Source organism: Paenarthrobacter sp. NPDC089322 (genome assembly GCF_040684895.1).
GTDB lineage: Bacteria > Actinomycetota > Actinomycetes > Actinomycetales > Micrococcaceae > Arthrobacter.
The window spans coordinates 1-55,749 of sequence record NZ_JBFBGW010000010.1; the positions used below are offsets into that span (position 1 = coordinate 1).

Annotated in this window: 62 protein-coding genes, 1 tRNA gene and 1 pseudogene (1 of these 64 only partly in view); 45 read left to right on the top strand and 19 right to left on the bottom strand. The window is 59.2% G+C overall.

The genetic code is table 11. The features are described 5' to 3' along the window. Both AB0N65_RS11680 and AB0N65_RS11685 read left to right on the top strand, forming a co-directional pair. Positions 1-222: pseudogene (locus AB0N65_RS11680) on the top strand (lipoyl synthase); the annotation flags it as partial. A gap of 102 nt (positions 223-324) precedes the next feature. Continuing rightward, entirely contained in the window at positions 325-1,086 is a 762-nt protein-coding gene (locus AB0N65_RS11685) for a DUF4191 domain-containing protein (protein ID WP_364161315.1), read from the top strand. A 110-nt stretch (positions 1,087-1,196) separates the two neighbouring features. On the opposite strand, the gene AB0N65_RS11690 is transcribed toward AB0N65_RS11685, so the two are convergent. Beyond that, positions 1,197-1,634: an RDD family protein gene (locus AB0N65_RS11690; protein ID WP_364161317.1), complete on the bottom strand. Its 438-nt coding sequence runs from the start codon at positions 1,632-1,634 to the stop codon at positions 1,197-1,199. 322 nt (positions 1,635-1,956) lie between these two features. On the opposite strand from AB0N65_RS11690, the gene glnA (AB0N65_RS11695) reads away from it, so the two are divergent. Continuing rightward, positions 1,957-3,381: a type I glutamate--ammonia ligase gene (gene glnA / locus AB0N65_RS11695; protein ID WP_364161319.1), complete on the top strand. Its 1,425-nt coding sequence runs from the start codon at positions 1,957-1,959 to the stop codon at positions 3,379-3,381. Between the two features lie 109 nt (positions 3,382-3,490). Here the strand turns inward: glnA (AB0N65_RS11695) and AB0N65_RS11700 are convergent, their stop codons facing one another. Next, complete coding sequence (locus AB0N65_RS11700; RefSeq protein WP_364161321.1) at positions 3,491-4,561, bottom strand: tyrosine-type recombinase/integrase; 1,071 nt, start codon at positions 4,559-4,561, stop codon at positions 3,491-3,493. Next, complete coding sequence (locus tag AB0N65_RS11705) at positions 4,536-5,081, bottom strand: helix-turn-helix transcriptional regulator (protein ID WP_364161323.1); 546 nt, start codon at positions 5,079-5,081, stop codon at positions 4,536-4,538. Before AB0N65_RS11705 ends, AB0N65_RS11700 begins: the two co-directional genes overlap by 26 nt. A gap of 95 nt (positions 5,082-5,176) precedes the next feature. Here AB0N65_RS11705 and AB0N65_RS11710 point away from each other — a divergent pair, with 95 nt between their 5' ends. From AB0N65_RS11710 to AB0N65_RS11845, 28 genes are all read left to right on the top strand, one after another. After that, positions 5,177-5,365 carry a helix-turn-helix domain-containing protein gene (locus AB0N65_RS11710; protein WP_364161325.1) on the top strand — a complete coding sequence of 63 codons (189 nt, stop codon included), beginning with the start codon at positions 5,177-5,179 and terminating at the stop codon, positions 5,363-5,365. After that, positions 5,362-5,547, top strand: a complete 186-nt coding sequence (locus AB0N65_RS11715; protein WP_364161327.1) for a hypothetical protein — start codon at positions 5,362-5,364, stop codon at positions 5,545-5,547. Before AB0N65_RS11710 ends, AB0N65_RS11715 begins: the two co-directional genes overlap by 4 nt. A gap of 157 nt (positions 5,548-5,704) precedes the next feature. After that, on the top strand, positions 5,705-6,022 hold the full coding sequence (locus tag AB0N65_RS11720; RefSeq protein ID WP_364161329.1) for a hypothetical protein: 318 nt from the start codon (positions 5,705-5,707) through the stop codon (positions 6,020-6,022). A gap of 92 nt (positions 6,023-6,114) precedes the next feature. Then, positions 6,115-6,324 (top strand): hypothetical protein, encoded by a 210-nt coding sequence (locus AB0N65_RS11725; RefSeq protein WP_364161331.1) that lies wholly within the window; start codon positions 6,115-6,117, stop codon positions 6,322-6,324. Further along, positions 6,324-7,061: a hypothetical protein gene (locus AB0N65_RS11730; RefSeq protein ID WP_364161333.1), complete on the top strand. Its 738-nt coding sequence runs from the start codon at positions 6,324-6,326 to the stop codon at positions 7,059-7,061. The genes AB0N65_RS11725 and AB0N65_RS11730 overlap by 1 nt, the downstream gene beginning before the upstream one ends. Then, a complete protein-coding gene (locus AB0N65_RS11735; protein WP_364161335.1) occupies positions 7,058-8,287 on the top strand; it encodes an AAA family ATPase in 1,230 nt (409 codons plus the stop codon). Before AB0N65_RS11730 ends, AB0N65_RS11735 begins: the two co-directional genes overlap by 4 nt. A gap of 34 nt (positions 8,288-8,321) precedes the next feature. Further along, complete coding sequence (locus AB0N65_RS11740) at positions 8,322-8,924, top strand: hypothetical protein (RefSeq protein ID WP_364161337.1); 603 nt, start codon at positions 8,322-8,324, stop codon at positions 8,922-8,924. Next, positions 8,921-9,385: a hypothetical protein gene (locus AB0N65_RS11745; RefSeq protein WP_364161339.1), complete on the top strand. Its 465-nt coding sequence runs from the start codon at positions 8,921-8,923 to the stop codon at positions 9,383-9,385. The genes AB0N65_RS11740 and AB0N65_RS11745 overlap by 4 nt, the downstream gene beginning before the upstream one ends. A 252-nt stretch (positions 9,386-9,637) precedes the next feature. After that, complete coding sequence (locus AB0N65_RS11750) at positions 9,638-10,690, top strand: hypothetical protein (RefSeq protein WP_364161341.1); 1,053 nt, start codon at positions 9,638-9,640, stop codon at positions 10,688-10,690. A 545-nt stretch (positions 10,691-11,235) separates the two neighbouring features. After that, positions 11,236-11,460 carry a hypothetical protein gene (locus AB0N65_RS11755; protein WP_364161343.1) on the top strand — a complete coding sequence of 75 codons (225 nt, stop codon included), beginning with the start codon at positions 11,236-11,238 and terminating at the stop codon, positions 11,458-11,460. A 225-nt stretch (positions 11,461-11,685) separates the two neighbouring features. Further along, a tRNA-Ala gene (locus tag AB0N65_RS11760) sits at positions 11,686-11,758 on the top strand. Between the two features lie 294 nt (positions 11,759-12,052). Beyond that, complete coding sequence (locus AB0N65_RS11765) at positions 12,053-13,342, top strand: hypothetical protein (RefSeq protein WP_364161345.1); 1,290 nt, start codon at positions 12,053-12,055, stop codon at positions 13,340-13,342. A gap of 7 nt (positions 13,343-13,349) precedes the next feature. After that, complete coding sequence (locus tag AB0N65_RS11770; protein ID WP_364161347.1) at positions 13,350-13,583, top strand: hypothetical protein; 234 nt, start codon at positions 13,350-13,352, stop codon at positions 13,581-13,583. Positions 13,584-13,707: 124 nt separating this feature from the next. After that, positions 13,708-14,322: an HNH endonuclease signature motif containing protein gene (locus AB0N65_RS11775; protein ID WP_364161349.1), complete on the top strand. Its 615-nt coding sequence runs from the start codon at positions 13,708-13,710 to the stop codon at positions 14,320-14,322. A gap of 866 nt (positions 14,323-15,188) precedes the next feature. After that, entirely contained in the window at positions 15,189-16,838 is a 1,650-nt protein-coding gene (locus AB0N65_RS11780; RefSeq protein WP_364161351.1) for a hypothetical protein, read from the top strand. Between the two features lie 8 nt (positions 16,839-16,846). Then, positions 16,847-18,217, top strand: coding sequence for a phage portal protein (locus AB0N65_RS11785; protein ID WP_364161353.1), 1,371 nt, complete (start codon positions 16,847-16,849; stop codon positions 18,215-18,217). Then, on the top strand, positions 18,183-19,184 hold the full coding sequence (locus AB0N65_RS11790; protein WP_364161355.1) for a hypothetical protein: 1,002 nt from the start codon (positions 18,183-18,185) through the stop codon (positions 19,182-19,184). The genes AB0N65_RS11785 and AB0N65_RS11790 overlap by 35 nt, the downstream gene beginning before the upstream one ends. 68 nt (positions 19,185-19,252) lie before the next feature. Beyond that, positions 19,253-19,735 carry a DUF4355 domain-containing protein gene (locus AB0N65_RS11795; RefSeq protein ID WP_364161357.1) on the top strand — a complete coding sequence of 161 codons (483 nt, stop codon included), beginning with the start codon at positions 19,253-19,255 and terminating at the stop codon, positions 19,733-19,735. Positions 19,736-19,758: 23 nt separating this feature from the next. Beyond that, a complete protein-coding gene (locus AB0N65_RS11800; RefSeq protein WP_364161359.1) occupies positions 19,759-20,664 on the top strand; it encodes a phage major capsid protein in 906 nt (301 codons plus the stop codon). 180 nt (positions 20,665-20,844) lie between these two features. Then, positions 20,845-21,228 (top strand): hypothetical protein, encoded by a 384-nt coding sequence (locus AB0N65_RS11805; protein ID WP_364161361.1) that lies wholly within the window; start codon positions 20,845-20,847, stop codon positions 21,226-21,228. Next, positions 21,225-21,611 (top strand): DUF6093 family protein, encoded by a 387-nt coding sequence (locus tag AB0N65_RS11810; RefSeq protein WP_364161363.1) that lies wholly within the window; start codon positions 21,225-21,227, stop codon positions 21,609-21,611. Before AB0N65_RS11805 ends, AB0N65_RS11810 begins: the two co-directional genes overlap by 4 nt. Continuing rightward, positions 21,611-21,991, top strand: coding sequence for a hypothetical protein (locus AB0N65_RS11815; protein ID WP_364161365.1), 381 nt, complete (start codon positions 21,611-21,613; stop codon positions 21,989-21,991). Before AB0N65_RS11810 ends, AB0N65_RS11815 begins: the two co-directional genes overlap by 1 nt. Before the next feature lie 637 nt (positions 21,992-22,628). Next, positions 22,629-23,138, top strand: a complete 510-nt coding sequence (locus AB0N65_RS11820; RefSeq protein WP_364161367.1) for a hypothetical protein — start codon at positions 22,629-22,631, stop codon at positions 23,136-23,138. A 97-nt stretch (positions 23,139-23,235) separates the two neighbouring features. Beyond that, the gene (locus AB0N65_RS11825; RefSeq protein ID WP_364161369.1) at positions 23,236-23,772 is read left to right on the top strand and encodes a hypothetical protein; all 537 of its coding nucleotides are present in this window, start codon (positions 23,236-23,238) and stop codon (positions 23,770-23,772) included. A gap of 644 nt (positions 23,773-24,416) precedes the next feature. Then, positions 24,417-27,365 carry a phage tail tape measure protein gene (locus AB0N65_RS11830; protein ID WP_364161371.1) on the top strand — a complete coding sequence of 983 codons (2,949 nt, stop codon included), beginning with the start codon at positions 24,417-24,419 and terminating at the stop codon, positions 27,363-27,365. Beyond that, positions 27,355-28,110: a hypothetical protein gene (locus AB0N65_RS11835; protein WP_364161373.1), complete on the top strand. Its 756-nt coding sequence runs from the start codon at positions 27,355-27,357 to the stop codon at positions 28,108-28,110. Before AB0N65_RS11830 ends, AB0N65_RS11835 begins: the two co-directional genes overlap by 11 nt. Before the next feature lie 9 nt (positions 28,111-28,119). After that, positions 28,120-29,199, top strand: a complete 1,080-nt coding sequence (locus AB0N65_RS11840) for a hypothetical protein (protein WP_364161375.1) — start codon at positions 28,120-28,122, stop codon at positions 29,197-29,199. 2 nt (positions 29,200-29,201) lie between these two features. Continuing rightward, positions 29,202-29,990 carry a hypothetical protein gene (locus AB0N65_RS11845; protein ID WP_364161377.1) on the top strand — a complete coding sequence of 263 codons (789 nt, stop codon included), beginning with the start codon at positions 29,202-29,204 and terminating at the stop codon, positions 29,988-29,990. Here the strand turns inward: AB0N65_RS11845 and AB0N65_RS11850 are convergent. Beyond that, positions 29,980-30,369: a hypothetical protein gene (locus AB0N65_RS11850; protein WP_364161379.1), complete on the bottom strand. Its 390-nt coding sequence runs from the start codon at positions 30,367-30,369 to the stop codon at positions 29,980-29,982. The two genes, AB0N65_RS11845 and AB0N65_RS11850, sit on opposite strands and share 11 nt — an antisense overlap. Positions 30,370-30,441: 72 nt before the next feature. On the opposite strand from AB0N65_RS11850, the gene AB0N65_RS11855 reads away from it, so the two are divergent. The 8 genes from AB0N65_RS11855 to AB0N65_RS11890 all read left to right on the top strand — a co-directional run bounded on the left by AB0N65_RS11855 (position 30,442) and on the right by AB0N65_RS11890 (position 35,289). After that, the gene (locus AB0N65_RS11855) at positions 30,442-30,591 is read left to right on the top strand and encodes a hypothetical protein (RefSeq protein WP_364161381.1); all 150 of its coding nucleotides are present in this window, start codon (positions 30,442-30,444) and stop codon (positions 30,589-30,591) included. Positions 30,592-30,666: 75 nt separating this feature from the next. Continuing rightward, positions 30,667-31,131 (top strand): hypothetical protein, encoded by a 465-nt coding sequence (locus AB0N65_RS11860; RefSeq protein ID WP_364161383.1) that lies wholly within the window; start codon positions 30,667-30,669, stop codon positions 31,129-31,131. Continuing rightward, a complete protein-coding gene (locus AB0N65_RS11865) occupies positions 31,131-32,561 on the top strand; it encodes a sialate O-acetylesterase (protein WP_364161385.1) in 1,431 nt (476 codons plus the stop codon). The genes AB0N65_RS11860 and AB0N65_RS11865 overlap by 1 nt, the downstream gene beginning before the upstream one ends. Beyond that, positions 32,558-33,253: a hypothetical protein gene (locus AB0N65_RS11870; protein WP_364161387.1), complete on the top strand. Its 696-nt coding sequence runs from the start codon at positions 32,558-32,560 to the stop codon at positions 33,251-33,253. Before AB0N65_RS11865 ends, AB0N65_RS11870 begins: the two co-directional genes overlap by 4 nt. Positions 33,254-33,416: 163 nt before the next feature. Beyond that, a complete protein-coding gene (locus AB0N65_RS11875; RefSeq protein WP_364161389.1) occupies positions 33,417-33,857 on the top strand; it encodes a hypothetical protein in 441 nt (146 codons plus the stop codon). Continuing rightward, positions 33,850-34,173, top strand: coding sequence for a hypothetical protein (locus AB0N65_RS11880; protein ID WP_364161391.1), 324 nt, complete (start codon positions 33,850-33,852; stop codon positions 34,171-34,173). The genes AB0N65_RS11875 and AB0N65_RS11880 overlap by 8 nt, the downstream gene beginning before the upstream one ends. Before the next feature lie 9 nt (positions 34,174-34,182). Then, positions 34,183-35,034 (top strand): hypothetical protein, encoded by an 852-nt coding sequence (locus AB0N65_RS11885; RefSeq protein ID WP_364161393.1) that lies wholly within the window; start codon positions 34,183-34,185, stop codon positions 35,032-35,034. Next, positions 35,035-35,289: a hypothetical protein gene (locus AB0N65_RS11890; RefSeq protein ID WP_364161395.1), complete on the top strand. Its 255-nt coding sequence runs from the start codon at positions 35,035-35,037 to the stop codon at positions 35,287-35,289. Positions 35,290-35,349: 60 nt separating this feature from the next. Here AB0N65_RS11890 and AB0N65_RS11895 read toward each other — a convergent pair whose 3' ends face one another. From AB0N65_RS11895 to AB0N65_RS11925, 7 genes are all read right to left on the bottom strand, one after another. After that, complete coding sequence (locus AB0N65_RS11895) at positions 35,350-35,949, bottom strand: hypothetical protein (RefSeq protein WP_364161397.1); 600 nt, start codon at positions 35,947-35,949, stop codon at positions 35,350-35,352. Between the two features lie 53 nt (positions 35,950-36,002). Beyond that, positions 36,003-36,644, bottom strand: a complete 642-nt coding sequence (locus AB0N65_RS11900) for a hypothetical protein (RefSeq protein WP_364161401.1) — start codon at positions 36,642-36,644, stop codon at positions 36,003-36,005. Positions 36,645-36,992: 348 nt separating this feature from the next. After that, entirely contained in the window at positions 36,993-38,045 is a 1,053-nt protein-coding gene (locus AB0N65_RS11905; protein ID WP_364161403.1) for a hypothetical protein, read from the bottom strand. Between the two features lie 358 nt (positions 38,046-38,403). Continuing rightward, positions 38,404-38,562, bottom strand: a complete 159-nt coding sequence (locus AB0N65_RS11910; protein WP_364161405.1) for a hypothetical protein — start codon at positions 38,560-38,562, stop codon at positions 38,404-38,406. Between the two features lie 87 nt (positions 38,563-38,649). Continuing rightward, positions 38,650-39,030: a response regulator gene (locus AB0N65_RS11915; protein WP_364161407.1), complete on the bottom strand. Its 381-nt coding sequence runs from the start codon at positions 39,028-39,030 to the stop codon at positions 38,650-38,652. Between the two features lie 612 nt (positions 39,031-39,642). Beyond that, the gene (locus AB0N65_RS11920; RefSeq protein ID WP_364161409.1) at positions 39,643-40,161 is read right to left on the bottom strand and encodes a hypothetical protein; all 519 of its coding nucleotides are present in this window, start codon (positions 40,159-40,161) and stop codon (positions 39,643-39,645) included. A gap of 22 nt (positions 40,162-40,183) precedes the next feature. Then, positions 40,184-41,263 (bottom strand): TM2 domain-containing protein, encoded by a 1,080-nt coding sequence (locus AB0N65_RS11925; RefSeq protein ID WP_364161411.1) that lies wholly within the window; start codon positions 41,261-41,263, stop codon positions 40,184-40,186. Between the two features lie 536 nt (positions 41,264-41,799). Between AB0N65_RS11925 and AB0N65_RS11930 the strand changes: the two genes are divergently transcribed. Continuing rightward, positions 41,800-42,027, top strand: a complete 228-nt coding sequence (locus AB0N65_RS11930) for a helix-turn-helix domain-containing protein (RefSeq protein ID WP_364161413.1) — start codon at positions 41,800-41,802, stop codon at positions 42,025-42,027. Between the two features lie 269 nt (positions 42,028-42,296). Here the strand turns inward: AB0N65_RS11930 and AB0N65_RS11935 are convergent, their stop codons facing one another. Both AB0N65_RS11935 and AB0N65_RS11940 read right to left on the bottom strand, forming a co-directional pair. After that, complete coding sequence (locus tag AB0N65_RS11935) at positions 42,297-42,650, bottom strand: hypothetical protein (protein ID WP_364161415.1); 354 nt, start codon at positions 42,648-42,650, stop codon at positions 42,297-42,299. Between the two features lie 580 nt (positions 42,651-43,230). Beyond that, positions 43,231-43,695, bottom strand: coding sequence for a GNAT family N-acetyltransferase (locus AB0N65_RS11940; protein WP_364161576.1), 465 nt, complete (start codon positions 43,693-43,695; stop codon positions 43,231-43,233). A 170-nt stretch (positions 43,696-43,865) separates the two neighbouring features. On the opposite strand from AB0N65_RS11940, the gene AB0N65_RS11945 reads away from it, so the two are divergent. After that, the gene (locus AB0N65_RS11945; RefSeq protein ID WP_364161417.1) at positions 43,866-45,347 is read left to right on the top strand and encodes an arylsulfatase; all 1,482 of its coding nucleotides are present in this window, start codon (positions 43,866-43,868) and stop codon (positions 45,345-45,347) included. Positions 45,348-45,390: 43 nt separating this feature from the next. On the opposite strand, the gene AB0N65_RS11950 is transcribed toward AB0N65_RS11945, so the two are convergent. Together AB0N65_RS11950 and glnA (AB0N65_RS11955) are read right to left on the bottom strand one after the other, a co-directional pair. Then, positions 45,391-48,402 carry a bifunctional [glutamine synthetase] adenylyltransferase/[glutamine synthetase]-adenylyl-L-tyrosine phosphorylase gene (locus tag AB0N65_RS11950; RefSeq protein ID WP_364161419.1) on the bottom strand — a complete coding sequence of 1,004 codons (3,012 nt, stop codon included), beginning with the start codon at positions 48,400-48,402 and terminating at the stop codon, positions 45,391-45,393. 8 nt (positions 48,403-48,410) lie between these two features. Then, positions 48,411-49,751 (bottom strand): type I glutamate--ammonia ligase, encoded by a 1,341-nt coding sequence (gene glnA / locus AB0N65_RS11955; RefSeq protein ID WP_364161421.1) that lies wholly within the window; start codon positions 49,749-49,751, stop codon positions 48,411-48,413. 188 nt (positions 49,752-49,939) lie between these two features. Here glnA (AB0N65_RS11955) and panB point away from each other — a divergent pair, with 188 nt between their 5' ends. Continuing rightward, positions 49,940-50,845: a 3-methyl-2-oxobutanoate hydroxymethyltransferase gene (panB, locus tag AB0N65_RS11960; RefSeq protein WP_364161423.1), complete on the top strand. Its 906-nt coding sequence runs from the start codon at positions 49,940-49,942 to the stop codon at positions 50,843-50,845. On the opposite strand, the gene AB0N65_RS11965 is transcribed toward panB, so the two are convergent. Then, positions 50,842-51,006, bottom strand: coding sequence for an SPOR domain-containing protein (locus AB0N65_RS11965; RefSeq protein ID WP_364161425.1), 165 nt, complete (start codon positions 51,004-51,006; stop codon positions 50,842-50,844). The genes panB and AB0N65_RS11965 overlap by 4 nt on opposite strands. A gap of 108 nt (positions 51,007-51,114) precedes the next feature. Between AB0N65_RS11965 and map the strand changes: the two genes are divergently transcribed. Continuing rightward, a complete protein-coding gene (gene map / locus AB0N65_RS11970) occupies positions 51,115-51,993 on the top strand; it encodes a type I methionyl aminopeptidase (protein WP_364161427.1) in 879 nt (292 codons plus the stop codon). Between the two features lie 74 nt (positions 51,994-52,067). Then, a complete protein-coding gene (gene ppgK / locus AB0N65_RS11975; RefSeq protein ID WP_364161578.1) occupies positions 52,068-52,871 on the top strand; it encodes a polyphosphate--glucose phosphotransferase in 804 nt (267 codons plus the stop codon). 90 nt (positions 52,872-52,961) lie between these two features. On the opposite strand, the gene nrdR is transcribed toward ppgK, so the two are convergent. From nrdR to AB0N65_RS11990, 3 genes are all read right to left on the bottom strand, one after another. Then, positions 52,962-53,462 carry a transcriptional regulator NrdR gene (nrdR, locus tag AB0N65_RS11980; protein ID WP_364161429.1) on the bottom strand — a complete coding sequence of 167 codons (501 nt, stop codon included), beginning with the start codon at positions 53,460-53,462 and terminating at the stop codon, positions 52,962-52,964. 168 nt (positions 53,463-53,630) lie between these two features. After that, positions 53,631-54,989, bottom strand: coding sequence for a histidinol dehydrogenase (hisD, locus tag AB0N65_RS11985; RefSeq protein WP_364161431.1), 1,359 nt, complete (start codon positions 54,987-54,989; stop codon positions 53,631-53,633). Positions 54,990-54,993: 4 nt separating this feature from the next. Beyond that, the gene (locus AB0N65_RS11990) at positions 54,994-55,515 is read right to left on the bottom strand and encodes a hypothetical protein (protein WP_364161433.1); all 522 of its coding nucleotides are present in this window, start codon (positions 55,513-55,515) and stop codon (positions 54,994-54,996) included. A 114-nt stretch (positions 55,516-55,629) separates the two neighbouring features. On the opposite strand from AB0N65_RS11990, the gene AB0N65_RS11995 reads away from it, so the two are divergent. Continuing rightward, positions 55,630-55,749: the 5' end (the start) of a flavin reductase family protein gene (locus tag AB0N65_RS11995; protein ID WP_364161435.1), read on the top strand. The gene runs 381 nt beyond the window's last position; only the first 120 of its 501 coding nucleotides appear in the window; the start codon lies at positions 55,630-55,632; the stop codon falls past the right edge of the window.

Below are 55,749 nucleotides of genomic sequence, written 5' to 3' on the forward strand. Positions count from 1 at the left end.
GTCAAGCCCCAGGAATTCGTGGACCTCCAGCACGAGGCCGAGGAGATCGGGTTCCTGGGCGTGATGTCCGGGCCGCTGGTGCGTTCCTCCTACCGCGCCGGCCGGCTCTGGGCCACCGCGATGCGTAAGAAAGGCTGGGACATCCCCGAAGCCCTGGCCCACATCGAGTCCTCCGGCACCACCCGCCAGGAAGCCTCAACCATCCTCGCCGCCCACGGCTAAGCCCCAAGCACCAGCGGCAGCAGCAAAGACGCACTGAAGGACCGGATGCCATCCGTAACGGCGTCCGGTCCTTCGGCGTACATCACGTAGAATTAAGGCACTATGGCGAACTCCCCTGATTCCAGCAAATCGACCCCCTCGGCCGACGCTCCCAAGCGTGGGCTGTTCCAGCGCAAGCCCAAGGAAGCCAAGGCCAAGAAGCCTAGCCAGCTGAAGCAGATCGCTGAAGTCTTCAAAATGACGCGCCGGAACGACCCCCAGGTTGTCTGGATCATGGTGTTGGCATTCCTTGCAGTGGTCGCCGTGGCCTTCCTCGTCGGCTATCTCCTGGAGAACTGGGTCACTGGCCTCATCATCGGTATTCCGCTGGGGCTCCTGGCCGCCGTCTTCATCCTTTCCCGGCGGGCAGAAAAGGCCGCTTTTGCGCAGATCGAGAACCAGCCTGGCGCGTCCGGCGCGGCCTTGGGTACGCTGCGCCGGGGGTGGGTTACGCAGGACCAGCCGGTCGCAGTAAACCCGCGCACCCAAGACGCCGTCTTCATGGCTATTGGCCGTCCCGGCGTGGTTCTGGTGACCGAAGGCCCTTCTCACCGCGTCAAGACCCTTGTGGACGGCGAACGGAAACGCCTGGCCCGGATCCTGCCGAACGTTACTATCCACGTCCTGGAATCCGGCCGCGGCGAGGGCCAGGTTCCCCTGAACCAGCTGGCCAAGACCATGGGCAAGATGAAGAACGAGCTCACCAAGGTGGAGGTCAATGCCGTATCCAAGCGCATCAATTCCTTGGGCAACCGTCTTCCGATCCCCAAGGGCATTGACCCCTATAAGGCCCGCCCGGACCGCAAGGCCGCACGCGGACGCTGATGTTTGCATTGGAATAGCCCCTGTCTCCCACGGAGACAGGGGCTATTCTTTTTGTTTCGTAAGGGCCTGGGACCACGACAGCCCGCACGGCTGCCACGAATGCTGTCCTCTTAGAGCCGGATCAGGATGGTGTTCATTGCCTTGTCGTGCAGGCCTCGCTGGTCGGGGTCGAAGACTACTGCCGGAATGACCAGGCACAGCAGGAGGGTCCTCACAACCGCTGCCAGGGGTCCTGCCGGCTGACCACCCAGGCGAACCACGTGGATACCGGCGATCCGGTGCCCGATGCTGTATCCGAGGGTACCGATCAAAAGGATCTGTTCAGCAGCAAAGATGGCCAACGTTGCCCACTGGTTGCCGCCGAACGCGAAATTGCTGATAACCAACGCAAGGGTCCAGTCAATGGCGATCGCCAGAATGCGCCGCCCTGCGCGGGCCATGGACCCCGGTCCGGACTCGGGAAGGCCCAGCCGTTCGCCGGGATACTTGGAGATGCCGGACGTGTCCGGACCGCTCAACCAGGAGCCAATGTCTTTTCGATCAACCACACTTAAAGCCTAACGGCTGGCACCCCGGCTGCCTGACGACGTCGAAGGCCAATCCGGCAATCCCTGCCACCGTCCGCACCGCATGTTCGCCCAGCGGACCGGCATGGACCGGACACCGGAAAGCCCACTACCGTTTACACAACAGATGATTCTGTAACCTGCCGGAAACAATACTGACACCCCCGGGAAATCCCGTCTCCCTAAGGTGGTATGAGTTGCCAGCCACCGCGGCAAGGGGAGTTTTTTGTGCCTCCAGGCCTCCGGCTTGGGCTGGACCACGCGGCCTTCCGGGCCTGTTACTTGATATGCATAAGGAGCATAGATGTTCAAGACTGCGGACGAAGTCCTCAAGTTCATCAAAGAAGAAGACGTCAAATTCGTCGATATCCGCTTCACCGACCTTCCGGGCGTCCAGCAGCACTTCAACGTGCCGGCCAAGAGCGTCGACCTCGACTTCTTCGTGAACGGTCAGCTCTTCGACGGATCCTCCATCCGTGGCTTCCAGGGCATCGCCGAGTCCGACATGCAGCTCATCCCGGATGTAACCTCCGCCTTTATCGATACCTTCCGCATCGAGAAGACCCTTGCGCTGAACTTCTCCATCGTGAACCCCCGCACGGGTGACCCCTACCACCGCGACCCCCGCGGCGTAGCCGAGAAGGCTGAAGCCTACCTGGCTTCCACCGGCATCGCCGACACCGCATTCTTCGCTCCCGAGGCCGAATTCTTCGTCTTCGACAACATCCAGTACCAGTCCTCCCCGCAGGGCAGCTTCTACAAGATCGATTCCGAAGAAGCCCACTGGAACACAGGCCGCAAGGAAGAGGGCGGCAACCTCGGTTACAAGACTCCGGTCAAGGGCGGCTACTTCCCCGTCTCCCCCACCGACAAGCAGGCTGACCTCCGTGACGCCATGTGCGTGGAACTGGACAAGGCCGGCCTCGAGGTAGAGCGCTCCCACCACGAGGTTGGTTCCGCCGGCCAGGCCGAGATCAACTACAAGTTCACCACGCTGACTGCAGCTGCCGATGACCTCCAGAAGTTCAAGTACGTCATCAAGAACACCGCCGACGCCTGGGGCAAGTCCGTTACGTTCATGCCGAAGCCGGTCTTTGGCGACAACGGTTCCGGCATGCACTGCCACCAGTCCCTGTGGAACAACGGCGAACCGCTGTTCTACGACGAGAAGGGCTACGCTGGTCTCTCCGACACCGCCCGCTGGTACATCGGCGGCCTGCTGAAGCACTCTTCCGCCGTCCTCGCCTTCACCAACCCGACGGTGAACTCCTACCGCCGCCTCGTCAAGGGCTTCGAAGCTCCCGTGAACATGGTCTACTCGCAGGGCAACCGCTCCGCCGGTATCCGCATCCCGATCACGGGTTCAAACCCCAAGGCCAAGCGCATCGAGTTCCGCGCGCCGGACCCCTCGTCCAACCCGTACTTGGCGTTCGCCGCGCAGCTGATGGCCGGCATCGACGGCATCCGCAACCGCATTGAACCCCCGGCACCGATCGACAAGGACCTCTACGAGCTCCCGGCCGAGGAAGCCAAGGACATCCCCAAGGCGCCGGGTTCGCTGGAGGAAGCCCTTGAGGCACTCCGCGAGGACAACGAGTTCCTGCAGGCCGGCGGCGTCTTCACCCAGGACCTGATCGACACCTGGATCGAGTACAAGTACGAGAACGAGATCACGCCGCTCTCGCTGCGCCCGAACCCGTACGAGTTCGAGCTCTACTACGGCGTCTAGCTAGATCGCGCGGCGGAAACGGCGCTAGTCCGCAGACGGTCCGCAAGAATTTGGCTACAGGAAAGGCCGGCCCCGAGGTTTGTACCCTCAGGGCCGGCCTTTTCGTCGTCTAGGCCTGTTTCTCGCTCCGTGAATTGATGCGGTCCGCAAGCACGCTGGCTACTGCGGCGCGTGCCGTTTCCTCTTTGTCAGGCCACATGTGCCCGTAGGTGTCGAGTGTGGTCTTAGCTGACGAGTGCCTGAGGCTCTTTTGCACTACCTTCACGTCAAGCCCCTGGGCGATCAGCAGCGACGCAAAGTAGTGCCGCAGGTCATGGAATCGAAAGCCCTCAGGGAGACCCTTGACGGATTTTCTCGCCTCGCGAAAGTAGTGCTCCAGGCGGTGTGGAGATATGGGCCTGCCCCATTCGTTAGTGACGAGGGTTTCACTTCCCCACTGGGCATGATTCACCGACAGCTCTAGGCAGAGGTTCTGCGGTATCGGGATGGGGTTCTTCGATTGCTCAGTTTTGAGTTCCACTCCCGGATATTGGATCGCAGGTGTGATGATGCCGCGCATGAAATCCACATCTGAGACACGTAAGGCCACAGCCTCACCAATACGCAGGCCCGCGAATGCTGCCAGAAGGATTGCCGGTCGCAGGCCCGGAGGCATCGCGTCGTAGAGGGCCCACACCTGATCCGTGGTCGCCACATAAGCCCTTTGCTGACCAGCCTTCGGCGCCGTTCTTCTGCTAACCGGTGACTTGGGAAGCAATCCATCATGCACGGCGTCCGCAAACAACTGCCCCAGGCGAGAGTGCAGCGCGTAGACAGTAGAACCCGCCAGCCCTTCGTCGCTAAGTCGAGCGGTCCAGGCTTTGACCTCAGACGGACGAACGCTCTTGAGGGGGCGACTCCCGAAATCGGCATTGATTCGCTTCAGGTGAGTTCTAGCTTGGCGGACTGTGGAGGGCCTGTTGTTCTCATAGCCTCTAAGCCAAGTTGCGGACCACTCCTGAAAAGTTATTAGAGCGGTCTTCGGATCCACATAGGTCCCAGCTACGACAGAAGCAGTAACCTCATCCAACCACCGTTGCCCATCAACTTTGCGAGAGAAATGCTTAGCATGCTCCTTGCCGGCATCGTCACGGTAGCGCGCCCGCCAGCGACCATCAGGACGCTTCTGAATGCTCGCCATCGCGCTCACCCTCCCTCATGCCTGGGCCTTCCATACGTTCAGCGGCGGTAACCTCTGCCAGAAGCTCGGTCGCCTGATCACGCAAGTTCTCGAAGGCGTCGCGAAGGTCGGCGTCTTGCCACTGCTCTAAATCGACGGGCGCAACGAAATCCACCAGTTCGCTCAGCTTTGCTCGCGTCTCTGCGAGCATCTCATATGCGTCCCTTATTCGGTTCTGGGCTACGCGCACGTCGCCAATGGCACCGGCCAAGCCTTGAACGATCGAGGTCTCTACGGGCAGAGAAACCATCGTAGTGACGTTGGAGCCCAGTGCCCGTGCAATCGCGCGCGCTTCGCCTAGCTTGATGGGTCTGTCCCCAGATTCGATGCGAGAAATCGTAGTCTGGTGGAAAATCGGCCAGCCCCCATCAATGAGTCTTCGGCTGAGTTCGCCTTGAGACCAGCCCTTCCGCTCTCGCAGGGCGCGCATGTTCTCGCGGAAGCACTCTTCATCGACATCTGGTGTGGGCAATTCAGTCATGACTCAACCTAATCACCAACCAGCATTGACAGTCAACACAAACTAGCATTATGCTGGTCCGTGTAAGGTATTTTCACGATTCGTGAGGAAGAAGCATGGATACGTTTCCGCAGCTCCTTGTTATTGACGAGGTTTCCGAACTCACGCGCATCCCGGTCGCTACCCTCCGCTATTGGCGGCATCAGGGCACCGGCCCGAAGGCGGCGCGTTTAGGCGGGAGGCTCGTTTACAGAAAGAGCGAAGTAATCGATTGGGTCAACGCAGCGTTCGAAAGTGCCGCGTGATGGTACATACGGAGCTAAAAGCCAGGTTCGCCAGGAAGCGCGTGAAGTTCACGGGGATGTTCGGGAATGCTGACGGCCCCGTGGGGCGCGTATGCCGCGTGACTTCGCGCGGCGTCTGGGTGACCTGGGAGAACGGCACCCGCGAGCAGTGCCACCCGGACGACCTGACTGTCATCCCGTAAAAGCGGGGGCTCAGGTACGCCCCATCAAGAGTGTTTGGCCGCCGGGGGGCAACCAAGCACGGAATGTACAAAAAAGCGGGCCGAACGCTGCAATTTGCCCTTGCAAGTCCAACCCGCCTGATCAATAACAACAAGAAATAGATAGGTTCTCACCGTTATGTCTTCTGCAATTACCCTAACCGATCCTTGGACCGATGTCTATGCGACGTGGCGTGACCACTTCGACCAGACGCCCAAGGTCACAGCCAGCGACCTGACGCGGTTCAAGGCGCAGACGGATCCAGCCCGGTACGCAGCAACCGTCCTGCACCTCGCTAGGGAGAGCAAGTTGGATCCCGAGGTTCTGACTGACGCGGTTTACTCCGCATGGCTGTACGCGGAGAACCCGAAGCGCTGCCTTCCCGGAGGTTCGTGGGCGGAACTATTCCGTCTCGCGTACAACCCTGACCACGAGTTCTTCGAACGCCAAAACTAACAGACCTGGACTTGCTGGGCCGTGAGATGAGCACACGGCCCAGCAACCCCACTTATGTCATGTCAACACCTCGCGCATAAAAGGACCGGTCAATGCGTAACCCGTCAACCACACTCCAGCTCCAATTCCTCGCCATGGACTTCTTGAATGAAGCGCGCAAGGATCCCTCAACTCGACCGCTCACCTACCAGCATCACATCAAGAATGCCTACAGACAGGGCCTTACCGTCCCGGCCATAGCAGCGGGACTCGGGCGACCCGTGAGCTTTGTTGAAAGCCTCCTCACGGACGGCGGTATCTGATGGCTCGTATCCGCACGATCAAGCCAGACTTCTGGACGGACGGCAAGATAGTCCAGCTTTCGGCATTTGCCCGGTTGCTTTACATCGGAATGTGGAACTTCACGCTGTGTGACCACGGCCACGTGGCTGATGACAGCTTCAAGCTTAAGCTGCAAATACTTCCAGGCGACGCTGTTGACGTTGATGCACTGCTCGGTGAGCTTTTTGACGCAGGCCGCGTCGTCCGCATTACTGACGCGGCTGGACGAACATACCTGCACGTCAAGCGCTTTGAGGAGCACCAGAAGATTGACCCTCGTTGGAAGACACGCTGCCCCGCCTGCGCTCAACAGGGCTCGCTTGAAGCCGTCGAAACTCAGGCGAGTTTTAGTGAACTCACCGAAACACCCGACCGCTCGCCTACTCTCTCCCTAGGAAAGGAAGGGAAAGGAAGGGAAAGTAAAAAGACTTCGTCAAAGCCTTCGGCTTCGACGGATGAATTCGACGCCTTTTGGGGGGAGTATCCCCGGAAGGTTGGCAAGGAGGCCGCAAAGAAGGCGTTCGCTAAGGCACTGAGACTAACCAGCTACGGAACGATCATGGAAGGTGTTGGCAATCTACGAATGGAAGTCGCCGGGAAGGATCCTAAGTTCACGCCGCATGCAGCAACTTGGCTGAATGCGGGCAGGTGGGATGACGAACCCGAACCTCCAACTCAAGCCATCATTCCAGCCGCCTACGGATGGGCTAACCGATGACGCCCGAAGAACTGGTAATAGGCGCGTGCATCCTCACCCCGGACAGCATCAGGTTTGCATCAGGCGTTCTCGAACCCGGAGATTTCCAGTCGAAGACCCACGCGGATGTCTTCAGGGCCATCGTTCAACTCCGCAAAGCCGACGAGCCCGTAGAGCCCTTTAGTGTGTGGACCAAGGCCCAAGAACTCGGAGCCAAAGGGGTCCAGGCTGTTGACCTTCACCGAATGGTCGAGGGCGTCGGTTCTGCCGGGTCCATCAGCTTCTACGCTGACCAGGTCAAAGAGGCATCGTCTCGTCGCAAACTCTCCATTATCGCAACGAGCCTGATGCGTGAAGCGGCAGACGAAACCCGCCACCCCTCACAGGCAGCTCACGCCGCAGTTGAGGCGATCAAGAACCTCGCCGCCAGTGGTGCCCAGCGGATGACCACGAAAACACTGGAGGCCATCCTGGCGGTGCAGGAGGACCACGAGTGGCTCATTCCGGACTTGCTGGAGCGCGGGGACAGGCTTATCCTTACAGGCTTCGAAGGGGGTGGCAAAACCACGTGGATCCGACAGATGCTCATCTGCATGGCTGCCGGCATTCATCCAACAACTTGGGACATGCTGGAACAGCCATTGAAGATCCTCGTCGTTGACGCCGAGAACACCGAGGCACAATGGCGAGCGCAAGTCCGTGGCATGACAGCGAAAGCCGCGGCCTACGGAATTGCCGACCCCGCACCGAACATCGAGATTTACGCGAGGGGCAGGATCGACATCACCAAGGATGCAACCCTAGGAGAAGTCCACCGTCTCTTGGACGAACACTCCCCCGATGTCCTGGCTATCGGCCCGCTCTACAAGATGGTGTCTACCGGCATCAACAACGATCAGGAAGCGGCACCCCTGATCATGGCCTTGGACTCCCTCCGCGATCGTGGTGTTGCCCTCATCATGGAGGGCCACGCCAGCAAGGGCAACTCCCAGAACGCTGTCCGCGACCTCGCGCCACGAGGATCCGCGGCATTGATGGGATGGCCCGAGTTCGGCTTTGGTCTTCACCCGGACACGACGAACCCGGACATGACGCTCGTAACCCGTTGGCGTGGTGATCGTGAAGCTGGTCGGCTATGGCCTCGTGAGCTTTGGCGCGGCGGAGCCTTTCCTTGGACTGGCGAAACCGTCACGAGCCGCACCAGACAGAACTTTCTCGGATTCAACAACAGCCAAACCGCAGCTTAGCCACATGACAACCCTTCGCCAGGAGACACACCCTATGTCACACGCCGAACTCCGCTCCGCCGTCCACCGACTCACCCGCGACCACAAGACCACCCACGTCGACTCTGCGACCGGGCATGTCAGCTACCCCACCGAACTAGCCCTTTTCACCCAACTCAGACAGGAACAGGCCTCTGGGAGCCGCGCCGCCACCGGAGCGAAGTCCTCAGGCTCCCGCTCCCCCATCGCTTTGGGAGCGGTCACTCTCTGGTCCGAAATCCGCGAAACCCTCATCACCATGCACATCGCCCTCACCGGCAAAGACAACCCCGAACTCAGCCCCGAACAGAAGCTCCAGCATTGGGCAGACGCCGCAGCCGGCGACACAACCGGTCAGAGCACCGAACGGTGCCTCCGCTCCGCCACCAAATGGGCCACAGCCATCGAAGCTCTTCTCAACCCCGTCCCACGCCTTGAAGTGAAAGGCGCGTGCCCCACGTGCGCCGCCACCCACGCATGGACCTGGGTCGAAGACGAATATGTACGCAACACGGCAATAACCGCGACACGCCACGAAGCCCGCTGCGGTGCCTGCCAAACTAGTTGGGCAGGGCAAGCTATCAACGAACTCGCAACAACCCTCGGGAAGGCAGCATGAAAGACAAGAGTCAAGTCCTCGCCGGCCTCGCCAACTACGGCAACACTCGGGATCCCAACACAAGGCTGATGGTCCCTGCAATTCCTAACGATCCCGGCATCATCCACGCGCTACGGCCAACCGTCTCCCCCCGCCCAATCCTCGAACCTCACTTCATCGAAAACACTGAGGATTACAGGGCGGCAATTTGCGGAGCACAAATAAAGGTCGTCCTCCCCCTGAGCTTCAAACCTGACGAGGACGGCGCATGTCCTGAGTGTGTCGAAGAGCTGAAACACAATAGCCCTCTGGCCGCCACCACCACGGGCGGGAGCATGCCGATCTTCGAGAAGCCTGGCGGTGATGACTGGTGGACACGTGGTGCCCTGAAGAACCCTGCGTACGCGCGGCGGCGAGAAGCTGAGAGGGCCAAGCGACGCGCCCCTGATGACCCGCAACAGGCGAGAATCACACCCGCGTAATTACGTGCTTGTCATCCCGTCCACCACCTGTTAAACTGGAGCCACAGACCACAGGTCTACCCAAAACCAAGTGAAGCCCCGTCGAGCAAATTGCTCCGGGGCTTCACAAATGTAGCCTAGGTCGTGTCCCTGCGGTTCGTCGCACCGCACTTTGCAATAATCGTCGAATGAAGCGCCCACACTACGAGGAGCCAACCGCCCTCAAACCAGATACATACAGCCCGAAGATTACCGGCGCGGGGTGGCGCTGACGTGCCGCAGTATCTGGTCGCCCCATATCTATTCCAGACAAAAATTCGCTTCGAGCGTCGAGCCAAGGCACTACCGCACGCGGATATCGACGGGCAAGGCCTATCACTGGCTCAAGCTGTTGAGAACGTGGCCGCAGGAATGCTCCGTCGCGAGGAGCCTTATCGGGACCTGTCTGACACGAACAAGGTGTTTGCCCTTGATCATGTAAAGGCCGTGGCACCCAACGCCTACCTCCTGTACGTTGAGCCTGGCTGGAAGGGCCTCCAAAGCGACCTCAGAGATTCGGCCGGCAGCTCGGTTTTCCAGCGCGCAACAAGTAACAGCGAGCACGTCAAGCTCCGCCACCTGGTCTATTTCGTGCCGAATTCATACAGCGCCGTCGTATTTGCCGAAAGGTACGGCCGGATGGGCGCCGTTTCGTTTGTCAGGAATGCCCTGACCAGCGCACTTCGGGAAGCGCGACCTAACCTGTCTCTTCACATCGACCCGTTGACCAACCTCAACGGGATAGAGAATGCCCATGTCAAGGGCATGACGTTCGTAGCCCCTAGGAAGCACGACCCCAGTGGGAACCTGCTTGACTGGGCGCCTCGCATGGAGATTCGCTTCAGATGGAACGACCGAAAAATCTCATCTCTTCTCACTCAGGACAAGAAGATAGACGCCGAACAAGTATTCGGCGTCCTGCGGAACGAGGCAAGGGACTTCGGTTTGACCAGCCCGGCTGACGTAAGCGACTGGGATGCCCTCCTAAAGGTGAAAACAGCGTCTGGGTCGGCACGCACCTTTAGCGTTCACTCCACTGGCCCTGGCCTTGTCTACCCGATAACTTTGAACAGACGGAACAGTAATGTCGGTGACGACTCATATCCTTCAGATGCAGACTTCCTAGAAACGTGTCAGCTCGCCTTAGGCGATCTTTCCGGACAGTTTGAAATAGACGAGCAGACAAGGATCCCCGGACTGGACCAGTTCCGAGATTGGGACGGCAGTTCGGCAACAGCGTGGGAAGTGACTCACTATGACAATCCTGAATCCAGCCGAGATACTTAGAGCCCAATTCACTCATGACCGCAAGACGGTCTGGGTGAGGGACATTCGTTGGTCAGAGCTGGCATGGATCGCAATCGCGGTTGGAGTTGGTCTCTTTATCGCCGTCAGGGACATAGCAACCGTGGCATCGTCCGCCATCCTCACTGCGACATCCATAATCACCGGGCTTACTTTCACAATGGCTATGCGATTTTGGGAAAGGAGGATCGATGTCGCTTCTGCTCCACAGACAGCGGGTTATCTTCAACGTCGGAGGCTAATCGAGCGAGTCGGTACTCAACTGATTTGGACAGTGCTAGTTGGTGTGCTGAGCACAGTTTGGACTGCCTTCGCTGCGCTAGTGTCCGGAGATAGTGTGGCCCCTTGGGCTACCGGTGTTTGTGCCGGCCTTCTGGCCTATCAGATGTTGCTAGTAGCAAAGTCATTGCTCGTTATGTACAACAGTTCGATAGAACTCAGCTGACGTAACCAGAGAGCAACTTCCGTTCACCTAAAGGCTCCGAGCAATCGGGGCCTTTCCCTTTGCCTGCGAACGGTGGGACCCAATGAGTACAACAGTGCAAACCCTCGGCATGCTCGAAGGCTACTACTGCGATAGGTGCGGCGCTCATGCGTTCTACATGACCGCGCTCCACCGCGAAGGTGAACTGTTCTGGTGCGCTCACCACTACAAGCAGTACGCGACCGCGCTCGAACCCGTAACCGAGTACACCGCCGACGAATCCCACCGCCTCCACGCAGGCATAACCGACGACAAACACGTCAACTAAAGAATCCTGTGGGGCGGTTCGCAACTTTCCGAGCCGCTCATCTCGACGTGATGCAGGGACGCCACTAGCTCCCGCCGCCCCACAGGTTAAACCTAGACAGTCAAGCACGTTGGAAGGCGGTGGCACTGTCTCCCCGCGTCAGGGTCACGACGCAAACCACCGGAAACCCTGTGATCAGGACCGGACAACTGAATAGTGACTGGCGAACATGAGCGCCAGTCACACGGGGAATTAGCTCAATTGGAAGAGCAACGGTCCTGCAAACCGTCTGTTGCGAGTTCGAGTCTCGCATTCTCCACGGACCTGCATGGAGGCTCCGAGCTGGTACAAGGGCATGACCTTACCGCGCAGCTAGGGAGTCAACTGGCGAACCCAAGCATGAAGTACGGCAGCTTGGGGAGACTTCGCCACCTTGGAGCTTAAGAACGAGGCGACGCTACGCGCCTACTCCATGCAGGAAACCCACGTCCCGCCCAAGTGAGCCGTTACGTAAGATCACGGACCCAAGCGCGGCGAATCACCGGCCACCGTCTCAGGCAAACCGGAAGCACAACCAGAGACAACACTTCAACCCTTGAGCAAGGAGACAACCGTGAGTCGCAAATGCAAATACGGGCTAGTCAAAGACCCCGCCCACGCAACAATGCCCTCACGACAACTCTCCAAACTCCTAGGCATCTCAAAATCAGCCATCAACGACTGCCGCTCAGGTAACTGCATCTGCGAACCAGTCACCACCACGCACCCCGCAACAACCCCCGTGCTCACCGGAAAAGCTGACGTGCGCCCCGATGGTGGCGAGTTCATCGACGTGCAAACCGAACAACCAGTAACCGACTGGGCCCACATCTTCCAACGGTTCAACCTGGACCCGGCAGAGTTCGCCATAGTCAACGACACGGTACGCTGCGCGACGTGGCAGCAGTCGAAGGCTTTGGAAGACGGATCACGCGATGTCGTGAACCTGTACTCATACCGGGCACAGTTCACCCGCAAACGGGCTGAGGACCGCGTTGACCTGCCGGCGCTCTACGCAGCAGCCAAGACAGCAACACCTCAACCATTACAGAATGGTAGCGACCGGGCAACCATTGTGGTCTGGGCTGACCCGCAGATCGGCAAAACCGGATCCCGCGGCGGCACCAAAGAACTCATCGAACGCTCCACCATCATCCGGCAAAAACTCGACGCGCTCTTGGCTGAACGCGAACCCGATCAGATCATGATCGCAGACGCAGGCGACGGCATCGAAGGTTTCGAGTCCGGGGGCAACCCCATGTTCACCAACGACCTCAGCCTGTCCGCGCAACTCGACACATACGGCACCGAGCTATTCGAATACATCAACCTCGCCCACTACCACGCACCCGTAACCGTCGCCGCAGTACCAAGCAACCACGCAGCATGGCGGAACTCGAAGCAGCAGCTTGGCAGGCCGGGTGATGATCTTGGCTTGTTTATGCATAAGCAGGTAGCTCGGGTTACTGCCGCCACGAAGATGGCCGTCAACTGGGTTAGCCCAACAGAGTATGACGAATCTGTTGCTGTTGACTTTTACGGCACGAAGGTCGGCTTGGTTCATGGTAACCAGTTTGGCCCTGGTCAGGCTGTTGCTTGGTGGCAGCGTCAGGCGTTCGGGGCTCAGGCTGTTGCGTCATCCGACGTGCTGGTCTTCGGCCACTACCACAGCTTCTCTGCTGCGGTTGCTGGCAGGAACCCTGTCAACGGGCGTCAGCGGTACTGCTTAGGTGCACCAACACTTGACAACGGTTCTGACTGGTTCAGGCAGACACAAGGGCGTGACAGTGACCCCGGCGTTCTCGTCTTTGACGTAACACCCGAGGGCTTCGACCTTGCCTCACTCACAATCATCACAGCATAGGAGCGGCATGAGCGAGGCAACCAAGCGTGCAGTACAAGACGCCATAGCCGCGCACATCGCAGACGAAAACCAGACAGAAGGAAACTCAACCGAGTACCTAACCGACTGGCAAGTAGTCGCCGCAGCGGTCATAGCAGACGACCCAGACCACACCTCATACTGGTTCCTCAGCAACGACAGCATCCCCTACCACAGCCAACTAGGGCTCATACACCGGGCGCTCGAACACATCAGCTCGTAACTGTTGGTATGAGCTGACCTAACCAACACATAACTGAACACACAGCATTCCGAGCCTAATTACCTCGGATAGAAGGGCCCGCGTCCATAGCGCGGGCCCTTCGCATTCCCTATGGAGGAACAACGTGAAGGTATGCGCTATCCAAGAATGTGGCACTCCCATCGGCAAGCACGGAGCCAAAGGGTACTGCTCGAAACACTACAAGCGCTACAAGAAGAACGGCGATGCTTCAACAACCACGATTGCACCCCGCGGATCTGGCGTTGAAGAACGCCTTCGCTTCGCAGGATGGGAAGTAACCGACACCGGCTGCTGGTCATTTAGTGGACGCATCAACCCGGATGGATATGGGACGATCACTGTTGACCGCGAACCATACCTTGCACATCGCGCTTCCTACGAACAGTGGGTAGGCCCTATCCCGAAGGGCCATGTAATTCGCCACACATGCGACAACAGGATGTGCATCAACCCTGAGCATCTGCTGACTGGGCTGCCCCGAGACAACACCAGAGATGCGCAGGAACGCCACCGCCTCGCCAACGGCGAACGCCATGGAATGCACAAGATAACCGACGATGAAGTCAACAGCATCCGGGTAGAGTATCGAACCACGGCGATTGATCAGCGTGGGCTAGCACGCAAGTACAAGTGCAGCCAAGCGCAGATCAGCAACATCCTCCTGGGTAAGCAGAGACGGGATGAGACGCATCTGCTGCCCAAGGTACTTAGTGCCTAAGGGTTGGCGCCCATGCCCTAAGCCTGGGTGCCCTGAACCTACACCACCAACGCAGCGCTACTGCGATGCGCACATGGTTGAGTACGAACAGGCGCGCGGCACTAAGACCGAACGCGGATACGGCACAGAATTCCAACGCACAAGACGCGACTGGGCCAAGCAAGTAGTCAAAGGAACAGTCAAGTGCTGGCGCTGCCGCTGGACCATCGAACCAGGAAGCCGCTGGCACCTAGGACACGACGACCACGACAGACGCATCATCCGCGGACCCGAACACGAACACTGCAACCTCAGTGCCGCAGGACGATCAGCCCATACACCCCCACCCCTACCGACCGAGCCACCCCCCTTCTAGCGGCCCGCCGGGGAGGGTGATTTGGGTCTGTACGGGTTCCGGAGGTTTTCGAAGGAGTTGAAATGCCCGGTCCGCAGCCTAAGCCCGCTAGTGCTCGGGCTCGTCGGAACAAGGCAGCTACGAACGCGACTTTGAAGGCGGATGCTGCGATTGTTGCGCCTGAGTTGCCGGCTCGTGATTGGCATCCGATGACGTTGGCCTGGTGGCGTGATTTGTGGGCGTCTCCTATGGCTCCTGAGTATGACGATTCTGATCGTCATGGGCTGTTTAAGTTGGCGTTGTTGCAGAACGATTTTTGGACTGCTGAGACTGCGAAGGAGCGGAAAGAGGCTTCGGCTGAGATTCGGTTGCAGGAGCAGCGGTTTGGTTTGTCTCCTATCGACCGACGCCGGTTGCAGTGGGAGATTGAGAAGTCCGAAGAGGCGGTGGAGAAGGGCGCTAAGCGGCGTGGTTCTTCGCGGCCTCCTGCTAAGTCTGATGGAGCTGATCCTAGGGCGGTTTTGAGGGCGCTTTGAGCACTGTCATTGTTCCGCCTTTTGATGAAGAGCCGTGGCCTTCTTTGGGTGGTCAGATTTGTGACCTGATTGAAGAGCGGGCTGTGTTTGGTCCTGGTTCTTTGAAGGGTGAGCCGGCGAAGCTTGACGATGAGAAACGTGCGGCTATTTGGAAGGCTTACGAGCTGTATCCGAAGGGTCACGAGTTCGCAGGTCGTCGCAGGTTTCGGCGTGTGCGTTTTTCGTGGCGTAAGGGTACGGCTAAGACTGAGTTTGGCGGCTGGCTGTGCTTCGCTGAGTTGCATCCTGAGGGGCCGGTAAGGTTTGACGGCTGGGATGCTTATGGGAATCCTGTTGGGCGTCCTGTGCGTGACCCGTATGTGCCGATGCTTGCTTATACGCAGGAGCAGGTTCATGAGCTTGCATATGGCGTGCTGTACACGGTGTGTACTGAGGGCCCGGATGCTGACTTGTTTGATTCGAGTCTTGAGCGGATTATCCGTTTGGGTGATCGTGGCGCGGATGGCAAGGCTGTTCCGCTGGCTGGTTCGCCTAACGCACGTGATGGCGCGCGTACTACGTTCCAGTATTACGACGAGACTCACCGCCTGCACTCTCCGCTCCTGCTAAGCGCCTATGAGGCGATGGAAGCCAACCTTCCTAAGCGTCCGCTGGATGATCCGTGGTCATTGGGTACAACGACTGCGGGTGAGCCTGGGCAGGGCTCGGTTGCGGAGAAGGATAAAGACGAGGCTGAGAAGATCCAGCGCGGCGAGATTCCTGAGCCTGAATTGTTCTACTTCCATCGTGAGGCTGGCACGCACAACCCTGAGACGGGCATCAAGTACGACTTGGACCGTTATGAGGACCGGGTTGAGGCGATCAAGGAAGCTTCGGGCCCGTCCGTAGCCAAGTGGGCTGACCTGCGCGGTATCGCTAAGCAGTGGGATCGCCCTGGTGTTGATCACTCGTATCTTGAGCGTGTCTGGTTGAATCGTTGGACTCAGGCTGCTGCGCAGGCGTATGACGTGAAGGCTTGGGAGAAGAACGCTGCTGTTGGCGCGGAGATTCCTGCCGGCGCGGAAATTTCTCTTGGGTTTGACGGGTCTCGGTGGAAAGACACTACTGCGTTGGTGGCTACTGAGATGTCAACGGGGTTGCAGGTGCCGCTTGGGTTGTGGGTCCCGGATGAAGATAACCCGGTTGACCCGGTTGAGGTTACCGCTACTTGCGATGACGTGTTTTCAAGGTTTCGGGTTGTTCGTATGTACGGGGACCCCGCGCAGGGGTGGGACGAGCAATTGGCTGAGTTGGCCTCTAAGTACGGCCCGAAGGTTGTTTTGTTCTTCTACAACGACTCTCGCAACCTGCGCAACACGGCCTATATGTGCCGTAGCTACCAGAAGTCGATTCTGACTGGCGAAGTGCATGGCAACGGCGATAAGGCCATGCAGGAGCACCTTGGGCATGCCCAGAAGCACGAAATCAAGATGGTTGACGAAGAGGGTAAACCTTTATGGGTTGTCCGTAAAGAACGTCACGATTCTGACAAGAAGATTGACCTTGCAATGGCTGGTGGCATGTCCAACCAGGCCCGCTTGGATGCCTTGAGGAGTGGCTGGCAACCGTATGAAGAGACCGATTCGCGTATGTTTGTTTTCCGGTAGGGGGAGATGTGGCTGTAAGCCTTGATGAGTCAAACCTTATTGCGGAGTTGACGAAGCAGCGGGATAACCGTTTGTCGAAGGATGAGCTGCTTGGTAAGCAGTATGAGGGCGCTCATCGTTTGGAGCATATTGGGTTGGCTGTGCCGCCTGAGTTGCGCCGGTTTGAGATGATCGCGAACTGGAACCGGGTTTGTGTTGATTCGGTTGAGCAGCGGCAGCGTGTGAAGACTTTTATTCTTCCTGGTGAGGATAAGGGTTCGGCTGTTTTGCGTGAGCATTGGGACGCGAACAACCTTGATTCTGAGTCTCGGTTGTTGCATCGTGACAAGCTGATTTATGGTCGCGGGTTTGTTGTGGTTGGCACGAATGAGGACGACGCTGATCATCCGTTGATCACGGTTGAGTCGCCTCTTGAGTTGACGGCGATGGTGGATCCGCGGACTCGTCGGATTAGTGCGGCGCTGCGACTCTATGGTGGTACGGAGGACGCCCCAGACCCGGTGTATGCGACGTTGTATCAGCCGGATAGCACTGTGTGGTTGGAGAAGTCGCAGGGCGGCTGGGTTGAGACTGACAGGGATGATCACAGGCTTGGCCGTGTGCCTATCGTGATGTTCTTGAACCGGCGCCGTACAGGTATTTGGACTGGCGAGTCCGAGATGACGGATGTTATTCCGCTGGTGGATGCGGCGGCTCGTTCGTTGACTGGTTTGCAGTTGGCGGCTGAGACGATCATTGTTCCAAAGCGGTATGTGCTGGGTATGTCCAAGGGTGACTTTGTTGACTCGAACGGTAAGCCGCTGCCTGTTTGGGAAGCATATTTCGGGTCTTTGTGGGCGAATGCGAACAAGGACGCGAAGGTTGGGCAGCTTGACGGCGCGGATTTGACGATGTTCCACAAGACTGTGGAGCATTACGCGCAGCTCGCATCATCCGTTACCGGCCTGCCGACAAGGTACTTCGGGCAAACTTCCGTGAACCCTGCCGCTGAGGGTGCTATCCGCGCTGATGAGTCTCGTCTCGTGCTGAACGTTGAGGCGAAGAACGATAACGACGGTGACGGGTGGGCTTGGGTCCAGGGTATCGCTGAGCGGTTCCGTACCGGCGCGTGGCCTTTGGCTAATCAGATCAAAACTGAGTGGCACGATCCTGGCACTCCGACGTTCGCGCAGAAGGCTGATGCTTTGCAGAAGATGCATGGTGGGGGCCCGATTATTTCGCGTGAGGGTTCGTGGGATGAGCTTGGCTGGTCTGATGCGCGTAAGGACCGTGAGCGCGAGTATTTCAAGGATGAGGCTCAGGATCCTTACCTTGCGACTTTGACGGCGAAGGAGTCTGCTGCTGATGGTGTTGCAGACGTTACCGGAGTCGGCGCTTAGGTATTCGGGGGCGCAGAGGGCTGAGATTGGTGCTGCTGTTTATGCTGTGTCGCGTTTGTGGCGTGGTATGGGGCGGGACTTTGACGGGTCGTATGCGCGTCTTGAGCCGGCGTTGCTGGCTGTGTTGTTCACAGCTCAGGAGCGGGTTGCTGATGGGGCGTTGGCTTATGTGCCTGATGTTCTTGGTGATGCTGCTCCTGAGCCTGTGTATGAGTCGGCTGGTTCACGGTTTGTGGGCGTGGCTGGTGATGGTTTGCCGGTTGCGTCTATGGCGTATGGGGCTGTTATTCAGGCTAAGCAGGCTGTGTCTGCGGGGTTGGATGTTGCAGAGGCGCTTGCAAGGGGCGGCAGGCATCTAACGCTTGCTTCGGGAACGTTGCTTTCGGATACTGGGCGGTCTGCTGAGAAGGTTTCCGGCGGGGCCCATAAGGTTCGGAAGTGGACTCGTATGTTGAATCCGCCGTCTTGTGGGCGGTGTGTGATTCTTGCGGGTAAGACTTCTTGGCAGTCTGAGGCGTTCAACCGTCATCCTGGGTGTGACTGTCGGAATGTTCCGGTGTCTGAGGACACGGGTGATGATGCGAGGACTGACCCGAAAGCGTACCTCGATAGCCTTTCCACGGCTGAGCAGGACCGTCTTCTTGGGTCTAAGGCGAATGGTCAGGCGTTCCGTGATGGTGCGGACATGAACCAGTTGATCAACGCTTACCGTAGGGCTGGTGCTGTGAGGCCGGCGCAGATCAACGGGCGGAACATCAAGTTCACTCGCGAGGGTACGACGCGGCGTGGTCACGCTTATTGGCAGATGTCGCAGGCGCAGTACATCCGTGAGCAGTCAGTGTTCAAGGACGGGTCGAAGTACAAGCGACTCAAAGCGCCCCGGTTGATGCCCGAAACGATTTATTCAACGGCTAAGGATCCCGCTGACGCTAAGCGGCTCCTGAAACTTTACGGCTGGATTGTCTAGGCCGTTCTCTTTTCTTCCCCTTGGCGCGATGCTTCGGGGTTTTTCCATCCGCGACGGAGGACAAACACATGTCGGAAGACACAACCACCACGGAGGCCGCACCCGCGGCTGAAACCACTACCGAACCCCAGGAACTTGGGGACGGCGGGCTTAAGGCACTGCAAGCGGAGCGCGATGCCCGCAAGGCTGCTGAGAAGACCGCCGCTGAGTACGCGGCGAAGCTCAAGGGCTTCGAGGACGAGAAGTTGTCTGAGCTTGAGAAGGCTCAGAACGCGGCCAATGAGGCTGCTGCTGAACTCGCGAAACTGCGCACTGAAAACACCCGCTCGAAGGTTGCCCTTGCTAAGGGGTTGCCGGCTGATCTGGTGGAGTTCCTGACGGGCGATACCGAGGAAGAAGTTGCCGCGAAGGCTGACCTTCTGATTTCCCGGTTGGGTACTCCCGGCACCCCGAAGCCGGATCCTTCGCAGGGTTCGAAGGGTTCTCAGGCTCACGCGCTCAACGGCGACCCGCTGTTGGCGGATCTTAAATCCAAGCTTGGCATCGCTTGATGCCCTTCTCTTAGGAGCTGTACATGGCGATTACCGCCGCTACTACGACCTCGGATTTTTCCGGGTTCCTTAACCGCGAACAGTCCGCGGCTATCTTTGAGCGTGCTGCACGCTCGTCTGCTGTTCAGCAGCTTTCCCCGCAGGTGCCGCTTGGTATCAACGGTAAGTCCATCCCGGTTGTGACCGGTAAGCTTTCCGCTGGTTGGGTCGCGGAAGGCGCTCAGAAGCCTGCTTCTAAGGGTGCCTTGGCGCTCAAGAACATGGATCCGAAGAAGATCGCGACTATCGCGGTTGTCTCTGCGGAAGTTGTTCGTGCGAACCCTGGCAACTACATGAACCTGATCCGTAATCAGGTTGGTGATGCTTTCGCTGCCGCGTTCGATGCTGCTGCTCTGCATGGTACGAACACCCCGTTCTCCACGTATGTTGCTCAGACCACGAAGACGGTTGAGATTGGCACCACGGCTGCTGCTTCCGGTGGCATTCATGGTGACATCAACGCCGGCCTCAAGCTTCTGGTTGACGATGGTAAGCGTCTTTCCGGGTTCGCTTTCGATGACCGCATGGAGCCGCTTCTGAACGGTGCTGTTGACGGCAATGGTCGTCCGCTGTACATCGACTCCCCTACGACGGAAACGGCTGGTCCGTTCCGTCAGGGCCGTGTGCTGTCCCGTCCCGCTTTCATCGGTGAGGGTGTGTACAACGCCACGGGTTCTGTTCTTGGTTTCGGTGGTGACTGGTCGCAGACGGCTTGGGGTGCTGTTGGTGGCATCTCTTACAAGGTGTCCACTGAGGCTACGGTCACGATCAACGGTGAGCTTGTTTCTCTGTTTGAGAACAACCTTGTTGCTGTCCTGGCTGAGGCTGAGTACGGGTGGCTTGTGAATGACACTGCCGCGTTTGTTGAGTACACCGACGCCGTGGCGTAGTTTGCCGCGTCTGGTTCATCCGGACGCGGGTACGGTGGTGCGCTGTGAGGGTGACCTTGCAGCGCACTACCTCTCGCAGGGTTGGGTTGATGCTGATGCTGAAACCCGCCCGGTTGAGGCGACCCCGGAGAAGCCTCAAGTACGGCGTACACGTAGATCACGTAGCTAAGGGGCCCTGTTATGGCGTATGCGACTGTTGCTGATGTCGAGGTGCGCTATGGGCAGACCTTTGAGGGGGCGCAGTCGGCGCAGGTTGCGGTGTGGATTGAGGATCTTGAGGCTGAGATTCTTGAGAAGATCCCGACGCTTCCAATCCTGATTGAGGCGGGGCGTCCTACGGTTGGGACGTTGAAGCGGCTGATTTGCAGGGCGATCATCCGGCATCTGAATAATCCGAAGGGTTTGAAGCGGCGTACTGAGTCGGTTGATGACTATTCGGTGTCTGAGGAGCCTTGGATTGAGGGTACTCCTGGTTCGGTTGAGTTGACTGATGCGGAGTGGGCTGAGTTGTTGCCGGGTTCGTCGGAGGAAGCTTTCACGATTACTCCGTATGGGGCGCCGTGAGTGACGTTCTGGCGATGGGTCGTGCTGCTGCCGAGTCCCTGATGTTGGACGCGTGCACTATCACCCGCCCTGGTGAGCCAATCACGGATCCTGATACGGGCGTGGTTACGAACGGGTCGACGCTGGTTTATGCCGGCAGGTGCAAGGTGCAGTCGAAGGATTCGAGTGTGTCTAGTCCTGAGGCTGGTGGTCATTCGTTCACTGTCGTATCAAGGCAGGTGCATGTGCCGGCTGAGTCTGCGGATGTGCGTGATGATGACGTGGTTACTATTACGGCGGCGCGTACACCGCAGCTTGTTGGCAAGGTGTATCGGGTGGATGGTTTTACGCCGGATTCGTTTGATACGGCGTTCCGTTTGCCGGTCAGGGAGGTCACCAGCTAATGGATGGTCTTGAGGAAGTGCGGCAGTTGTCGCAGAACCTTGGGAAGATCGCTGGGTCTGCCTTGGATGATGTTGATGCTGTGCTTAAGAAGGGTGCGCAGAACATCAAGTCTGAGATGGCCGCGGACGTTAGCGCGTCGGAGCATTTCAAGGGCATGGCTGGTTCGATTTCGTATGACCGGCATTATCTTCCAGGCAGGGCAAGGTATGTGATTGGTCCGGATAAGGGCCGTCGTGGTGGTTCATTGGGCAACATCTATTACTTCGGTACTAGTCGTGGTGGTGGTTCCGGCGATATTGATAAGCCGCTGCGGTCTGAGGAACCGCGTACTGTGTCTCAGCTTGAGGCGTTGGCTGCGAGATGGGCGGATCAATTGTGACTGGTGATGCCCTGGCTAAGGGTTTCGAGGCGCTGATAACTGGCGTGACCGTGTATCCGGATAAGGTGCCGGCGTCTCCCTCGTTTCCGTACGTGTTGGTGACTACGAATTTCCCGACTGTGGCGGATCGTGCGAATTCCCGTGCGGTTTTGTCCCGGCATCTGCGTTCCCGGACGACGGTTGTTGGGCTCACTGGGGCGTCGGTGCGGATCATTGCTCAGACGCTCACGGATTGTCTTGAGGGTAAGCGGCCTGTGGTTGCTGGTTGGACTCTTGGGGCGATTGAGTCTGTGCCGAATGAGCAGCCGATTCAGCCTGACGATGACGTGACTATCCCCGGCACCACGAATCATCCGTTGTATCAGCCGTTCGATTGGATCCTGACAGGTTCCCGAAGGCCTTAAATCTTACTGGCGCCAGGGCGGCGCCTTTTTGTTGCCCACTGAAAGGTGGCTCCCCTTGTTTGTTCGTGTCAAAGACCCATCGACGCGCCACGAATTTGACGTGCCTGAGGATGACTGGCGTCTCGGCGCTGGGCTTTATCAGCTCGTGAAGTCTGACCGGTATCCGCCGGCTGATCGGCCTCGTTTGCCGAAACACTCTGCGCCCTTGAGGGCCGAAAAGAAGGAAACTGAAAATGGCTGACATCCCAGCATCCCCGGCGGACGGCAACGTAAAGGTTGTCTTGGTGTCCGCGATTGCCAACACTGACGCCCCTACTGTCGCTGAGGTGACGGCTGTTGGCGCGGTGGATATCTCGTGCTACCTGACTGCTTCGGGGCTTAAGCCTTCGCTGTCTGAGCAGGTCATCGCGGATGAGCGTTTGTGCTCTACGCAGACGTACGAGAAGAAGGGCCGCGCTCAGCGTTCCCTTGAGGTCGAGTACATCGACAACACGAACACCCCGGATGAGGACTTGTACAACAAGGCGAAGGAAACTCTTGTTCCTGGCGCCAAGCAGTTCATGGTGATCCGGCGCGGCAAGGCGTTCGATACGGCGCTTGTCGCTACGGACAAGGTTACTGTGTACCCGATTGAACCGGGTGAGTACAACGACCTTCCCCCAGAAGCTAACTCGGTGCTCAAGACGGCTCAGAAGCTGTTCGTGACTGGCGAGACGAAGGTGGGCGTGGCTGTAGCCGCGTAACCCTTCCCGCGTTACTCCTGCCTGCCCCTGTGTTGTGGGACCGGGGGCAGGCAGGCTCCACGTCCCACTCGTCCCGCTCATTTTCTTTGGAGTAGTAATGACTTTGACGGTTAAGCGTCCTGAGACGCGGGTTTCTTTCTGCCTTGACGGTGATTTGAAGGCGGCGCATGAAGCGGCTGAGGCTGAGTTCAACGCGGCGCGTACGAAGTCGCTGGGTGATGCGCGCCTGAATAGTGGTTTGAAGCAGTTGGCGCAGAAGGTCACTGATGTTGAGGCTGAAATGAAAGCTTCGACGGTTGAGTTTCTGGTGCGTGGTTTGAAGCGTTCGGCGTGGCAGGATCTTGTTGCTGAGCATGCCCCGCGTGAGGGTAACGCCACCGATAAGGCTTACGGGTTCAACCTTGAGACTCTGATGGTTGCGGCTATTCCGGCTTGCATCGCTGCGGTCGAGAATCAGGCCGGCGAGGCGTTGGAGTTCGACCCCGCTACTGAGTGGGATGCGCTGGCGGATGACATGACTGATTCTCAGTATGAGGATTTCGTCATGGCTGTGTTGCGGGTGAATAAGGGGCGGAATGAAGTCCCTTTTTCGCTCAGCGCCTACAGGACGATCCAGGCCTCAGATCAGATGTAGAAGCGGCGCTTTCGCTTGGTATTTCGTTGAAGCGGTTTCATGGGTGGGAGCCGCGGACAACGTTTGAGTTTGACGAGTTGGGGCGTGTGGTCGCGTCCCGTCCTGAGCCTGAGTGGGACGAGTCGCAGCAGACTGTTGTGCTGGCTTTGATGCATTATCGGGCTGGGTTGTGCCCGAAGTGTGGGGGCCCTCTGTCGTTGTGCACGGATCCGGCGAACGAGATGAAGTATGACGCTGGGTTGCCGATTCGTTGTCATGCGACTACTGCGCGGGGTCGTGCTGCTGAGGCTTACCGTGATCAGCCTGGTTCTGAGGCGTTGTTGTTTGTTCCGCGGTTGCGGGAGTAGTTAGCGTTTTTCGATCGCGGCGAGCACTCGTTTCCCGAATCCGATTGCTGCGAGGACTAACCCTGTTGCGAGGATTATCCACGCTGCCGGGGTTGGCGCGCCTGGAGCTTCGATGGTGCGGAATGTTCCCGGCTGCAATGTGACGCGGGTTGTTGAGAACCCGATGATGACGAGCAATAGCCCTATTGCAGCTAGCACTAATCCGATGATGAGCAGTTTTGTTCCTGGTCGCCTTTTCTCGGTCGCCGTCTTTTCCGTCATGCCGCTAAGTGTAGGGTACGGCGCCGTCTTTAAGGGGTGGTTACCATCGCAGACCGGTCTATTTCTATTGCGCTTGAGGCCCGTGTTCAGGGTTTTATTGCGGGGATGAGGACGGCGCAGCAGGCGGCTTCTGATTTCGCTAGCAGGACGGCTAAGTTCGCTCGGGAGAGTGAGGAACATTTCGACCGTGTAGGCAAAGCGTCGATGGTCGCGGGCGGTGTTCTGATCGCTGGTGCTGGTTTGGCTGTGAAGTCGTTCATGGAGTTCGACGCGGCTATGGCTACGGTGCGGGCGAGCACGCATGAAACTGCCGCGAACATGGACTTGCTGCGTGAAGCTGCTATTGATGCTGGTGCTGACACGTCCTTTTCCGCTAAGGAAGCGGCGCAGGCGATTGATGAGCTGGCTAAGGCTGGTGTTTCCACTGCGGACATCCTTAAGGGTGGTCTTGCTGGGGCTATGTCGTTGGCTGCGGCTGGTTCTCTTGAGGTTGCGGACGCGGCTGAGATAGCGGCTACGGCTTTGACGCAGTTCAAGTTGTCGGGGCAGGACATCCCTCACCTTGCGGATTTGCTGTCGGCTGGTGCTGGTAAGGCGCAGGGTTCGGTTGAGGACATCAGTAATGCGTTGAAGCAGTCTGGTCTTGTTGCGTCTCAGTTTGGTTTGTCGGTTGAGGATACGACGGGCACGCTGGCGGCGTTCGCTTCGGCGGGTTTGATCGGGTCTGATTCTGGTACGTCGTTCAAGACGATGCTCCTGGCGTTGGCGAACCCGGCGAAGGAAACTAAGAGCCTGATGGCCGAGCTTGGGTTGTCGGCGTATGACGCTCAGGGCAAGTTTGTTGGGATTTCGGATCTTGCTGAGCAGTTGAAAACGAAGCTGGGCGGGTTGTCTCAGGCAACCCGTGATCAGGCGTTGGCTCAGATTTTCGGTACTGATGCTATCCGTGGCGCGAATGTTCTGTATGAGCAGGGCGCCGCGGGTATTGATGACTGGATTGAGAAGGTCAATGAGTCTGGTTACGCGGCTGTCACTGCGAGCATCAAGCAGGACAACCTTGCTGGTGATCTTGAGAAGCTGGGCGGCTCGTTTGATTCGGTCTTGATCAAGGGCGGTGAGGGCGCGGCTCAGTCTTTGCGTGGTCTGGTGCAGGGTGCTGAGGATCTGGTTGACGCTATCGGTAAGATCCCGGCGCCGATTTTGAACGCGGCTGTCGGCATCGCTGGCATGACTGGTGCGACGGCTTTACTCGCGGGGGCTGTTATATCCGGGCTGCCCAAACTCCTTGAGTTCAATGAGTCGCTGAATAAGGTTGCGCCGGCTGGGTCTAAGGCTGGTACGGCTATCCGTAACGTGGGTAAGGCTGCTGGTGGCGCGGTTGGTGCTTTGGTTGCTTTGCAGATCGCGGCTGCTGTCTTCAGTGAGAAGCATACGAAGTCTGCTGAGGATTACGGACAAGCGCTTCTTGCGTTGCAGAAGAACGCGATGATGGGCACGGACGCTATCTCTGGTCTTGATTCCACGATGGGGAATTTCGACAAGGTAAACGGGATCGCGGTCAGCAACATCGACAACATGGCTGATGCCGTGAAGCGGCTCAGTAACCAGACGTTCGATGATGCGGGTAATAAGTTCTTTGAGGGGTTCACGAATCTGCTTGGTTTGCCGAAGGGTGAGATTGGGCAGTTGGAGGACCGGCTTAGGGGGCTTGGCGATGAGATGGGTAACCTCGCGAAGAACGGCGCCGGGGAGACTGCGGCTAAGTCTTTCCAGGCGTTGACGAAAGAGTTTGAGAAGAACGGCAAGGGCGCGAAGGAAGCACTCGATTACCTGCCCGGTTACAGGGAAGCGCTTGTTGGGTTGGCTAATCAGTCGGGGAAGACTCTGACTGAACAGGAGTTGCTTGATTTCGCGTTGGGTACGGTTCCCGCGTCGATGCAGGCCGCTACGACAGCTACGCAGAATTTCATCACTAAGGGCGGCGACCTGTCTCCGATCACGGAGGACATGGCGAAGGGTCTTGAGGATGTTGGGCTCAGCGCTTACGGGGCTGTGACGAACATTGAGAAGTTCACTCAGGCTTTGTTCAACGCTGGTCTGTTGCATTTGTCGGCGTCTGATTCGGTGATCGCGTATGAGGCTGCTATTGATGCGGTTACTGAGTCGATCACGAAGAACGGTAAGAGCCTGGATGAGAACGAACCGAAGGGCCGTGCTAATCGTCAGGCTTATAACGACTTGGCTAAGGCTGCTATGGCTACGGCTGAGGCTCAGGCTGCGGAGACGTTGGCGGCTCAGGGTTCGGCTGCGGCTCAGGACACTTTGCAGGCTAGTTTGTCAGCAAGTTATGACGATTTGATTGCTGCCGCTGGTCAGTTCGGTATCACTGGTGACGCGGCGGACACGATGGCGCGTAAGGCTCTTGGCATTCCCAAGGATGTTCCGATCAAGACGTGGGTTGAGGATCAGGCGTCGAAGAAGCTCGAAGAGATTAAGGGCAAGGCCGAGGAACTTGATGGTAAGTCTGCGACTGTGACCATCAAGACCATTGAACAGATCCAGAAGCAGTATTTGATGTCAATCGGCGGCGGGCTTGATCCGCATCGTCCGGGCGAGGTTGCGCCTATGGCTACTGGTGGTGCTGTGGTTGGTCGAGGTCAGAAGGGTGTTGACTCTGAGCTGCGTTTGCTGGCCCCTGGTGAGCATGTGCTTTCTGACCGTGATGTGGATGCTATGGGCGGTCAGGATGCGGTGTATGCGTTCCGTAGGCAGCTACAGGCTGGCGGCGGGGTGGGTTATCAGTATGCGCCGGCTGCTGCTCCTGTTTCTCGTGCTGTTGCGGCTCCTGCTGTGTCGCCTGTGGGCGCGTCTGTGTCTCTTGAGTTGAATGTGCATGGGACGACGGCGCCGCGTGAGGTTGCGGATGAGGCTATGGGGTTGATCCGTTTCGAGTTGCAGAAGCAGGGGGTTCGTCTTGGTGGCTGAGCGTATTACGTGGGGTGCTAGGACGTTCTCTGGTGTTGACCGGTTTGGTGAGTGGGCCGTGACTGGTGGTATGGAGGATTGGTGGGGTTCGCCGGATACGAAGGGTGAGGTTGTTGACCGGCCTGACGCTGATGGCGAACTCGACCTTCCGACGTATAACCAGGCTCGCCTTCTGACTCTCTCGGGCAGTTTGCGTACTGACAGCCATGAGCAGATGCATGAGGCTCAGGCGTATTTCGCTTCCCCGATGTTTGGGCGGTTCACGGTTGCTGGTCACGGGCCAACGTTGTGGGCTGATGGCAAGCGGAACAGCGGCGCGAAGTTCCTGCCAGTGACTGACAAGTTCGCTCAATGGCAGATCCGGTTGAAGTTCGTTGACCCGCGGAAATATGGGGAGTCGCGGGAATGGTCCGCTTCTGTTGGGTCTAACGCGCTCGGTATTTTCCATCGCGGTAACTACAACGCGGTTCCCCGGTTCTTGGTTTCTGGTTCGATGCCCGGTGGGTACATCCTGACGATCAAGGGCCAGATCTTCACTGTGTCACAGCCGCTCGTTAGCGGTCAGCCTCACAGCATCGATTACGGCGACGGTCGCTTGCGGATTAACGGGTCGATTGTTCATGGCGGGCTCGGGTGGGGCTTCACTCCCCTGGTCACACCTGGCATCGCGACCGCGCTTTCCATTGAGCCGATCACGACGGGGACAGGTACAGCGACACTAACGCTGCTTGATACTTACATTTAGGAGTCGCTGATGATGCGGTATTTTTCCGTGAGCACGGCGACTTGGGGTAGCAAGATTGAGATGCCCGCGTTTGAGTTCACTGGTTCGCGTGCGTTGAATGCGGGGCGTAGTGGTTCGGCGGTGTTCAAGGTCAATGATCCGGACGTGTCTGAGGTTGTTACGCTCGAATCTATTGCCCCGTTGGAACGGATCCTTGTTGCGGAGGAAGACGGCAACGCGGTTTATGCCGGGTTGATCGTTGACATTGACGAGGATCTGGATTCGGGCACGGTAACTGTCACGCACTATGACATTTGGTGGATCCTGGCGAGGCGTTACCTGCTGGCAAACCGTGATGGGACGGCGCCGGCTGGTCCGCCTTTGACTTGGACGGGGCGTTCACTCGCGACGTTGGCTAACCTTGTGGTTGCTAAGGGCATGGATGGTGACCCGGCTGCACGTTACGACTTGCCTTTGATTATGTCTGCCGATGTTGCTGGTACGCACTCGCGAACGTATGAGGGTTATAAGTTCGTCACTGTTGAGGACGCGCTACAGGAAATCATGAACACGTACGGGGGTCCATATGTGGACTTCGATGTGCGGTGGGCTGCTGGCACGGAGACCCTTGAGTGGGTGATGCGTTCGGGTGAGTTGACGACGGGGTTTTGGGAGTGGGACGCGACGGCTGAGAAGTCCGAAGTGTTCCAGCCAAGGTTGAGGACGAACGCTGAGAAGGTCGCTAACCGGGTCATCGCAACGGGCGAGGGTCAGGGCGAGGACGTGCTTGCTCGTTCGTCGTCTTTGTTCATTGATGACATTCCGGCGCTTGAGCGGGTTTCCAGCTATCAGGACATCCACGAAGGCGTTAAGTTGCAGGAACGCGCAACGGCTGACCTGTACTCCGCGAATCAGACGACGAAGCAGTTCAGTTTCCGTATCCCTGTTGGTGGTTCGGTGAAGCTTGGTGATTTGATCCTTGGCGGCACGTGCCGGGTGAAGACGACCGGGTTCCGGTTCCTGGGTGCTGGGTGGAATAACTGGCGGTTGATCCAGTTCGACTTTGACAGGCATTGGATTACGTTGCAGATGCAGATGATAGGCGGCTGACCGTGGGGCAGATCGATAACGTATATATGGGTAACTTCGCTGACATTTTCCGGCGTCTCCGGGCGCTTGAGCATGCATCTAATATGAACAGTTCCGCGGTTGGTCGTGGTGGTATCCGTGTTCATGGGGGCGGCGGGATCACGATTGAGAACGGCGGGCTGGTCGTCAGCGGCTCGGCTACTATCTCGGGGACGCTGATCGCTGAGGGTGAGATAGCCATGTCGGGCACGTTCACGGCGACCGGTGACGTGAACCTCAACGGCCCAACCGACGTGGCTGGGGACTTCACGGTAACTGGTGTTGCCTCCATCGAAGGAAACACCACGGTGACTGGTGACTTCACCGTGACTGGTCCGACTGATCTTGATGGTGTTACGACGATCACCGGGGACACGACAGTGACCGGCACCTTTGACGTGGATGGCCCGATGAAAACCACGGGGACGTTGTCCGTGGAGGGAGTGACCACGTTAAAGAATGACCTGGACGTGACCACGGGCAAGATCGTTGCAGGTGATGTCACGATTGATCCCAACTATTTTGATGGGAGTCTTCGATTTGCGAACGGTACCTACGTTGCTGCCACACCCAACGGGGCACAATTCGTGAAGTCCGGCTCCGGTGGTGGCGCTGTCACGGTATCTACGAGTCAAGCAGATATCGGCGGCGGCGGACGGGGGATGGTCTTCAATAGCGTCGGAGCGTACTTTGTCGGAAGCCTGCCAGAGACGTCGAACGCTGCCAACCTTTATGTCAGTGAAGGCGGGATGATCTACCGCTCTACGGCGTAGAGCAGACAGTTGCCATAGCCGCTTCGCCCAGCAGCGCCGTCGAATCCGCGTATCCTGGCAGACTCGCGGCCCGCAGATCCTCAGTAGTGAATCCGCCGGCGTAGTGCTCGCACAGGTCCCGACCGACCACAGCAAGAGCATCAGCACTGGTCTTGGAGTACCCCGGGATGGAAGCCGCCGCGGCTGCGAAGTCATCGACTGCCGATGAGTTGAAGCTGACGCTTGTGGTGTCGAACGCTTGGCCGTCTTTGGTGATCGACTTTGGGCTAGATACCTCGGCTGTCACAGCGGGAGTTGATGGCACGTCTTGCGCGACCGGGGCAGTGCACCCCGCGAGTACAAACGCCGAGAGTAAGGCGAGTCCCCCAATTTTCCCCATGCCCGAATCCTAGCGGGTTGTTCCGCGAATTAATACACCGGAGGTTTCATGGACCCCAAGGATTTCCAGCTAATGCATGACTCGGTTGTTGGCGAGTTCCGGCAAGCGTTGGCTGATGCGCAGTTGGCTTTGGCTACGGCGAACGCACGGAACAAGGTCAAGGACCGGATCATAGCTGAGCTGCGGGCCGAACTAGAACCCGTGGCAGACATCACGGACTAAGCCACGCCCCCACATGTTCATACTTCCAAGCGTTCCCAAGCCGGGGGCGCTTTTCTCTTGCCCCCAGGAGGCGACATGCCAAACGTTACCGGCAACCTAACCGACGTTGGGGGTGGTCACCTCGCAGGTAAGTACCCCGAAATTCACTTCACACTGAACGCGCCCAACGCGAAAGCGGGGGTGATGCTCCCAACCGAACCCAAAACCGTCGTACCGGAATCTGACGGATCGTTCACGGTAAACCTGCAATCCACCACGGACATGCACGACCTTGCTTGGTACACCATATCGATTCAGTGGCTGGACGCCGCGGGCAACTACGTCAAGGCCGACTTTCCTGACTGGAAACTTCAAGTCCCCCCGGGTGGCGGATCATTCTCCAACTTGTTCGGTCAGCCCCCGACAAACACTCGGATGGTCTTCGTGTCATTGAGCGAACCTCCATACTCCGGTCCTTTCCTCCAATGGTTGAAATCGGACCCAACTGACATGACCAACCCGCTCAACACGGGCATCCTTCACGAATGGAGTAACAGCTGATGGCATGGGTACCGATTGCCGACCTTCGAGGCCCTAAGGGCGATCCAGGTGACCCGCTCAGCGCCGAAGCCATTGCTGCGGCGGAGGCGGCAGCAGAAGCCAAAGTAGACGAGGCTAACCCCGTCCGAAGGACTGACCCGCTGGCCCCTGTAACTGCTCCCCCAAACGACGACTATCTGGAAGCGGTCACTGACGCTTCCGGGAAGGTTAGTGAGGGTACGTTCGCGGACGGCACCAAGCACCTCCCACACGCCCGGATCGACCTCCTGCGAATGGGCATCGAGTCCGTACTCGAACCAGTCGCCCCAGTAGGGTTCATGCACGTTGAGACGGACGCTTCCGGCAGGATCGCGTGGGGCATCAAGGACGATGGCACGGTCTACATCGGAGCACTAGAGACGGATACGTTCACCCGCGGTGGGGTGAAGTTCAGCAAGAACGTGTACGTCGTCCCGATCCTTGGCCAGTCGAACGCTTTGTGGAAGTGGAACGACGCCTCCACGGTGAAGGTCCGGGAACTGTCCTCACAGCTCATGGTGTGGAACGCAACCACTGGCGTCCCCATCATCGTTCCTCTCACGCACGGGGAATCGATTGGTCTGAACTTCTGCTTTGAGTTCGCGAAGCAGAACCCGGAAGCAGTGGTGGTGGCTGTCCCTACCGCTGTTGGTTCATCAGGCTTCACCCCAGGCGCGAATGGCACATGGGATCCGGATTCCGCGGCGACCCCGAACCTGTACACCAACGCCGTGAACCAGACCAAGGCGGCACTGTCCGCTACGGGCGGGACGCTGCTGGCTGCGCTCTGGTCGCAGGGTGAGAACGACCGCGCCACCATGACGCAGACCCAGTACGCCACGGCACTGGACTACATGATCGGGAAGTTCCGCGCCGACGTCGGCGTATCCGACCTGCCGTTTATCCTCGGCTCCATGACCCCGGAGGAAATCGCCGCAGGCGGCCCGGGTTCCAGCACGGAAGGCATCGCGTTCGCTCACGTGGACACGCCCCGCCGCGTGACCCGCACCTCCTACGTTTGGGGTCCGAAAGACTACGGTAAGTACGGGGAACGGATTCACTACAGCCCCGAAGGCAACGCCGTCCGCGGAAAGATCATGGCGAACGAGGGACTGTACCGGGCGCGGCTGAACGTGACCGGGGACAACCCCATCGCCCCGCACGGTGTCCGGATCGAACGCTCGGGAACCACAGCGGTCGTTAGCTGGGAAGCCCCGCCGTGCCGGTTCACCTCGTTCAACCTTGACACCTCCACGGACTACGGTGCCTCCTGGGTCCCGCAGACTCTCAACGGGCCCATCACACTGTCCCACAGCTTGACGGGCCTTACCGCCACCGCCCCTTTGTGGGCTCGTTTATCGACGACCAACGAAACCGGCGAATCCGCCAAGACTATTGAGGTTAAAGCATGACGACTAAGCGGACTTTCGCGACGAACTTCACCGGTGGGGACTCCGCATCGTTGAAGTTCCTTGACCATTCCACGGGTGTGGCAGGGTACACGCACCGGTGGCTGGCGCAGCGGCAGACCCCAGCGGACGCCGCCGTGCTTTCAGCGTTCACGCCGACCACAGGCACCCTCGCCCTGTCAGCCAACGGCACGGGACCGACGATGCAGACGGACGAGTACGCCAACCGGTGTGTCCGGTTTGACGGCGTGGATGACATCCTCACCGCTTCCGGGCTTTCTGACGTGCAGACACTTGTCGTCGTGGCGAGGGTCAAGGCCGCATCTGGGACGGAGCAGGGCATTTTCCACACTGGTGGAACGTATGCCAAGAGGACGACGGCGGACACCACGGCGCTGACGATCTCGGGAACGTCCTCGAAGTTCGTGTCGGTGAACCCGAACCAGCCCAAGTACCACGTCTTCAGCCTCGCGGCGACGTCCACCACATCCCGCTACGCGATCGATGGGACCGCCGCGGAAGTCGGGGCTTCTACTGGTGTTCACTCCCAAGTCACCATCGGCCGGGCGTCCACGGCTATTTTCGGCAACCTGGACGTGTACGAGGTCATCACTTACCCAACCGCTCTGTCCCTCACGGACCTGACCTCGATCCGCACAGCAATGGGCGCCCGCTACGGAGCTGCTCTTGCGTAGCGGGGTGAAGTGCTCGGCGCATCAAACTGAGCCCTGACACCTAGCACGTGCGACCCCTAGCTCATCACAGCATAGGGGCGTCAGTACCCTAACCGTCTCAAGCCTGTTTAGGAGGCTCGCCCGGATGGGTGAAACAAACAATACGCCCATTGGGGGGCCACCTGTGAAACCACACCGCCGCGTCATCATTGGACGCAACATAGCGTTGACATCGGGGGCGGTTCTTGCGTTTACCCGCGGCCTGTCGTACGCGACGATCAACCCTGAAAGCCTGAACCTTGGTCAGTCCCTTGTGACGTTTGACGGCAGGATCCTTGGGTTGTGGGCTGCTGTTTGGTTCACTGCCGGGATTCTGTGTATCGCTGACATGATCAACCGTCACACCCGACATGGCCTGTCCCTGGTTGTGGGGGCTGTTGCTGCGTGGGGTGTTGGTTACCTGTTCGCATGGGCTTTGACTGGGTTCACGAACCCTGACCTTGCGACGGCGGCGATGATCTGGCTCACCCCAGCCGGCCTTGTGCTTGGGTTCCTCATCAAGGTCACCGCTCTACAGGACATGCTCAGGAAGCAACAGGAACAGTCGGGCGGCACCAGTGAATGAATGGGCTGTAGTAGGGTCCGTCGCCGTCGCTGCTGTCACGGTGTGCGGCACATGGTTGGCGACCAAGATCCAGCACAAGGGCAAACCTGAGAACGCTCTGATCGATCAGTTGCAGGAGCAGATCAAGGACGACCGCGAGGCCCGAGAGAAGGAAACCGCGGCTATGAAAGCGGACATCGCGGACCTCAAGGCTGAGCAGAACAAAGCGAAGCGGCGCGAGATGATCCGTGACAACTACATCAACAAGCTCCGCGAGCACATCAACCAGGGCAATCCGCCCCCGCCACCCGAATGGCCGGACGGCCTCTATGACTAGGACAAACCTATGACTGACATTCGCGAAGTGTGGATGAACTCCGTTGTCGGCACAGCGTTGAACCCCGATGGTCGTTATGGCTTCCAGTGCGTTGATGCTGTTGACCACTTCGGGGAGTTCATCTTCGGTGTCCCCTGGCCTGAATGCGTGGGCGGGGTTGCTGGTGCTAACGGACTACTCGACCGCGCCCCGGACAAGTACTGGGAGCGCATCGACTACTACCACGGCTTTGTTCCGCAGCGGTGGGACGTTGGCGTTACTGCCGGGGACAACCTCAACCAGTGGGGCCACACGTTCATCATCGAATCAGCGGACTGGACGGGCATGAACGTCATCCAGCAAGACGGGTTCGCGTACCCGTGGCAGTTCGTTGACGGCAACTACTACAGCGCTAAGCCCGCGCACCGCGCAAGGCTGGCCTACTCCCACGCGGGCACCGGCCCGCTACTCGGCGTGCTTCGTGCACGCCCCCACATGCTTATCGGCGGCGGCGAATCAATCAACCCGCAAAGCTCTACCCCAACGGAAGAAGACGACATGTTCACCGACCTTGATCGCGAACGCCTTAACTGGCTTTGGGAAACTGCAAGCGCTGGCAGGTCCGGTTACAAGGAAGCTGGTTCCGTGGCGGCTGACGCTGCTCGGGCTGCTGCTGCGGCTGAGGCTGTCCTTGATGCTGTGTCTCCTGGCGAGTCTGGTAAGCGCCACGCCGGGGCTGTGTACGCCGCCATTGAATCGCTCAAGGCGACCAACGCCACGGTGAACCCGACAGAGCTGGCACGCGCACTCGCCGCAGCACTGCCCCCGGAACTCGCCAAGCAAGTCGTGTCCGAACTCGGCACCGCACTGGGAGGCAAGTAAATGGGTAACCATGCAGCCCCTTTGTCTGTGAAGTCTGACGCGCTGAATCGTGCGTGGCGGACCTTGTACACGGGCATCATCCTTGACGCCCTTGTCCTGATCGGCATGGGTTTGAATGACTTGCTGACCACGGCGGACATCACCACGCAACAGTTCTGGGTGACGTTCGGGATCCTCATCGGTAAGTCTCTCCTGACCTCGCTTGGTTCGTTCCTGCTGCGTCTCAAGGTCGCACCCAAAGAACCAGCCACCTAACGCAAAGACCCCTACCCTCAATCGGGTGGGGTCTTTCGTCGTTTCTGTTGTGATGGCTAACTACAGAAACTTTGACTTAGCGTCAGAAACGATCCGCTCCATGGCCTCCAAATATCTCTCCAAGACGGGCGCTGCGTCTATGTCCTCATCACCGAGACGGAGGGTGAGCGACGAGGAAGCCTTCACAGAGTCAGGCAGCGCAACATAGTACCGAACCGTGTATCCCGTAGGAAGCTCCACTTCCCATCCTGACCCGCCAGTTTGATCAAACATAAAGAAACGAGTTGCCCCCGGCGGCGGCGATGCCATCAGCGGAGCAAGGTCCCGCGAATCGAAGCTTTCCACAATGACTTTGGTACTAACCCCACTACTGCCTTGCTTTAGTATCTCGCTACGCATCTGGTACAGCCGCTTGAACGTCGCATCCTTGCCAAGGGCTGCGCTCCGAGGCCGGTACCACTCGGCAAATGAATCGACCCGCGACCTTAGGTTCTCGATTACATTGGTGACAGCTCGCCCAAACACCACAGCGTTCGACAACCCGGGTAGTCGCCGCTCCATATCGGCCCCTTTGAAGTCCTTGAGTCCGAGTCGTGCCGTGCGAAGCATTGCCTCTGCGTCAGCGATCACCGTCGCCGCATCGCGTTCAGGTTTTCCCATAGTCCAGACTCTACCTCTCGACTCTGGCTACGATGGCCTGCAGTCTTCGACGACTAGATCCCCTGCGGCTCGTCGTTTATGCGTAGCCATTCCTTAGCCAGGCAGTCAACTCGCACAACCTCGGCTGCAAGAGCCAGCAGGTCAGTCTTCACCGTCAGGACCCCAACCTCATGAACATCTGGGTGAACGTGACGAAGGTGAATGGGTGGCTTACCACTTACCAGGATGCCATCCCGGGGCGCCACTATGACATCCCCAATGAAGCCGTTCTGGTCATCACCACTACGCTGGTCGAACAGGAAGTCATCGAGATACTGTTCAAAGTGTTCAAAAGCGTTTCGGACCTTGCGATCTGCCAGTGGCGAGGTCTCCTGGTTGATATTGCCCATTATTTTCCTCAACTGCTTAGCTCTCGCTAGAGAGAACGCTCGCTTCTGCAGTGTTGCATCGTCCGGGGCTCCAGAGCGGTTGGGAAACGTTACCCAGAAGAGACGATTGATGGCCATTGCAGCGTTGATGGCGTTCTGCGCCGCTACGAGGACGGTTGTTGTTTCGCCTTGATGGAGTCCAACGTTGTATTCCTCCACAGCTTTTCGCATGATTCTTGCTTGATAGACAACCTCTCGAACATAGAGCGCCAGCTCGCGATTGTTCAGCTCGATCTTCTCGTTCGTACTTGAAGTCGCGCCATTCATAGGTCTCCTTGCTTTTGGGCCGACGTAGATGAGGTGATTTATCGAGCGCGGTGAAGTGGCCACCTGCTGCGGCGTCATTCTCCGGAGGCATTAGACCAGAACGCATGCTCGCAATAGGCTCGTTGTAGGTGGACGGGAGCCCGAGATTGGCACTCGGTTCTTATGCCTCGAAGGAGCTTCCTACTTCTTGGATCATTGGCTGGAAAGTATCAGCCTAATCGTCAGGCAGATACTCGCAATGCGCTGACGCGTCAGTACGCATGCGTGCTCCGTCGTCGGGGCAGGACATGTTCCTGGGTCAGCGGACCTGAAGATTGAGAGAAGATGCACGCGCGCTTTCGCATCAATTCAACTCCCCTCTTGTGGTTGATCCTGACAGGCGACCCATTCCTGATGTCCCTGCTTCACTACCTCGGGGACCGGAAAGGGCCTAATCTGCTCCCCCAACGCTTCATGATGGCTCCATAGCGCCAGAGCCAATCCATCTGTATCAAAGTTTCGGTCCTCCAAGGCGAAAAGGCCCGCCTTGGGATGGGTTTTGACTAGTTCCAGACGGTCCTTGATCGCTTCGAAATTCCATGAGGGGTCAATCATTTGCTCAGCTGTTGCCGCGTACTCTCCAAGACCGTTCAGGTGTGAGAGCTTCTGAAAGTAGGTCCGCATCATTGACGTTAGTATCACATTTCGCGGCCGACGAATGAAGTGATCACCATACGCGCTGACCATACGTCTTTGTATCGTCCAGTTGCCGTGAGCCTTTGAGTGGAAAACGTTACCGTGCCCTGCCACTTCAACCTCCGCATGAATTGAAACTTCTGCCAGGCTCGGGTTTTTGGTAAACAGACTGTCAACGACCGACCAGTAGTCCATCAGCAAAGTCTTCCGGTCATAGGGTTCCAACCGAAAGCATCTATCCGGAATTGAACTCTGACCATGGAAAGTAGAATCCAGCGTCAGACACGGAGTTGTCGCGGCATACCTGTGCGGGAGGCCTTCGAAACGCAATCTAACGTCCGTCACGGTGACTCCCGTTCGACCTGGATTTTCGACCACGATCTGGCACAGCTCCACGCAGGCGGCTTCGATTTCCTCCAGATAGAATTCACCCGATCCCTGGGTGTGGAGACCACCGTCAGCCCTCCTTGGCTGATAAGCAGCAGCATTCATCCGCACTGTCACCCGCCCGCCTGATTCGTCGTGTAGACGCTGGGCTATCTTGTTGGCGTCCTCAGCGGTCCGGTTGGCTCTCTTACTTTCCGCCAACGCGTCCTTAGCAGTGATACTTGATGCCGCCGCGGTCCGATTCGCTGCCCCCGCCCGTACCCAGCTGGCAATCAAGCTGAGTACAGCAATCGCGGCCGCAATCGCCGCCACAAGGTTGTTGATGCTCTGTTCACTCACAAATGGATCTTAGACCGATGCTGCAATGTCTATGTGCATCTGATTGTTCGGCGTTCCGGCCACCAATTTGGGTGCCTTTGATATGACCGTCGCCGAGCATGCCGCGGATCTGGACAGTCGGAGTGCCACGAGTTGCCCAGGTGGGAAAGCCGTTCAACTCAAATGACGAGCCGGCACTCCATAAAGTGCCGGCTCTTGCCGCCCTATGAAGTTCTGGTGTCAGCCATCAACCCAAGGGCCGGGGACCAGGCCAGCAAAAGTGAGGAGCCTTACTAATCGGGTAACGGCTGGCCGATAGCCTAACCGGGGTCGCTCGCTCTCGACGTTACCCCCAAGGTCCTTACGAAGAAGGGCACGTCTACGACTTGTATTCGTTAAGTTCTGCTTCGAGGTCGCGTATCCGCTCCCTCAGCATGGCGTTTTCCTTGCGAAGACTCTTCAGTTCACGTTCGTTTTCCTCGGCTTGCGCCTTGGGGCCATGTGACGTGTAGGTGTTCGTTTTTGGATCGTATTCCATATGGCATCCTTCAGGGCATCATATCGAGAACAATGGCTTGTACTCTTCGGGGATGATTTCCCGCGCACATCGCACCTACCTCCAGGCTCACGGGCAAAACGGGACGATTGGGCATAGCTGTTGCACGAGTGCGCGCAGTTGGGTTGGCCGGAAGGGCTTGGCGAGGAAAGCCGAGACCCCTGCCGCCATAGCGTCCAGATCATCCATCTCCGTGAGGCGTGCCGTAATCATAAGAATGGGCGCATCCGTGAGGTCCCGCAGCCTTAGTGCGACCTCCCATCCACTCATGTCCGGGAGCCCCACGTCCACGGTAATGAGAGCCAATTCAGGAACCATTGCCTCGCTTAGGCCATCCTCGTCTGACCCCCTAAGGTAAACATCGAAGCCTGCTTGCGTCAGTATTGCTTCGATTAGGCCGCCGACATCAGGGTCGTCTTCGATAACGAGGCACCTACGGCGGCTAGCCATGCCTTAAATTCCCCAACAAAAGGTGTCGCATTGTGGCTCATCTCGGGGCTTGTTAATGCCGGATTGTGGCTTTGGGTCGTTCATGGAATGAGCGATCACGCTCGGGGGGCGGTGTCTTCCAGGTCTTCGATTGCCAAGGCGAGAAGTGTGAGTTCGAATTGTGGCGGGTTCTTTGCTTCGTATATGTATGCGTCGAGGTCCGTGATAGCAGCGCTTCCGCCATTACCCCAGTAACTAGCCCAGAGTCTTTCTAGAGTGATGTCGTTTTGTTCTATGAGGTCTCGCGCTGTTTGCCGTGGGTCTTTCATTGCTGCGTGTCCCCGTTGCTATTGGTGGGCCTCCTAGGAAACTGACGAATCATCAGGCTCCTTAGCTTTCAAGCCTACCTACCACCCAGCACCAGAACAACCGCAACGGTCTGGCCCAAGGTCGGTGGCCGCATGGCAGGGACCCAGGCTCCACTGCGCCGCCAACTCCTTGGGCTCACCTGCTCGAATCGTTAGCGAACGTGAGGTTCGGGTCTTATCGTCTTCTCTAGCAAGCCGACAACGCTCCAAAGCCGATGTGCCCTGTCACTATTAAGCGACAGGGCACACAACTGATCACAGCGAACTACCGGGTGTAGGGCTTCCAGGCGTCAAGGATGGGGATCAATGGGCGAATTTCCCCATTTGCTCGCGTGATCGCCTCATCACACGCCTTACTATCCTTGACCTCGCAAACCGTCGCAGCAGGGTTCTTGGCCAAAACGTCCAAGGCCTTGACCGTGCGCTCAACGAGTGTCGCCACTTCAGCCGGCGGGTCGGGCAGCAGCCGCAATTCAGTAACTGCTTGCCTAGCCGTCAGAGTCACGGTCATCACGGTGTAGCCGCACGTTGTTCGCTTTATGCTGTCCACGGCAGACTTCCCAACTGATGCCAGCGCACAATCCAAGATGTTCTCTTCGTAATCACGCCAGGCTTCCTCCCGCTCAGTGATGATGCTGGCGTACTGAGCTGTAGTTGCCGTAGGAGTAGTTGAAGGTGTGGAACTACCAGCTGAACCGGATCCAGCGGTGGCGTGTCCTGTTCCGCAGGAGGACACCAGTAGGGCCAGCATTCCTGCGCCAGCCATTCCTAAAATGCGTTTCAATGGGACCCTTATGGTGTCGTGGCTAGCCGGGGGTGATGGTCCAGTCGCCTTCAGCGTTCACCTGAACAAAGCCAGGTCCGGTCAGTTTCACGGTACCGCTGTAGGAACCAATTTCATTGACAGCCAACTCTGGGTAACTTCCTCCGTACCCCTGCACAACGAAGTTTCCTTCGCCCTGATGGGTGATAGTCGCTTTAGTGGACTTTCCGGAGAGCAGCACAACCTGGTCACCACGCCCACTAACAGGACCTGCGGAAGGTGCGATGGTCGTGATGTCTTCAATGCTCAACGTCCATGCAGCATCAGCGTTGATTTCAAATTCCGAGGTAACGGACGTTGAACGAGTATCTACTACATGCTTGCCGGCGTAGGCGCCGATGGTGTTAACGAGCAGACTCTCCCGACCGTTGGTTTTCAGCACCGTGTTGCTGCTACAAAGCTCACAGGCAAAAGTCACGATCGCTGGCTCCCCTGCCAGGTCTGCAGTAACGATGTCATCGCCGGCCCCTGTGAAGGTTTGCGTCTTCACCTTGGGCGCAGCCGGGGCGGGCGCTTCTGATGTCTTTACCGGAGCTGGCGTGGACGTTGCGGCTGGGGCTTCAGAGCGTGTTCCTGCTTCGGAAGCTGTTGGCTCGACGGTTGGGGCGGTGGTTGCCGCGGGGGCCGGTGAGAGCGTGGCCGGCGCCGTTGTGGCGCGGGTAGCGTTCAGTGCAATGCTGGCGACGACAAAGACGGCAGTAACAATCAAGGCAACAACCTTGTGCTTGTCGTACCCCTCCAAGGGGCGGCGGTGCTTGTCTGTTTGCTTATTGGCAAGCACGAGAATGAGGTCCACAAGTGCCCAGACACCCAAACCGCCGATGGTAAGAAGCTTCGCGATGCCCGTCCCCACCTTGCCAAGATAGAAACGGTCAACACCGAACACGCCAACCAAAAGCGCGAGAAGCCAAGTCACTAGGAATGACTTTTGGGGTGCTGCCGGCTGTTGGAATGGGTGAGTGTATGAATTCTGGCCTGGATATGGTTGCTGCTGGTAAGCCTGCGGGGGCTGGTATCCCTGCGGGGGCGGTGGAGTGTAGTTCGGTTGGTGGTCTTGACTCATTTTGTTCCCCCTCCGCGCGCCCTGATTTTGGGCGCGACAAAGTATTGCAAGTGGATTCGGATGCGAGATAGATGCCTTTGAACGCTGGCATTAGCGTGTGCGAAATCTAAGCGGCCTCTTGCCGACGATTACCCCCAGTACGTTGCCCCCATCACCCGGCAGACGCGCCGGATATGGGGATACTACATCGTTTGCAGATATTGGCAACAGGAATGCTGGTTTGTTTCCCTCAAACGCCCGACTGCCGAATCGTCTGGGTGTCAGACCCCGCCTGTACTGTCCCCGGCATGGCTAGGTTTGACCCTGTGGGTTTCCGGAAGATGATGGATGATCTGAAGGCGGAGGCCGGCGTAATAGTTCGGTCACCTCTGGAAGACTTTGAGCCCGATTTTGATTACCTTCCTACAACGGGTCAAGTGGAACGCAGTAGTTCGGCGCAGTGAGTCTGGGTAGGTTGACGTATCCACGCAGTAACGGGCCTAAGTCAAGCCGCCTTGGGTTGGCTAGGGGTGCCGCAGCCTGCCTACTGTCGCGGTATGAATCAACAGCTATACACGATCGTGGAAGTATCTGACCTCTTGAAGATCACCCGTTCGCATGCGTACAGGCTTAAGAAGTCCCAGACCTGGCCTCATATCATGCTTGGTGGGAGCCTCCGTTTCACTTCGGGGGACATTGACGCTATCCAGGCAATGAACCGCAAGCAGCCGCCCCCGGACAAGTCGCCAGGGCGGCGCCCGCCAAGGATCCCCAAGCGACCGTAAGAGCACCGCAGTCCGCAGAAAGTCCGCAAGAGGGTCAATTTTGCCAAATTTGCACCCCTGCTGGTCAACGACAAAAAGCCCGGAATCTAGGGGATTTCAACGCTAATCAACATCAGTAGTTGAACATGTTTTAGTTCGAGCTCTACTACGGCGTCTAGGACCACCCGCCGCCGGGCCAAGACCCGCGGCGCGGTTCCCCGAGGACCCCAATAACGAAAGGGTCGGCTTCAGGTTTTCACCTGAAGCCGACCCTTTTTGTTGCTGGAAACTTACTCCGAGTCCTTACCCTGTTCCCGGTCCCGGATGTTCTTGCCGAACTCGTCCAGCTTTTCCCTGACAGCCTTCGCCGCGTCAGCAAGACCCTTTTCAGCGCTGCTCAGCGGATCCAACTGGAGGTATACGTTGTGGTCGACCGGCAGGTCATACTCGTCTTTCAAGTGCGTACCGCCCGAAACCCCGTCAAGTGACAGGTACACGAGGGCATCAGTCCTGGCGATGCCGGCTATTGTCCCGAAGACGACGGTGAAGTCATTGGGCTGAAAACTTACCGACTGCCCCACGTGACGGCGATCCAACTCTCCAGCAGGAACGGCCTTCTCAGACGAACTTCCGTTGTATTCCATGCACTTCTCCTTAGCGTCGAGAGCAAGTTACCCAAGAAGTCTATAAGGGCGCACGGCCGTTCAGCCAAGGACGGGTCCGTCGTTGCCGTTTCCTGACCAGCCGTCAGTGTCCGATTCTCGGCGACTCTCCAGGCTGTTGGGGCGCTGCGCAATCCTCGCAGAACACGCGGTCTGTTTCTTCGCCGCAGCACTGACAGCGATGAATCAGGGCCGCCGGTTCAATCACATACGTTGTCATACCGAACATGGTGCCCAGCGCGCCCAGCCGCAGACACGAGTAGTGTGTACTCGTTTTTTGCCGCGTGACGTACGGGACTACTTGGTTTCAACGAATGGCACCGCCGCTGGCCCCTGCGTCACGGACGCAGCCAGCCGCTCGACCCCGTCCGGCTCAGCGTCGGCAAAAGTGGCAAAGCAGCGTCGGCAGGCAAAGAGATCGCCACGGCCATGCCGCGAGGACCAGTGGGGGCCGGCTTGCGCACAACGGAAGCAGCACGCATCTGAAAAGGCCGCGCCTTCTGAATCCAGCCTGACGGTCACGCGAGAATCTTAGGCTAAAGCGTGCCTTGTGGAACAGACTTCAGCGCCGAAATGCCCGGTACATGGTGCGCTGCGGCCCGGCGTCTCCACCCAGATACCGGCCGGAATCCACAAAACCGGCTTTTGCGTAGGCCGCTTGGGCAGCCGGATTCCGTTCGTTGACGGAAAGTACGACGCCGGACTGACCGCCACCCAGCCTTGCCGTCAGTTTCCGGGCTTCCTCCACAGCGGCCTTTGCCGCGGAAGTCCCGTAGCCCCGCCCTTGGTGCGCGGATGAAATCAAAAATCCCCTGAGCAACCAAACCGAATTGTCGTCCGACCACCCGGCCAGTCGGGCTGCCCCGCTCTGCAGGGTCAGGACCCCCACCGCCACTCCCCCGGCTTCGATGACATAGGGCCGACGGGAATCCTCTTCGAGGCTGATCAACATCATTCGAAGCGGGTCGCCCACGAAGTCGCGCTGGTCGGGAGTGACTGCCATGTCGGCGACAGCACCCATGTGCATGGCGCGCGCGTCATCATCGACGAGCTTTAGCGGTATGAGCCAAACAGGTGCGCCATCGGACCTTTGCTTGTTGTCGATTGAAAGACGCAGCTTGCCGTCACGTTCACGCAATAATCGTTCTCCCGCCGATAGGGTGGATCCATCAGTTTCCTACGATTCAAGGAACCACGATGCCCCAGCCTAACGTCATCCTGATCTGCGTGGACGAGTGGAGGGGCGATTGCCTCTCCTCAGCCGGACACCCCTATGTGGAGACCCCCCACCTCGACGAGCTCGCCAGGAACGGGGTGAGCTTCAGCAAGGGCTATTCAGCAACTCCGTCCTGCGTACCTGCACGGGCTGCCCTCTTCACGGGGCAGTCGCAGGAACGGCATGGGCGCGTTGGATACAACGACGGCGTCCCCTTCCACGCAGCACACCCGGTGACCGTCCAGGAAGAGTTCCGGAAAGCCGGATACCACACCCAAGCGATCGGCAAGATGCACGTTTGGCCTGAGCGGTCCCGGCTTGGATTCGACGACGTCATCCTGCACGACGGGTACCTCCACCACGCCCGGCGTGAACACCGACATCATTTCGCGATGTTCGACGACTACGTTCCCTGGCTGCGACGCCAACCGGGGATCGGGCCTGAAGCCGAGTATTTCGACCACGGCGTGAATTGCAACTCCATCGTGGCGCGCCCGTGGGACAAGGCCGAGAACCTGCACCCAACGCATTGGCTGGGCACGCAAGCGATTGAGTGGATGCACCGGCGGGATCCCGTGAAGCCCTTCTTCCTCTACCTTTCTTTCCACCGCCCGCACCCGCCGTACGATCCGCCGTCGTGGGCCTTCGAGCAGTACCTCAATATCCCGGACTATAAAGCGGTGGAGGGTGACTGGGAGCATCACTGGGATGAGTACCGCCAGGACGGCGACTACCAAGCAAGCAATGGAACGATCCCGGACCGTGTGGTCCACAGGGCACGTGCGGGCTATTACGGCCTCATGGCGCAGATCGACCTCCAGATCAACCGCGTCAAGGAGGCCCTGGCCGACTTCGGCCTTGACCACGACACCGTCATCGCCTTCACCAGCGACCACGGGGAAATGATGGGCGATCACCACATGTTCCGCAAGGCAGTGCCCTACGAAGGCTCGGCGCGTGTTCCCTTCATCATCGCCGACGCCGCATCCGCAGCAGACTCGGTCCGCGGCGGCGTGGTAGACCATGTGGTCGAACTCAGGGACGTGATGCCGACGCTGCTCGACTTGGCGGGCCTCCCGATACCCGACTCCGTGGATGGCAAGTCCTTGGCGCCCATCGTTCGCGGACACAGCGCGGCTCCTGTCCGCGATGTCCTTCATGGTGAGCACGTGTACTGGGACCAGAACCTCCACTGGCTCACAGATGGGCACCACAAGTACATCTGGGGTTCGGGCCAGGGCACGGAGGAACTGTTCAACCTCGACGACGACCCGCACGAGTGCGTCAACCTCGCCGCAAACGCTGCCCACCAGTCCGTGCTCGCCCAATGGCGGCAACGGATGGTGGACGCCTTACGCGACCGTGAAGAGGGTTTTGTGGTCGACGGCAAACTGGCAGCTGGAGCACCCGTAGTGAGTATGCTGCGGCATACGCGGGAAGCCGTGTCCGCAGCAACCGCCTAAGCTCCTGTTCGGATACCCTGCCAACTCGAGCCGTCCGCCGTTCTCAGGTGCCGTAGAACTCTTTCTCGAAGACACCCCGGGCGCGGCGGCTCAGCCGCAGGTAGTCTTCCTCGAACTGCCCTGCATTCCCCGGGGCATAACCGCACCAGCGCGCCACCGCTTCAAGATCCCTCCGGGATGACGGCAGGACATCCGACGCGCGCCCTGTGACGATCACATTTGCCGAGCGGATGCGGCTGGCGAGCCGCCATGCCTGACGCAACAAACCGGCGTCGTCCGGGGATAACAGCCCCAGGTCCTCAGCGCCAGAGAGTGCTTCCAAGGTGGACGTTGTCCGCATGCGTGCGTGCTTTCCCGCGTGCTGCAACTGGAGCAACTGGACAAGCCACTCGACGTCGCTCAGGCCACCGCGGCCGAGCTTCAGGTGCCGTGCCGGATCTGCACCCCTGGGCAACCGTTCAGACTCTACGCGTGCCTTGATCCGCCTGATTTCCCTGACGTCCTGCTCCGAAAGCTCCTTGGGGTAGCGGATCGGATCGATGAGTTCGACGAAATCTGCAGCGAGGCTGTCCGATCCAGCCATGGGCCTGGCCCGCAGCAAAGCCTGCGCCTCCCAAATCAGCGACCATCGGCGATAGTACTCGGCATACGATTCAAGGGACCGCACCATGGCCCCGTTCTTGCCTTCGGGGCGCAGGTCGGCGTCCACGGTGAGCACGCGCTCTGCCATGATGGCAGGCTTGAGCGGCTGGGTGAGGAGGCTGGAAACCTTGGCGACCAGCGCCGTCGCCTGTTCCTGCGCTTCCTCATCCGTGAAACCGTCCCGGGCACGGTGGACATACATGACGTCAGCGTCGGAGCCGTAGCCGATTTCGCGACCCCCTTGCCGGCCCATGGCCACCACCAAGACGTCCGTCTTCACCGGTCCGGACTGGGCCACCATGGCCTCCGCCACATGCAACGCGCCGAGAACCGCCGCGCGGTCCGCCTCGGCCAAGGCCATGCCCACTTCGTCTTGTTCCAACAGCCCCGCACTGTCGGCGATGGCAGTGCGCAGGATCTCGCGTCGGCGGATCAAGCGGATGAGGCGCATCGCACTTTCGGGATCATCATGCCGCGACAATTTGGACTGAATTTCCTGCCACTGTGCCTCGAAGCCGAGGGGAGCCAAGTCCTTGTCGCTGCCCAGCCAGGCCACCGATTCGGGAGACACTTCCAGCAAATCGGAGATCAACCTTGAGTTGGACAACACCTGGCACAAGCGCTCTGCGGCCGCCTGCGAATCGCGCAGCATGCCCAAATACCAGTGCGTGGTACCCAGTGCTTCGCTCACGCGGCGAAATGCCAGGAGCCCGGCGTCGGGATCCACGCCTTCAGCGAGCCAACCGAGCAGGATGGGCAGCAACTGCCGCTGGAGCGCCGCCCGGCGGCTGACACCCGCCGTCAGCGCTTCGATGTGCCGCATGGCACCTTGAGGATCCAGGTAGCCCAAGGCGGCAAGTCGCCCCTGGGCCGCTTCAGGGCTCAGCTTGGCGTCTTCGCTGCTGAGCTTGGCGGCAGTATTCAGGAGCGGCCTATAGAAGATCCGTTCATGCAGTTCACGGACCGACCGCTTGGTCTTTTGCCACGTGCCTATCAATTGGTCAGGGGCGGGACGCTCGAGGGAGAACGGGCCCAGCACGGCTTTGGCCAGGACACGTTGGGCCTCTTGTGAGGCCGGCATGAGATGCGTTCTCCGCAGTTGGAACAGCTGGATGCGGTGCTCCAAGAGGCGGAGATAACGGTAGGCGTTGTCGAAGCCGGCAGCGTCAGTTCGGCCGATGTATCCACCAGCAGAAAGTGCGGCGATGGCCGACGTCGTGTCACGGCACCGAAGTGACTCATCGGATTTGCCATGGACCAACTGCAGCAGCTGGACGGTGAACTCGACGTCACGCAGGCCACCCCGGCCCAATTTGAGCTGCCGCTGTTCTTCGGAGGCCGGGATGTGTTCAGTGACCCTGCGTCGCATTGCCTGGACGGATTCAACAAAACCATCACGGCCCGCCGATGCCCAGACGAGAGGTTCCACGGCTTTTTCGTACCGTTGGCCCAACTCCCGGTCACCGGCAATTGTGCGGGCTTTCAGGAGCGCTTGGAACTCCCAGCTTTCAGCCCAACGTGCGTAGTAGCTCAGATGTGAGGCGAGGGTTCGGACCAAGGGCCCGGACTTCCCTTCCGGACGAAGGTTGGCGTCCACCTCCCACAGGCCGGGCTCCGGTGCCGACGAGGAAATCGCCCGCGAAATGCCGGAAGCGAGTGCCGTGCCGATCGTAGCGGCCCGCGCGTCATCCAGCTCCTCAGCTTCAATCACGTAAATGACGTCGACGTCGGAAATGTAGTTCAGCTCCCGCGCCCCGCACTTGCCCATGCCAATGACCGCCAAACCGACGTCGGCGACCTCCGCGGCGTTGAACTGACCTGCCGCTTCAGCCCGGGAGACCGCAAGGGCGGCCTCGATGGCCGCTCCGGCAAGGTCCGCCAGCTCGGCGCCTACTGCCGGCATGAAGTCCTGGGGGGACGCTGCGCAAAGGTCCTTGATCGCCAGCTCGGTCAACCCGCGCCGGTAGGCCGTGCGCAAGGCAGCGTACGCCGGCAGTCCGGTGATGCCCGCAACGGGACGCTGCGCACCCGGCTCCGCCTTGACCGAACGGAGCAGCACGGACCGGAGCTCTTCGCTCGATGCAGGAAGCGGCTCTGGACTAACGCGGGCCTCGAAAACGTCAAGGTGCTCCGGCCTGCGCATGAGGAACTCTCCCAGCGCCTCCGAGGCCCCGAGGAGCCTGTAGAGCGATTCACTGGTGTCCGGGTCCGCTGCCGCCAGCTTTTTCAGGCCTTGATTTTTTTCAATCAGGCGGACCAGTGATTGCAGGGCAGTGTCGGGACTTGCCGCCAGGGAAAGCCCGGCGAACAATGCATCCTGCTCTATCCCTTCGAGTTCCGGGGCAGCAAGGAAACGCTCACCTTTTTCGAGATCACTGAATCCGGCCGAGATGAGCCGACGTGCAAGGCTCACGGATCCTCCTAGAGGATACCGAGGTTGCGCTGCAGCTCGTACGGAGTGACCTGGAGGCGGTAGTCCTGCCACTCGGCACGCTTGTTGCGCAGGAAGTGTTCGAAAACTTGCTCACCGAGGATTTGGGCAACAAGCTCCGATTCCTCCATGGCGCGGATGGCGTCGTGGAGGCTCGCCGGCAGTGGAGCATGGCCCATGGCCTTCCGCTCTGCCGTCGTCAGCGACCAGACGTCGTCTTCAGCGGCCGCGGGAAGTTCGTAGCCTTCCTCGATGCCCTTCAAACCGGCACCCAGCAGGACAGCGTAAGCGAGGTAGGGGTTGGTGGCGGAGTCGATGCCGCGGTATTCGATCCGTGCCGATTGACCCTTGCCGGGCTTGTAGAGCGGCACACGGACCAGCGCGGAACGGTTATTGTGGCCCCAACTCAGGTAGCTGGGTGCCTCTCCTCCGCCCCACAGCCGCTTGTACGAGTTCACGAACTGATTGGTGACTGCGGTGAACTCCGGCGCGTGCTTGAGGATCCCGGCGATGAACTGCCGTGCCGTTTTGGAGAGTTGGAACTCTGCTCCCGCCTCAAAGAAGGCATTGGTGTCGCCCTCAAAGAGGGAAAAGTGCGTGTGCATCCCGGAGCCGGGGTGGTCCGTGAAGGGCTTGGGCATGAACGTTGCGTACGTCCCCTGCTGTAGCGCCACTTCCTTGATCACCGTACGGAACGTCATGATGTTGTCCGCGGTCTGCAGGGCGTCCGCATAACGGAGGTCGATCTCGTTCTGGCCGGGACCGCCCTCGTGGTGGCTGAACTCCACCGAGATACCGACAGACTCAAGCATCGTCACCGCGGTACGTCGGAAATCCTGTGCCACGCCGCCGGGAACGTGGTCGAAGTAGCCGCCTTCGTCCACCGGAACCGGTGCGCCGTCAGGTCCCAGGTCCTTCGACTTAAGCAGGTAGAACTCAATCTCGGGGTGGGTGTAGCACGTGAAGCCCATGTCGGCAGCCTTAGCGAGCGTCCTCTTGAGCACATTGCGGGGATCCGCCGCCGACGGTTCGCCGTCCGGGGTCAGGACGTCGCAAAACATCCTTGATGTCTGTTCGGTTTCGCCCCGCCAAGGCAGGATCTGGAACGTCGAGGGGTCCGGCTGCGCCAGCATGTCCGATTCGAAGACGCGGGCCAGGCCTTCGATGGCCGAACCGTCGAAGCCGAGGCCTTCTTCGAAGGCACCTTCAACCTCTGCGGGCGCCAGCGCCACGGATTTCAATGAACCCACGACGTCGGTGAACCACAAGCGTACGAAGCGCACGTCACGCTCTTCGATCGTCCGCAGAACGAACTCTTGCTGGCGGTCCATTGGGGCCTCATTTCCGGTTGGTGTCCACGCCGCGGTTCCCGTTGCTGGAGCCACGGCAGCTCAGCCTTCACTCTACTAAGCATTCCGGTGGAATGCCGCCGCAGTAGCTGCGCGTAACACACCGTTTACAAACAGTGACGCTTGGCACACTGCTGGCAGGCATCGGCAGCACGCCTTAGGCTCTATTCATGGCCCCAAGCAACCTTCCTGAATCCTCCACGCCCGCCGAAGTCCCCGCACCCTACGGCACCGGCCCCGCAGCAGCAGTGCCAGCCCCGTCGGCCGGGGGAAGGAAGCCGATCAACAGGGTGCGCATCCACCACTTGCAGCAGGCCAAGGACAACGGCGAACACTTCGCGATGCTTACGGCCTATGAGCAGTACACCGCCGAGATTTTTGATCAGGCCGGCATCGAAGTACTCCTGGTGGGCGACTCCGCATCAAACAATGTTTTTGGCAACGAGACCAGCATCCCCGTCACCGAGGACGAGCTGCTCCCTCTCTGCCGCGCCGTGAGCCGTTCTGCGAAGCGGGCACTTATCGTCGCCGACCTGCCCTTTGGAAGCTACGAGGTCTCACCGCAGCAGGCTGTGGCCACGGGTGTCCGGTTCCTCAAGGAGGGCCTGGCCCACGCCGTCAAGATCGAAGGCTCGGCCTACTACGCGGACACCGTCAAAGCAATGGTCCAGGCAGGCATTCCCGTGATGGCCCATATCGGATTTACCCCGCAAAGCGAGCACTCGCTCGGTGGCTACCGGGTCCAGGGACGCGGTGATGACGCCCGGCGCCTCATTGAAGACGCCGTGGCTTTGCAGGATGCCGGCGCCTTCAGCGTCCTCATGGAGATGGTTCCGGCGGACACCGCAGCCGCAGTCGACGCTGCATTGCGCGTCCCGACAGTGGGCATCGGCGCCGGCAGGAACACCACGGGCCAGGTGCTGGTGTGGCAGGACATGGCCGGACTCCGTGGCGGCAAGATGGCCAAATTCGTCAAACAGTATGCCGATCTTCGCACTGCTCTCAGCGATGCCGCGACCGCGTACGGCGACGACGTCAGGTCCGGCCAATTTCCAGGACCGGAACACTCCTTCTAATCGTCGTCCTGCGCATCCCAGGCTTCGTTGCGCGCCCGGACCTTTTCCAAGGCGTGCTCCGCCTCTTCCCGGGTTTTATAGGGCCCAATGAGCTGGGTCCAATCGGACATGGCGTCCTCTTCGATCTCGTGCGTCTTGACGTTGTACCAGTACTCCGTCACGTCTCCTCCTCGGTCCGCGGGCCATCCGACGCGTAACGTTGGCGAAGCCACGGGAACCACGGCCGGCATTGTTACTTGCGTCTCTTGTGTGCCTTATATGATCAATCTATGCCTTCTCTTGCTTCGACCGCACCCATCGGCACGCTCACCCCCGGAACCATCAGCCCTGAACGGCCGGTACCGGCGTCGATCCCCCGCCCCGAGTACGTAGGCAAGAAGGCACCCGGCAAATTCACCGGTTCCGAGGTAAAGTCCCCGGAGACGGTCGAAAAAATCCGCGTGGCCTCCCGCATTGCTGCCCAAGCGATCGTGGAAGTCGGCAAACACATCCAGCCCGGCATCACCACGGACCAACTGGACAAGATTGGCCATGAGTTCCTCCTCGACCACAAGGCCTACCCCTCGACTCTCGGTTACAGGGGTTTCCCGAAGTCCCTCTGTTCATCACTGAACGAGGTCATTTGCCATGGCATCCCCGATTCGACGGTGGTCCAGGACGGCGACATCCTGAACATCGACATCACCGCGTTCATTGGTGGTGTCCACGGAGATACCAACTACACCTTCCTTGTTGGCGATGTGGATGAAGAGTCCCGTCTGCTGGTTGAGCGTACGCAGGAGTCGCTCAACCGGGCCATCAAGGCCGTGGCCCCCGGCCGCGAAATAAACGTCATCGGCCGTGCAATCCAGTCCTACGCCAAACGCTTCGGCTATGGCGTGGTGCGGGACTTCACGGGCCACGGTGTCGGCGAGGCCTTCCACACAGGCCTCATCATTCCGCATTACGACGCAGCCCCGGCGTACAACACGGTGATCGAAACAGGCATGGTCTTCACCATCGAACCCATGCTCACCCTCGGCACCATCGAATGGGACATGTGGGCCGACGACTGGACTGTCGTCACGCGGGACCACAAGCGCACAGCCCAATTCGAACACACCCTGCTGGTTACCGAGACCGGCGCGGAAATACTGACCCTTCCCTGAACTTTCCGGAAGGTCCACCGCAGCCCCCGGGCGGCTGCGCCATGCCCACCCCTCCTGCCATGAACGGAATTGCATTGTCCAAGAAGGATGAGAAGACCTACAAGAACGCGCCGCTGATCGGAATCGACATCGGTGGTACCGGCATCAAGGGCGGCATTGTCGACCTGAAGAAGGGCAAGCTGATCGGCGACCGCTTCCGTGTGCCCACCCCGCAGCCGGCAACTCCCGAGGCCGTTGCCGAAGTCGTGGCGCAGATCGTCGAGGAACTGTCCAGCCGCCCCGATGCACCTGCTGCGGACTCGCCGGTGGGCGTGACCTTCCCCGGCATCATCCAGCACGGTGTGGTCAATTCCGCAGCCAACGTGGACAAGTCGTGGCTTGCCACGGACATCGATAAGAAATTTACGGAGCGCCTTGGCCGTCCGGTCGAGGTCATTAACGACGCCGACGCCGCAGGCCTGGCCGAAGCCCGGTACGGTGCCGGCGAAGGCGTCGACGGAACGGTACTGGTGATTACGCTCGGTACCGGCATCGGTTCGGCCTTCATCTTCAACGGCCAACTGGTCCCGAACGCCGAGCTGGGGCACCTGGAAGTGGACGGCTTCGACGCCGAAACCAAGGCATCTGCCGTAGCCCGCGAACGTGATGGGCTCAGCTGGGATGAGTACGGTGTCCTGCTCAACCGCTACCTCCAGCATGTGGAGTTCCTGTTCTCCCCGGAACTCTTCATCGTCGGTGGCGGTATCTCCAAGCGGTCCGATGAATACTTCCCGCACCTGAAGCTCCGCACACCCATCGTCACGGCCAAGTTGAAGAATGATGCCGGAATCGTCGGCGCCGCCCTCGAAGTAGCCCTGCACCACAAGCTCGCGAAGTGAGAATGCCCGCGAAGTGAACGGCGGCCGCCGGCTTCGCACTAAGTGATGCCGGTGGCGGCTGCGGCTTCCCCTCCGCTGCCGCCACCGGAGCTAGAGTTGGCTTTTCTCGGAGCCTTTGGCGTCCTTTGCACTCTTCGCGTGGCCCTCGGCCTCGTGCCGTAGCAAGGAAATCGCGGACTCGAAGTCCTCCAGGGACTCAAAGGCCTGGTAAACGCTGGCAAAGCGCAGGTAGGCGACCTCGTCGAGCTTCCGCAAAGGACCAAGGATAGCCAGTCCGACCTCGTGGGCGTCAATTTCCGCGGCGCCGGACGAGCGGATGTTCTCTTCGACTTCCTGTGCGAGCATTGCGAGGTCGTCCTCGGTGACGGGACGCCCCTGGCATGCTTTGCGTACGCCGCTGATCACTTTGATCCGGCTGAAAGGCTCGCCGACTCCGGAGCGCTTGATGACTGAGAGGCTTGTGGTCTCTACCGTGGTGAAGCGGCGGCCACATTCAGGGCATTGACGCCTGCGGCGAATGGAAGAGCCATCATCGGCCATGCGGCTATCGACGACCCGGGAATCAGGATTCCGGCAAAACGGACAGTACACGCTGGGCCTCCCTGATCTGTTCCGGCAGGCTCGGGCCGCCATAGGAGGCCACGCAAAAGGTGCCGGAGGTTTCCTTCCGACACCAGTTTACGTATGGAGACAGCCGAATGACAAGCGTGTAATTACTACATGTAGTGGTAGCGACCCTTATATGTAGTGGTTCACGCGCTATTGGAACCGGATCTTGACAGCATCGCCGTGTCCGGGGAGGTCTTCGGCGCCGGCCAAACTCACGATGTGGCCACTGACCTGCTCCAAGGCGGAACGGTCGTAATTGATCACCTGCACGGCCCGGAGGAACGTGGTGACATTCAGTCCGGAAGAGAAAGCGGCGGTCCCGCTTGTCGGCAGCACGTGGTTGGAACCAGCGCAGTAGTCGCCAAGGCTCACAGGACTGTAGTCCCCGACGAAGATCGCGCCGGCGTTACGGATCCGTGCTGCCACGGCCGACGCATTGGCGGTCATGATTTCCAAGTGCTCGGCTGCGTAGGCGTTGCATACGGCAATGCCCTGTTCCAGGTCGTCGACCAGCACCACACCCGACTGCGGCCCGGACAACGCCTCGTGGACGCGCGCGCTGTGCTTGGTTGCCGCGGCCTGCCGCTCCAGTTCACGTACGACGGCGGCAGCCAGTTCGGCGGAGTCTGTCACCAGGACGGACGCAGCCTTGGGGTCGTGTTCCGCTTGGCTGATGAGGTCGGCTGCCACCAGCGCGGGCTTCGCTGTTGCATCCGCCAGGATGGCGATTTCCGTGGTCCCGGCTTCGGAATCGATTCCCACTACGCCTTTGACCAGCCTCTTGGCAGTTGCCACGAAAATGTTGCCGGGACCCGTGACGACATCCACAGGTTCGATCGGAAGCCCGCCATCGGGGTCCGGAACCCCGTAGGCAAAGGATGCGATCGCCTGGGCGCCACCGATTGCATAGACCTCATCGATGCCCAGCAGCGACGCCGCCGCGAGGATCGTGGGGTGCGGCAGTCCGCCGAAGTCCTTCTGCGGCGGCGAGGCCAAGGCAATGGACTCCACTCCTGCGGCCACCGCCGGAACAACGTTCATGATGACTGAGGATGCCAGTGGAGCCAAGCCACCCGGGACGTACAAGCCCACACGTCCTACGGGAATCCAGTTCTGGCTGACAACAGCGCCGTCGGCCAATGCAACGTCAACGTTTCCCGGACGCTGTTTCTCCGCGAATTGCTTGGCGCGGCTGATCGATTCTTCCAGTGCCGCACGGACTTCCGGATCTATTCCTTCCAGCGCCGTGGCAAGTGCCTCTGCCGGGACCCGCGGGTGCGACTGCTCAACGCCGTCAAAATTGCGTGCAAGCTCAGCAAGGGCAGCAAAGCCCCGGCTCCGCACAGCGGCGATGATGTCCAGGACCTTCTGCTCCGCGTCCGCCATTGTCTGGTGCTTCGCCCTGGGCACTGCTGCACGCAGTTCGGCCAAGGAGAGGTGGCGGCCCCTGAAGTCAACGCTGCGGAAGTCCAAAGAGGCGGGGGCGGAGGTATCCGAAGAAGTGGTCACCCGGCTATTTTACGGGCTTGTGGGAAAGAACCCCGAACAGTGCCAGCACGAACGTTAGGAACGCTATCGCGCCTGGCCACAGAAAGAGGACTGCATACGAACGGAGCGAGAAGCCATACGCGGGATCCGAAGCTGCGCCCCAGAACTGTGCGGCCTGCAATCCAACGACCCAGGCGATGACCGCGCCCACACCGCCTCCTGCCACCGCGGATGCCAAGCGGATACCCGCTCCTTCGCCCTGCAGCTTCCCATCCAGCAGCAGTCCGGTAGCGCAACCGGACACGAGCATGAGTGCGGCCAGGACCAGGTCCCTCGGCAGCCAGGTGTCGGGGTTGGCCGGATCGCCCAACTCAGGGTTGCCGGAGATAACATTGAGCCCGCCTGGAGCAAGGACCCACCAAAGCACTCCCAGCATCACACCCGAAACCGCTGGAACGGCGAACCACCAAACGGCGCGGGAACGCCTTGCAGGTGACGGGCTGGCTGGGGTGGATTCCCCGGGAACATGCAGGGTGGACTCGGTCATGCGTTTCACATTAACAAAGGTTGAGGCCTTCCCAACAAAATGAGGAGCAGCCGCCGGTAGGGGAATACGCTGAAGGAAGACGCCCCGTCCTGCAACCCCAGGAGATCAATAACCGTGGAAAGCGAAACTGCCGGCTTCGAAAAGACGTTCAGGGAGATGTTCCGCCGCCATGCCGCCGGTGTGGCCATCATCACGGCCAACTTCAACGGAAGCCCCTTCGGGTTCACGGCAACC

What these genes read in the sequence shown, in the direction of transcription:
- AB0N65_RS11790 (WP_364161355.1), top strand. Translation starts at nt 18,183, where the DNA reads ATGGTGTTGCAGACGTTACCGGAGTCGGCGCTTAGGTATTCGGGGGCG.
- AB0N65_RS11815 (WP_364161365.1), top strand. Translation starts at nt 21,611, where the DNA reads ATGGATGGTCTTGAGGAAGTGCGGCAGTTGTCGCAGAACCTTGGGAAG.
- glnA (WP_364161421.1), bottom strand. Translation starts at nt 49,751, where the DNA reads ATGGACCGCCAGCAAGAGTTCGTTCTGCGGACGATCGAAGAGCGTGAC.
- AB0N65_RS11735 (WP_364161335.1), top strand. Translation starts at nt 7,058, where the DNA reads ATGACGCCCGAAGAACTGGTAATAGGCGCGTGCATCCTCACCCCGGAC.
- AB0N65_RS11885 (WP_364161393.1), top strand. Translation starts at nt 34,183, where the DNA reads ATGACTGACATTCGCGAAGTGTGGATGAACTCCGTTGTCGGCACAGCG.
- panB (WP_364161423.1), top strand. Translation starts at nt 49,940, where the DNA reads ATGGCCCCAAGCAACCTTCCTGAATCCTCCACGCCCGCCGAAGTCCCC.
- AB0N65_RS11945 (WP_364161417.1), top strand. Translation starts at nt 43,866, where the DNA reads ATGCCCCAGCCTAACGTCATCCTGATCTGCGTGGACGAGTGGAGGGGC.
- AB0N65_RS11895 (WP_364161397.1), bottom strand. Translation starts at nt 35,949, where the DNA reads ATGGGAAAACCTGAACGCGATGCGGCGACGGTGATCGCTGACGCAGAG.
- glnA (WP_364161319.1), top strand. Translation starts at nt 1,957, where the DNA reads ATGTTCAAGACTGCGGACGAAGTCCTCAAGTTCATCAAAGAAGAAGAC.
- AB0N65_RS11940 (WP_364161576.1), bottom strand. Translation starts at nt 43,695, where the DNA reads ATGCACATGGGTGCTGTCGCCGACATGGCAGTCACTCCCGACCAGCGC.
- AB0N65_RS11820 (WP_364161367.1), top strand. Translation starts at nt 22,629, where the DNA reads ATGGCTGACATCCCAGCATCCCCGGCGGACGGCAACGTAAAGGTTGTC.
- AB0N65_RS11840 (WP_364161375.1), top strand. Translation starts at nt 28,120, where the DNA reads ATGATGCGGTATTTTTCCGTGAGCACGGCGACTTGGGGTAGCAAGATT.
- AB0N65_RS11720 (WP_364161329.1), top strand. Translation starts at nt 5,705, where the DNA reads ATGTCTTCTGCAATTACCCTAACCGATCCTTGGACCGATGTCTATGCG.
- AB0N65_RS11725 (WP_364161331.1), top strand. Translation starts at nt 6,115, where the DNA reads ATGCGTAACCCGTCAACCACACTCCAGCTCCAATTCCTCGCCATGGAC.
- AB0N65_RS11710 (WP_364161325.1), top strand. Translation starts at nt 5,177, where the DNA reads ATGGATACGTTTCCGCAGCTCCTTGTTATTGACGAGGTTTCCGAACTC.
- AB0N65_RS11910 (WP_364161405.1), bottom strand. Translation starts at nt 38,562, where the DNA reads ATGGAATACGATCCAAAAACGAACACCTACACGTCACATGGCCCCAAG.
- AB0N65_RS11990 (WP_364161433.1), bottom strand. Translation starts at nt 55,515, where the DNA reads ATGACCGAGTCCACCCTGCATGTTCCCGGGGAATCCACCCCAGCCAGC.
- AB0N65_RS11730 (WP_364161333.1), top strand. Translation starts at nt 6,324, where the DNA reads ATGGCTCGTATCCGCACGATCAAGCCAGACTTCTGGACGGACGGCAAG.
- AB0N65_RS11925 (WP_364161411.1), bottom strand. Translation starts at nt 41,263, where the DNA reads ATGAGTCAAGACCACCAACCGAACTACACTCCACCGCCCCCGCAGGGA.
- AB0N65_RS11700 (WP_364161321.1), bottom strand. Translation starts at nt 4,561, where the DNA reads ATGGCGAGCATTCAGAAGCGTCCTGATGGTCGCTGGCGGGCGCGCTAC.
- AB0N65_RS11915 (WP_364161407.1), bottom strand. Translation starts at nt 39,030, where the DNA reads ATGGCTAGCCGCCGTAGGTGCCTCGTTATCGAAGACGACCCTGATGTC.
- AB0N65_RS11800 (WP_364161359.1), top strand. Translation starts at nt 19,759, where the DNA reads ATGGCGATTACCGCCGCTACTACGACCTCGGATTTTTCCGGGTTCCTT.
- AB0N65_RS11855 (WP_364161381.1), top strand. Translation starts at nt 30,442, where the DNA reads ATGCATGACTCGGTTGTTGGCGAGTTCCGGCAAGCGTTGGCTGATGCG.
- AB0N65_RS11825 (WP_364161369.1), top strand. Translation starts at nt 23,236, where the DNA reads ATGACTTTGACGGTTAAGCGTCCTGAGACGCGGGTTTCTTTCTGCCTT.
- AB0N65_RS11740 (WP_364161337.1), top strand. Translation starts at nt 8,322, where the DNA reads ATGTCACACGCCGAACTCCGCTCCGCCGTCCACCGACTCACCCGCGAC.
- AB0N65_RS11755 (WP_364161343.1), top strand. Translation starts at nt 11,236, where the DNA reads ATGAGTACAACAGTGCAAACCCTCGGCATGCTCGAAGGCTACTACTGC.
- AB0N65_RS11850 (WP_364161379.1), bottom strand. Translation starts at nt 30,369, where the DNA reads ATGGGGAAAATTGGGGGACTCGCCTTACTCTCGGCGTTTGTACTCGCG.
- AB0N65_RS11805 (WP_364161361.1), top strand. Translation starts at nt 20,845, where the DNA reads ATGGCGTATGCGACTGTTGCTGATGTCGAGGTGCGCTATGGGCAGACC.
- AB0N65_RS11890 (WP_364161395.1), top strand. Translation starts at nt 35,035, where the DNA reads ATGGGTAACCATGCAGCCCCTTTGTCTGTGAAGTCTGACGCGCTGAAT.
- map (WP_364161427.1), top strand. Translation starts at nt 51,115, where the DNA reads ATGCCTTCTCTTGCTTCGACCGCACCCATCGGCACGCTCACCCCCGGA.
- AB0N65_RS11865 (WP_364161385.1), top strand. Translation starts at nt 31,131, where the DNA reads ATGGCATGGGTACCGATTGCCGACCTTCGAGGCCCTAAGGGCGATCCA.
- AB0N65_RS11745 (WP_364161339.1), top strand. Translation starts at nt 8,921, where the DNA reads ATGAAAGACAAGAGTCAAGTCCTCGCCGGCCTCGCCAACTACGGCAAC.
- AB0N65_RS11860 (WP_364161383.1), top strand. Translation starts at nt 30,667, where the DNA reads ATGCCAAACGTTACCGGCAACCTAACCGACGTTGGGGGTGGTCACCTC.
- AB0N65_RS11685 (WP_364161315.1), top strand. Translation starts at nt 325, where the DNA reads ATGGCGAACTCCCCTGATTCCAGCAAATCGACCCCCTCGGCCGACGCT.
- AB0N65_RS11900 (WP_364161401.1), bottom strand. Translation starts at nt 36,644, where the DNA reads ATGAATGGCGCGACTTCAAGTACGAACGAGAAGATCGAGCTGAACAAT.
- AB0N65_RS11935 (WP_364161415.1), bottom strand. Translation starts at nt 42,650, where the DNA reads ATGGAATACAACGGAAGTTCGTCTGAGAAGGCCGTTCCTGCTGGAGAG.
- AB0N65_RS11770 (WP_364161347.1), top strand. Translation starts at nt 13,350, where the DNA reads ATGAGCGAGGCAACCAAGCGTGCAGTACAAGACGCCATAGCCGCGCAC.
- AB0N65_RS11930 (WP_364161413.1), top strand. Translation starts at nt 41,800, where the DNA reads ATGAATCAACAGCTATACACGATCGTGGAAGTATCTGACCTCTTGAAG.
- AB0N65_RS11705 (WP_364161323.1), bottom strand. Translation starts at nt 5,081, where the DNA reads ATGACTGAATTGCCCACACCAGATGTCGATGAAGAGTGCTTCCGCGAG.
- AB0N65_RS11870 (WP_364161387.1), top strand. Translation starts at nt 32,558, where the DNA reads ATGACGACTAAGCGGACTTTCGCGACGAACTTCACCGGTGGGGACTCC.
- AB0N65_RS11795 (WP_364161357.1), top strand. Translation starts at nt 19,253, where the DNA reads ATGTCGGAAGACACAACCACCACGGAGGCCGCACCCGCGGCTGAAACC.